The organism is Caenimonas sp. SL110 (assembly GCF_001044395.1).
In the GTDB taxonomy this organism is placed as follows: Bacteria; Pseudomonadota; Gammaproteobacteria; order Burkholderiales; family Burkholderiaceae_C; genus Ramlibacter.
Map to the genome: position 1 here is coordinate 1 of NZ_JANU01000005.1, position 54,776 is coordinate 54,776.

Here is a 54,776-nt window from a genome sequence, read left to right on the forward strand (position 1 = left end):
TTGCCATGGTCCACGTGTCCAATCGTCCCCACGTTGACGTGCGGCTTGGTTCGCTCAAACTTTTCCTTTGACATACCATTTCTCCAAAGAGCAATACCCGTGTGAGGTTTAACGTCTGCATCACATCACTGATCCCACCGCACGGGTACAGCAGGGTGTGTGATCGCAGACGAACTTTGTCTAGAGCCGGGGACTTACTTTGTCCGCGCAGCCACGATAGCCTCGGCCACATTGCGAGGCGCCTCAGAGTAGTGCTTGAACTCCATCGTGTAAGTTGCACGCCCCTGGGACATCGAGCGCAACGTGGTTGAATAGCCGAACATTTCAGACAGAGGCACTTCTGCCTTGATGGCTTTTCCGCCACCGACCATGTCTTCCATGCCCTGCACCATCCCGCGACGGGACGACAGGTCACCCATGACGTTACCGGCGTAGTCTTCTGGCGTCTCAACTTCGACTGACATCATCGGCTCGAGGATGACCGGGCTGGCCTTGCGGCAACCTTCCTTGAAGCCGAAGATGGCAGCCATCTTGAACGCCAGTTCGTTCGAGTCAACATCGTGGTAGGAGCCGAAGTGCAGCGTCACCTTGACGTCGACCACGGGGTAGCCAGCCAGAACGCCTTGCGTCACAGCTTCGTTGATGCCCTTTTCAACCGCAGGAATGAATTCGCGCGGCACGACGCCACCCTTGATCGCGTCGACGAATTCGATGCCCTTGCCAGGCTCGTTCGGCTCAATCTTGAGCACGACGTGACCGTACTGGCCCTTACCACCCGACTGGCGAACGAACTTGCCTTCTGCATCTTCGATTGTCTTGCGGATCGTCTCGCGGTAGGCAACTTGCGGCTTTCCTACATTGGCCTCGACGCCAAACTCGCGCTTCATGCGGTCGACAATAATTTCCAGGTGCAGCTCACCCATGCCGGCGATGATGGTCTGACCGGATTCTTCGTCCGTGCGAACCCGGAAAGACGGGTCTTCCTGCGCCAGACGGTTCAGCGCAATGCCCATCTTCTCCTGGTCGACCTTGGTCTTCGGCTCAACAGCCTGCGCAATCACAGGCTCCGGGAACACCATGCGCTCGAGCATGACGATGGACGCCGGATCGCACAAGGTTTCACCCGTAGTCACGTCCTTCAAGCCAACACATGCAGCAATGTCGCCAGCGCGAATTTCATCGACTTCAAGCCGGTTGTTCGCATGCATCTGCACGATACGGCCGATACGCTCTTTCTTTCCGCGAATCGGGTTGTAGACGCTGTCGCCCTTGGAGAGCACGCCAGAGTAGACGCGCACGAACGTGAGCTGACCAACGAATGGGTCGGTCATCAGCTTGAAAGCGAGCGCGGAGAACTTCTCGTTGTCGTCCGCCTTGCGGGTGACCGGGTTTTCGTCGTCATCCATGCCCTTGACCGGGGGAATATCGACAGGCGAAGGCATGAGTTCAATCACTGCGTCAAGCATGCGCTGCACACCCTTGTTCTTGAACGCGGTGCCGCAAAGCATCGGCTGGATTTCGCTGGCGATCGTGCGCGTGCGCAGACCCAGGGTGATCTCTTCTTCAGTCAGATCACCCTCTTCCAGGTACTTGTTCATCAGGGTTTCGTTGGCTTCGGCAGCCGCCTCGACCATCTTCTCGCGCCACTCCTTGGCCTGCTCGAGCAGCTCGGCTGGAATCTCGTCGTAGTTGAACTTCATGCCTTGCGAGGCTTCGTCCCAATAGATCGCCTTCATCTTGCGCAGATCGACGACGCCGGTGAAGTTCTCTTCGGCACCGATCGGGATGACGATCGGCACCGGGTTAGCCTTGAGACGCAGCTTCATCTGGTCGTAGACCTTGAAGAAGTTAGCGCCGGTGCGGTCCATCTTGTTGACGAACGCAAGGCGAGGTACCTTGTACTTGTTAGCCTGACGCCAGACAGTCTCGGACTGCGGTTGCACGCCGCCCACAGCGCAATAAACCATGCAGGCACCATCCAGCACACGCATGGAGCGCTCGACCTCGATGGTGAAGTCCACGTGACCAGGGGTGTCGATGATGTTGATGCGGTGCTCAGGGAAGGAAAGGTCCATGCCTTTCCAGAAGCATGTCGTTGCAGCCGACGTAATCGTGATGCCGCGCTCCTGCTCCTGCTCCATCCAGTCCATGGTGGCAGCGCCATCGTGCACTTCACCGATCTTGTGGTTCACACCGGTGTAAAACAGAATGCGCTCGGTGGTGGTGGTCTTGCCGGCGTCGATGTGAGCCGAGATACCGATGTTGCGATATCGCTCGATGGGCGTTTTGCGGGCCATGATGATCTTTCGTTAAAAGGGTACAGGCCCGCTCATGGCGGGCCCGCACTCCAAGATGGGGACGGTTTTTAGAAGCGGAAGTGGCTGAAGGCCTTGTTGGCCTCTGCCATGCGGTGAACTTCGTCACGCTTCTTCATCGCGCCGCCACGGCCTTCCGTGGCTTCCATGAGCTCATTGGCAAGGCGAAGGGCCATCGACTTCTCGCCGCGCTTCTTTGCGGCTTCCTTCAACCAGCGCATGGACAAAGCCAGGCGGCGAACCGGGCGAACCTCAACAGGCACCTGGTAGTTCGCGCCACCGACGCGGCGGGACTTCACCTCGACCATCGGCTTGACGTTGTTGATGGCCATAGTGAAGGCCTCGACCGGGTCCTTGCCCGGATTCTTTTCTTCGATGAACTCGAGCGCGCCATAGACGATGCGCTCGGCAATCGCCTTCTTGCCACCTTGCATGATGACGTTCATGAACTTAGCGAGTTCGACATTGCCGTACTTGGGATCCGGCAGGATTTCACGTTTAGGGACTTCGCGACGACGTGGCATTTTTTCACCTCTTCTATTGCTTCAGCCGGCTTCTCCCTTTCGGGGGCCTAGAAAGCCACTCAGGCCTTCGCTTACTCGACCCACACGGGGAATTCCGCGCTCCGGGTCACTACACTGACTCAGCCTGCCAGGGCTGGACAGCACCGACAAAACTTACGACTGGCTCTTTAGGCCTTCTTTGGCCTCTTCGCTCCGTACTTGGAACGTGACTGCTTGCGATCCTTCACGCCCTGCAGGTCAAGCGATCCGCGCACGATGTGGTAACGGACACCCGGCAGATCCTTCACGCGGCCGCCGCGCACGAGCACAACCGAGTGCTCCTGAAGGTTGTGGCCCTCGCCGCCGATGTAGGAAATAACCTCAAACCCGTTAGTCAGGCGAACCTTGGCGACCTTGCGAAGAGCCGAATTCGGCTTTTTCGGAGTCGTGGTGTACACCCGGGTGCACACGCCGCGGCGCTGCGGGCTGTTTTGCATCGCCGGGCTCTTGGAATTGGTCTTTTCGACCTCCCGCCCGTGACGCACAAGTTGATTGATGGTTGGCATTAAACGTCCCTAAACGTCATTACTGTCGTGGAAAAATGAAGACTGCTTTTCGCAATTGCGAAAGGCAAAGCTCACCCGCCCCAAATTGCGGGAAAGCCCGCGAGTATAGCCCGGATGGTGAAATCGCTCAAGTGACAGCTGCGTCAGAGCTGTCACTTGATCCACAACCGCACTGCATCCCAGGTCCGGCTGATGAATCCAGCCTGCTCGACCGATTCCAGGGCGACCAGAGGGACCTCCAGCATCAAATGTTCGCCAGAACTGATCTTCAGCGTGCCGACTTGCTGCCCTTTGCTAAGTGGTGCGATCAACGGATCGGGTCGCGCCACCTGGGCCTTGACTTTCGAAGCCGAGCCAGAAGGCACGGCGACAACTACGGCTTGCGTGCGACCTAGCCTGGCCGTCTTCTGCGCCCCCTTCCAGACCTGAGGCGTTACCACTGCCTGGTTTGCATTGAAGAGCTTGATGCCCTCAAACGCCGTATAGCCCCAGTTCAACAGCCTCTGCGCCTCGCCTGCGCGCGCGCTCTCGCTCGCGGCCCCAATCACAATGACCAAAAGTCGGCGAGCGCCCACATTCGGGAAGTCGCGCCTGGCAGTTGCAATTAGACAGTAGCCCGCTGACGGCGTATGACCTGCCGTCAAGCCATCGACCGTGGGATCACGAAATAAAAGCAGGTTGCGACTGGTGTCATTCGCTGTCGCTGCGCCCTCGTATCGGTACTTCTTGATCGCGTAGTAGCCAACATAGTCCGGAAAGTCACTCAACAGGCGAGAGGACAGGAGGCTCAGGTCGCGAGCGGTCGTGGTGTGTCCTGCCTCGGGAAGTCCATCCGGGTTGCGAAAGCTGGTCCGGGTCATGCCAAGCACCTTCGCCTGCTCGTTCATGAGTTGAACAAATCGCTCGACACTTCCGCCGACCCCTTCGGCAAGCGCGACGGTGGCGTCGTTGCCCGATTGCACGATCATCCCCTTGATGAGGTCTTCTACAGGCACCTGCATGCTCGGGTCAATGAACATTCGAGACCCGGCCATCTTCCATGCGCGAGCGCTCACCGGCAGGGTCTGCTTCAACGAAATCTTCCCGGAGCGCAATGCATCAAAGACGAGATACGCACTCATCAGCTTGGTGAGGGATGCCGGCTCAACAGGGGTGTCCGCATCGCGAGACGCCAGTTCCTGGTTCGCAGTGACATCGATGAGCAGGTAGCTGCGCGCCGCTATCTCTGGCGGCTGGGGCGCCTGCGCGAAGGCGCAAAGGCAGAACAGCAAGCCTGCAAATGCAGCGGCCCAAGACCGTAAGAGTCTCTTCATTGAGGGATCAGGAACGAAGGTGGCGAACCACCAGGCTTTTCAAGAGCGTCAACTGTCCGTGAAAGAAATGACCGCCCCCAGGCACCACCGTGACGGGGAGTGACTGCGGCCGCGCCCAGTCGAGCACGGCCGACAACGGTACCGTGTCGTCTTCTTCACCGTGGATCACCAACGCCTGCTCATGCAACGTCGCGGGCAAGGGACTGACCTCAAATCGGGACGCAGCGGTGCCGATGAGCACCACTTTTTCTATTGCCCGCTGCTCATGCAGGCGAGCGATGGCTCCGCTAGCCACAAACGCGCCGAACGAAAATCCGGCAATTGCCAGCGGGCCAGTCGGCGCCTCTGCTTCAATGACAGAAAGCATATCCAGCAGCTCGCCACGTCCATCATCGTGCTCACCTGCCGTCTGACCGACGCCGCGGAAGTTAAACCGGATCGCCGTCCAGCCGCACTGCACAAATGCACGAGCCAGGGTCTGAACGACCTTGTTGTCCATCGTTCCGGCAAACAGCGGATGCGGATGCGCTATCACCGCGACGCCATGAGGTGGATCGGAATCGAGAGGTTCATCGCGCAGCACTTCGATGGCGCCCGCCGCGCCGGCAATCTGGTAGCGCCGGGTTTTCAGGTTCATGGGAAGTTATCGACCGAGATGCGGCGGCGTCACCAGCCGCTCGACCACGACCCCGTTTTTCAGGTGCGACTCGACAATCTCTTCGATGTCATGCTCATCGACATACGAATACCAGACGGCTTCCGGATAGACCACAGCAACGGGTCCGCCCGCACAGCGATCCAGGCAGCCCGCCTTGTTGACGCGGACCTTTCCCGGGCCGGAAAGACCGTGAGCCTTCACCAACTGCTTGCAGCGGTCAAATGCTCCCTGCGCGTTGTGCTGCGCGCAGGACTGCTCGCCGTTGTCGCGAAGATTGAGGCAGAAAAAGATGTGCCGCTTGTAATAGGAGGGGCCTTGACTCATTGCGACATTCTATTTTGCGACTCGGATCGCGAGACACGAAAGAGCACATACAGCAACGCTGCGTAGGGCCACAACCACCCCAGCCATTGCGCCAGGCCGTTGAACCGGATGAAACGGCCCTGCTCCCAGGTCTGGAGCGTGTTGGAAAAATACTCGCCTGCCGATGATTGATTGAGCAACGCGAGGTTCAGCACCAGCGCCAGCAGCACAAGAGCTGCGCACCCTCGGCGTGGAAGGGCTATCAGCACCGCGGCCAGGAGTGCCCCGAAGCCCAGGCCCACCTGGACGGGGAGACTGAGCCACGCCCAGGCGTGAGTCGGGCCCCAGCTGAGCGCAGCCGACAGCGCGGTTGCGCAGACGCCCACAGCAAGCACGACCACGGCAAACACGGCCCTGCGCCCCAGTGATCTCAGGACCGAATAGCCCAGCAATACGGGCACGAGTGTGCCCAGCGCAACGCAGAGAAGTTCGGCCGCAGGGACAAGTGGCTGCAGTTCGACCTCCCGGAGCGGAAGCCATTCCAGGAAGGGCGTGTCCGAGAGCCATTCCGCCATTGCGCCTTCCAGGCGTTCGAAAATCTGCCCGAGGCCAAATGGAACCGACGCCGGAAAAAGGAGCGCAAAGGGCCACAACGCCAGGAGCACAAGCGCTCCTCGCGCATCCTCGACAAACCAGCGGCCCCGAAACTGGCTCCAGCGATCGATGGCGCCCGCGCGTTCAAGCACACCCGCAACGCCCGCACCGATCAGGGCGCCAGCCGTATTGAGGCCGAAATCGAGGTTTGAAGGCACCCGTGAAGGCAGGTAGGTCTGCAACGCCTCCATGAGCAGGGAGATCACCGCTGCGACCAGCACCGCCACCCCAATCGCGGGCACGTTACCCCGCGAGCTGTACCGGGCGTTGACACGCCGGGCAAAACCCAACGCGAGTAAAAAACCCAGCGGAACGTATCCGCAGACGTTGGCGGCGATGTCGAACCCAGTCCAGTACTTGGGCCAGGGACTAGCCAGAAAAGCCCACGGCGCGATGCCCTGGTCGCGCCAGCCTGTGAACGGGTAAAGGCTCGCATAGACGATCAACGCCGCATAGGCTTGGGACAACGGCCAGGCGGAAGTCTTTTGCATCGGTATCAGAAGGGCTTCACAACGGCCAGCACCACCGCCGCGACCAGCAGGAGCACCGGCGCCTCATTGAACCAGCGATACCAGACGTGACTTCGAGGGGGCCGGCCGGCCTCGAAGCCCCGCAGCAGGCGTGCGCACGCGTGGTGATAACCAACGGCGAGCAGCACGACGAAAAGCTTCGCATGAAGCCATCCCGCCCCCTTGCCAACGTCGTACCCGAGCCACAGCCACAGGCCCAGGGCGAGCGCGGGGACTGAAAGCAGCGTGGTGAACCTCAGTAGTTTGCGGGCCATCACCAGCAAGCGCTGGCGTTCGGCGGCCGATTCAGCCGGCACGAGCGCCAGGTTCACGAAGATGCGCGGCAGGTAGAACAGGCCGGCGAACCAGCTGGCTACAAAAACGATATGAAACGACTTGACCCAAAGCATGGGTGGGAGTGTAGGGAACTCGGGCATCCCTGCGGCCCGAATGCTCCGCGCGATACGCGAATGCATCGCACAAAAAAAACCCCGGCTCGATAAGCCGGGGTGGGAAGCCTTTTTGCTGTCACACATTAAGGCACCCGCTCAGGGAGGAAAAGCGGGGAGCGGCAAGCCGCCCAGACGTAATTTAACAAAGCGGCTGTCCGGTTTCAAGGGCAGGGTGTGCGATTTACGTCTTGGGGTAGGGCAAAGTCATCCAACTCATGCACCATGCAGCGCGCCGGCAGAGTTGGTGACTCGCGCACAGCCCGCGCTCCGACTTGGCGCACAATTTCCGGCATGACGCTCCACGCTCCCTACCCCCACGGCCGGCCCCGACGCCTGCGACGCGACGACTTCACGCGAAATCTGGTCCGCGAACACCGGCTGACCACCCACGACCTCATCTACCCGGTTTTCGTGCTTGACGGAAAGGGCCGGCGGGAAGCAGTAGCTTCAATGCCGGGCGTCGAACGCCTGAGCCTGGACCTGTTGCTGCCGGTCGCAGAGCAATGCGTGGCTGCGGGCATTCCCGTCATGGCGCTCTTTCCTGTGCTGGACGCCAGCCTGAAGACCCCCGATGGCCGCGAAGCCTGCAACGACCAGGGCCTGGTTCCCATGGTTGTGCGGGAGCTGAAAAAACGCTTCCCCGGCCTGGGCGTCATGACGGACGTCGCGCTCGATCCGTTCACCAGTCATGGCCAGGACGGCCTGCTTGACGAGACCGGCTACATCCTCAATGACGAGACCGTCGAGGTGCTGGTGCAACAGGCCCTGACCCAGGCCCGTGCAGGCGTGGACATTGTGGCGCCGTCGGACATGATGGACGGGCGCATCGGCGCGATCCGGTCGGCGCTGGAAGCGGCCGGGCTCATTCACACGCGGATCATGGCGTACAGCGCCAAGTACGCCAGCGCTTTTTACGGCCCTTTCCGGGACGCTGTCGGTTCGGCCTCCAACCTTGGCAAAAGCAACAAGAAGGTCTACCAGATGGACCCCGGCAATACCGACGAGGCATTGCGTGAGGTCGCCATGGACATTGCCGAGGGCGCAGACATGGTGATGGTCAAGCCCGGAATGCCCTACCTGGATGTGGTGCGACGGGTGAAGGACACATTTCACGTGCCCACCTTCGCCTACCAGGTGAGCGGCGAGTACGCGATGCTCAAGGCCGCCGCGCAAAACGGCTGGCTCGATCACGATGCGGTGATGATGGAAAGCCTCCTGGCCTTCAAGCGCGCTGGCGCCGATGGCGTACTGACCTATTTCGCCCTGGACGCCGCTCGGCTCCTGCGCGACTGAGCAGGCCGGACTCTCAGGCCATGCAGATCGTCCAGTTCACTGCCGGAACGCTTCGCTTCCTGGACCAGGTGCCTGCTGCGGCGCCGGAGTCCGGCTTCATCTGGATCTACATTGAACGCGAGGACCTTTCCACGCAACTGCCCCAGCTTCAGCAGGCAGCACATCGAGTGGGCGGATCGTCCTTCCTGGACCTGCACGTGCAGGATCTGCTGAACGCGACCCATCCCTCTCACTACGACTACACATCCATCTATGACCTGGTGATCTTTCGCCGGCTTGCGACCGAGCAAGAGGCAGGGCACGAGCTTCACGAAGATGGGGGCGTGACGCCAGCCAGGAACGCGCCGCTGGCTGCATTCCAGCGAATTCGCACACGTGCGGTGGCATTTGCCGTATTCGACCGGCTGCTCATCACCGTGCACCCGGCCGGCTGCCTCACGGCGAAGTCATTCATCCAGCGCTACCTGGGCGACGCGGTGCAAACCGAAGGAGCCGCACTCATCAGCCGCAGCCGGCTCCCTGCGAGTCCGGCCGACCTCATGCTGCGAATGATCAACACCATGGTGGACAGCTACCTGGAACTTCGCAAGGACCTCAGCGCGGAGATGGACCAGTGGCAAAAACATCTGCTGAGACCGGGCTCGCAGGGCGCGAACTGGAACGAGCTGCTGGTAGCGCGCGCGCAGCTGCATACGCTGGAAGACCTGTGCGAAGAGCAAAACGACGCGATGCAGGAATGGCTGGACACCGCGCGCGAGCAACCCTCCCCTGCGCTTTCCCAGTCCGAACGTGACGGGCTGATCGCCCGTGCGCGTGACGTGATCGAGCACATCCAGCGAGTCGTGCATCACGTTCGCCGCATCGAGCAGGCGGCAGAAACAGCGGTGCAGATTCACTTTTCCGCACAGAGCCATCGCACCAACGACATCATGCGCACGCTCACAGCGCTGACAGCGGTCTTCCTGCCCCTGAACCTGGTCACCGGCATCTTCGGGATGAATTTCGAATTCATGCCGCTCATCAAGTTACCTCTGGGCTTTTTGATCACGCTGGGTGTGATGGCCACCATTGCGGCGACATTGGCGCTCGTGTTCTGGCGCAAGCAGTACCTCGCCCGCACGGCTCGCTAGATGCTCAAGGATCACGGATGACCCATCACCACACGGGTCCGCAAGCGCCTCGCAGCATGGACGACCTGACCGGCAAGAACGTGGCCGCGATGCGACGGCTGGAAGAACTGGCAGAGACACGCCGCACGTTTGCCGACGTCGTCGCCGCATTTGTCGCCAGGTTCTGCGGCAGCATCACCTTCGTCTGGATTCATGTCGCGATTTTTGCCGCGTGGATCGCATTCAATGTGTTTCCGGGTGTCGAACATTTCGATCCCTACCCGTTCACCTTTCTCACGCTGTGCGTCTCACTGGAAGCGATTTTTCTCTCGGCCTTCATCCTGATCAGCCAGAACTACGAGATGCGCGTCAGCGACCGGCGCAACCAGCTCGACCTGCAGATCAACCTGCTCGCCGAACAGGAGAACACGAAGATGCTGCAGCTGCTGGAGACGATCGCGAAAAAGGTCGGCGCAACTGCCGGCGACGATCCCGAAATCCGGGCGCTTGAACAGGCGACGCGGCCTGAAACGCTGGCTCGGCAGATCGAGGAGGCCTACCGTGCCGATGACAAGGCAGCCCGGGAAGAATAAGCCGTCAGCGCTAGACCAGCGGTGGCACCAGCTGCTCGTTGGCGATGACGCGCTGCAATGCCGGCCGCTCCAGCATACGCTGCAGGTAAGGACCCAGGTACGGCCGGCTGCGGGCAGGCGCCTGATTCCGGAAGTTGCGCGTCCAGCGGCAGAGCGTGAACACATAGGCATCGAGCGCCGAGTAATCCGCACCGGCAAACCACGGCCCTGCGTGCCTTGCCAGCTCAGAGTCCAGTTGCTCCAGCAGCAAAGCCACGCGTGACTCCGCATGCGCCTGGACCTGCGCGACACCGCCCGCATTGCCTTCGTTGACCCACCGCTCGGGATAGAAATAAATCAGCAACGTCGCCTGCAACGTGTTGGTCAACCACATGAGCCATTTGTAGAAATGCGCGCGCCCGACAGTGGCGACCGGCGGCGCAAGCCCCGCCTGTGGATGCATGTCGCAAAGGTACAGCGCGATGGCGGCAGTCTCGTACAGGACGAGGTCGCCATCGACCAGGACCGGAATCAGTCCGTTGGGATTGAGCTGCAGATACGCCGGCTGCTTGTGCTCGTCGGCCATGCGATCGACCAGCACCCGCTCGTACGGCACGCCGATTTCTTCCAGCAGGATGTGGGCAATCATGGCCGCAGTGGCCGGGTAGTAATGCAGCTGGATCACTTCACCCCGAACAGGTTGGCTGCGTTGTCCCAGCCGATCTTGCGTGCAGCGTCTGGCGGCAGATCGCCAAGCCAAGCGCGATAACCCTTCATCAACTCGTCGTAGTACTGCCAGCGCTGGTTGACCCAGGTGTCGGAGCCGATCATGAATCGGTCCGGGTACTTGAGCAGCAAGGCGCGCCATTCAGGACACAGCTTGCCGCCCTCGCACGTCAGGCCGGGACGGTAAGACAGCTCGCCCATCAGCAACGGGTACTTCGCAAAGAGCTGGTCGACGCGCGCCACCGGTGCGCCGCCGATACCGGTGTGCGCCCAGATCAGGCGCGTGCGTTGACCCTTGCTCGGCGTGTTGGCCATGAGCAGATCAATGGCCGTATCGTCCACATGCGCAAGCACGGCAAGGCCCTTGTCCTCAGCCAGTGCCATCAGCTTTTTTGCGACAGGGCCATTCGCATTGCTGCTGTCGTACAGATGAAATTCGCCGATGCCCTTGAACGGCCCTGCGTCGGTGCCGCGCGCCAGTTCTGTCTGCACCATCGTGTAGATCGTCTCGTCGCGAAACCAGTTGTCATAGTCGGCGCGATTGCGATAAAGCCGCACGAACGGCACAACCGTCACGCCGGCCTGCTTCGTGAGCGCAGACGATGCAAGCGCCTTGGTTCCATCGTTGGGGCGCGAATTCGAAACGATGGCCTTCACGCCATTGCGCTGCATCCGCGCCAGAACATCGGGCAATGGATGCGGACCGGCACTGCCGTCCCACGCCTCGGCGTTGTAGTGAAGGTGCGCATCGAACAGCGGGCCGGAGTAATCCGATGCCGCAACCGGACCCGCGGCTCCAAGCGCGCTGACCGCCGCCATCACCCACAACAGCCGGCGCATCACGTCAGGCCAGGTGCTTGTTGAAGAAGGCCAGCGTGCGCTCCAGCGCCGTGGCCGCCGCAGGCGCATTCCAGGAGCCGCGCTGGTCGCAGTTGAAACCATGATCGGCTGCGTAGACATGCACTTCAACTTCGGGATGTGCCGCCTGGAACGCCTTGACCGAGTCCAGAGGAATCCAGTGGTCCTTCTCACCGAAGTGGGCCATCACCGGCACCTTGGGCTTGCGTGCAACTTCGTCTGGCGTCGTGACGCCTCCGCCGTAGTAGGGAACGGCGGCAGACAAACCACTCAGCATGCAGGCCGCGCGCCACGTGAGCAGGCCGCCGTAGCAATAGCCGACGATGCCCACTTTGCCGGCCTTGCCCGCATGGTCGATGGCTGCCTGGATGTCCTGCATGACGCCCGGCGCCGGGAGCGCTTCGACGGCGGCCTTGAGTTCCATGCCGGCTTGCATGTCTTCCTGCTGGTAGCCCAGATCCACACCCGCCTTGACCCGGTGGAAAGTCGATGGCGCGACCGCCAGGAAGCCCTGCGCGGCGTAGCCATCGGCGACATTGCGAATGTGCGAATTGACGCCGAAGATTTCCTGGATCACCACCACTGCGCCCTTGGGCGTGCCCGCAGGCTGCGCCACGTAGGCAGGAAAGGTGAAGCCGTCTGCGGCCTTGAGATCGATGAAGCTGCCCATGTCAATGTTCTCCAGAATTTGATGCCTGCTGCGTTGCGCAGCGCAGATGATTTCGCCGATGCCCGCCTGCGTCAAGCCGGTATGCCGCCACATTTGCTGTAATGGCAGCTCGACTGCAGGAGACCCCTTTGGCGCACGAAAAAGCATTGGAACAGGTATTGATCGTCACCGGCGGGAGCCGGGGCATTGGCGCTGCGTGCGCGCTGCTGGCTGCGCGCAAGGGCTACGCAGTCGCAGTGAACTACACCGCCAACGAGCGCGCGGCGCAGGACGTCGTGCAGGCCATCATTGCCAGCGGGGGCCGTGCGATTGCCGTACAGGCCGATGTTGCGCACGAAGACCAGGTGCTGGCGATGTTCAACCGGGTCGATACCGAACTCGGACGGCTCACCGCGCTGATCAACAACGCCGGCGTGGTGGACGCGAAGGCACGCGTCGATGAAATGACTTTCGAGCGCCTGAGGCGAATGTTCGACATCAACGTCATCGGCTCGATCATCTGCGCGCGCGAAGCCGTCAAGCGGATGAGCACCCGTCACGGCGGCGCAGGCGGTGCGATCGTGAATGTGTCCAGCGCCGCTTCGCGCCTGGGCGCACCGGGGCAGTACGTCGACTACGCCGCGTCCAAGGGCGCCATCGACGCCTTCACGTTAGGCCTCGCAAAAGAAGTCGCCGCCGAGGGCATACGCGTCAACGCCGTGCGGCCCGGACTCATCGAAACCGATATCCACGCATCGGGCGGCATACCCGATCGCGTGCGGCAACTTGAGCACCAGGTGCCGATGCTGCGCGGCGGCAGCGCCGACGAAGTGGCGCAGGCCATCGTCTGGCTGCTCTCGGACGAAGCGAGCTACACGACGATGTCGCTGCTCGATGTGTCAGGAGGCCGCTGATGGCAACGCTCACAAAATTGGCCTAGCCCCAGGGTGCCCGTCATGGACTTCAAGCCCCTGGTCACCTTGCTCGCGGTGGTGAACCCCCTGGCCATCGTGCCGTTCTTCATCCACTACACCCAGGGGTTTACACACGCGCAGCGCCGGCGCACTGTGCTCACCGCGGCTTTCAGCGCCTTCATGGTGATCGCCGCGAGTGCGCTGCTCGGCCTGCAGATCCTCGATTTCTTCGGCATCTCGCTGGCGAGTTTCCAGGTCGGCGGCGGCATGCTGCTGCTCATCAGTTCGATGAACATGCTCAATGCGAACCCCGCCGAAGCGAAGCCGCAGACCAATGAATTCGAGGACGGCGCGCAGAAGGCTGCGATGGGCGCGAGCATCGCCGTCGTGCCGCTCACGATCCCGCTGCTGACCGGGCCGGCCACGATGTCCACGGTGGTGATCTATGCAGAGAAGGCGCAGACCTTCCTGCAGTTGTCGATGCTGGTCGCTTATGGCGTGGTGATCGGACTGGCAACGGCGGTTTGCTTCGCGCTGGCCGACCCGATCGCACGCATCCTGGGCAAGACCGGCATCAATGTCATGACCCGGCTGATGGGTCTCATCCTCGCAGCGCTCGCGGTGGAAGTGATGGCCCTGGGCCTGATCAAGCTTTTTCCGGGCCTGGGTCGGTAACCGCAGCTTCGGCCGGGCGCCTCTGGAGCACCTTGACCAGCTGGCTGCTGGTGTTGCGCAGCCGTTGCGCGAGCAACTGCGTGAGCTTGACGAGCAGCTTGGCGCCCACTGCCGGATGCATCTTGATCAGGCGACCCACCGAGGCGCGCGTGAGCACTGCGAGCTCCACATCGCTCAATGCCCAGCAGCTCGCATAGCGGGGTTCGCCGTCCAGCATCGACATCTCACCAATCACCGCGCCTTCCTTGAGCACCGCCAGCCTGGTGATATCGGCGGGGTCCTGCTTTTCGGGGTCGGCGCCGATTCGGCGCTTGCCCACATCCACCGTGCCCAGGAGCAACAGCATCATCCAGTTGCTCGCCTCGCCCTCGGCGATCAGCAACTGCCCGGGCTTGGCGCGCACCTTGAGCATGGTGGTGCCCAGCAGGTCCGCCTCTTCCGGCGAGAAGTCGCGCAGCAGCGACGACACCATCAGCAGCTCGGGATGCTCGGACAGCTTTTCGCACGGCCCGAGCAGCTCAAGGCCACGCGATGTGAGGTCTTCGTCGAGCGGATCGGCACCCATGGCGGTCAACGCTGCTGCGCAAGCCACTGCGCGATTTCGGCGCCGGCCGAGTTGACCGCATCACTCATCGCGCGAACACCGCCAGCCGCATCGGCAGATGGGGCCGGCGCATTGACGATCACACGTCTTTGGGACAGGAGCTTTTCACCTGCGGGCGTGTTCTCCAGCAGGGTGGCGCGCATTCGCACCAGGCCGACGCTGGCCGTCTGCGATTGGAACAAATGCGAAAACTCTTCCAGTTCGATGCGCAGCACGCGCGGCATCATGCCGCCTTCACGAGCGAGCGCTGCGCTTTCGCCGAGGTCGAGCACCGGCCTGTCACGCCCCAGGATTTCACGCAGGCGCTGGCGGATGAGCTGGGGCGGCGGCGCCGACCAACGCGCCTGCGCATACGGTCGCAGCTGATTGGAGTCGGCGTAGCCCAGGCGATAGTTCAGCGAAGTGCCGTCCAGCGCGCTCGACGCATCGATGTCGCCCAGCACCAGCGGCAAGGCCGAGCCAGCGGGCGTCGTGGCAGGCGTGGTGGTTCCGGGCCCGAAGTCGTAGAGCACCGCGCGCGTCGGTTTGTCCGGCGTGGCGCAACCGGCCAGCAACACGGTTGAAGCCGCAAGCATTGCAAGCAGTGCACGAAATGTAGGTCGCTGGTTCATTTGCCGGCTCCAGGGGGCGTGAAGCCCGGTTCACCCGGGCCGGGATCGATCTGGCCCGTGCCGTAGATCAACGACTGCGGGTTCTCGCGAATGCTGTTGGCGGTGCGACCCAACTGCCGCACGGCGCGCGATGCGTCTTCGGTCACGCGGTTGATGCGCGGCAGCGTCGCCGCGTTGAACGAATCGGCAGCGTGCGACAACGACTCGGTGCCCTGCGCAAGGCGATCCAGAGGACCATCCTTTTCATTGAGGCGGCGCGCGGTCTTGCCGAAGTCCGCAGCTGTCTTGCCGATCTCATCGACATTGACCTGGATCGACTTCATGGTGACGCGCGCTTCGGCCAGCGCAGGATCGACGCCCTTGACCACCGTTGCGTCCAGGCGCTTGGCAAGCTGGCTCGCATCCGCCGCGGCAACGCCCAGGTTGTCCAGCGCCAGCGCGAGGCGTTTCTGGTTGGCGTCGCCCAGCACTTCATTGGCGCGGTTCACCGTCTTTTCGATCTGGTCCAGGATCGCTTCGCCGCGCGTCGTGAGTTTGGACAGCAGGCTGGGCCGCAGCGGGATGCGCGGCGGCTGCGCGTTATTCGGCTCAATTCGCGGCGAGGGTTTTCCTTCGTCGTCGAGCTGGACGAACGCCAGGCCCGTCACGCCCTGATAGCTCAATTGCGCAAACGTGTCGCGCGTCACCGGTGCTTCGTGGTCGACTTCCAGGCGTATCAGCACGCTGCCTGCCGCCTTGGGATCGAAGCCGATGCTCGACACCTTGCCGACGTCAACCCCGCGATAACGCACTGCCGCCTGGGCCTGCAAACCGCTCACGGTTTCGCGCGTCGAAATCTCGTAGATGTCGCGCTCGCCCGTGTCACGGGTGAGCCACGCCGCGAGCAGGACGAGCAGCGCGGTGACTGCCACGACAAAGATGCCGGCGGCCATCGCATGGGCTTTGTTTTCCATCGTTGGGACCTTTACTTCTTTCTACACGGCAAACGGATATTCGCGCAACAGCTCCATTGCGCGCTGGCCCCGTTCGCCCAGGAAAAAATCGTGGATGAAGGGGTGCTGGAAAGCGATCACATCCTTGGGCGCCGCATTCACGATCACCCGCTTGTCCGCCAGCACGGCAATGCGCGTGGACAGCTCGAACAAGGTGTCCAGGTCATGCGTCACCATGATCACCGTCAGCGCCATGTCGCGATGCAGCGACCGCAGCAGCGTGACGAATCCATCGGAGCTCTCCGGGTCAAGCCCGGCGGTGGGCTCGTCCAGCAGCAGCAGCGGCGGGTCCATGATGAGCGCCCGCGCCAGCGCAGCGCGCTTGATCATGCCGCCGGACAGGTCGGCGGGCATCTTGTCGGCATCGTCGGGTTTGAGCCCCACCATCTGCAGCTTGACCATGGCGGCCTCGCGAATCAGGGCGGGTGGCAACGACCGCAGTTCACGCAAGGGGAATGCAATGTTTTCCAGCACGCTGAACGCCGAGAACAGCGCGCCGTGCTGGAACAGCATGCCGACCCGGCTGGCTGCGCCCTTCTGGCTGAGGCGCTCTGCCGGCTTGCCCAGCACCAGGATCTCGCCGCGCGCGGGCGTCTCCAGCCCCAGGATCTGGCGCAGCAGCACGGTCTTGCCGGTGCCTGACCCGCCCACGAGCGACATGACTTCGCCACGTTCGACCGTCAGGTCCAGGTCCTGGTGCACGGTAAATCGGCGATCCGGCGTTGTGAACTCGGTCCACAGCTTGCGAATCTCCACCATGGGCTCGCCCTCGGCCGGCAGGACGCTTTCGGCTTCTTCCATCAGATCCCCACGTCCTTGAAGACCACGGCAAAAAGCGCATCGACAAGGATGACGACGGTGATCGACGTCACGACCGATGCCGTCGTTCCTTCGCCCAGGCTTTGCGTATCCGGCTTGATCCGCAGGCCGAAGTGGCAGCCAATCAGCGCGATCAGGATGCCGAAAACGATCGACTTGCTGGTCGCCAGCAGCAGGTTGTTCAGGTGGACGGCCTGCGGCAAGGCGGTGAGAAAGTAGGTGGGCGTGATCCCCAGCGAGATGTCCGCCGCGATCATTCCACCGCCCAGCGCGCAAAGCGTGGTCCACACACTGATGAGCGGCATGGCAAGCGCCAGCGCCATGGCGCGGGGCATGACGAGCCGGAAGCTGTGCGAGATTCCCATGACGCGCATGGCGTCCAGCTCATCGGTCACGCGCATCACGCCGATCTGGGCCGTGATCGCGGAGCCGGAGCGGCCCGCAATCAGGATCGCGGCCAGCATCGGCCCCAGCTCGCGAATCAGCGCGACCCCCAGGATGTTGACGATGTAGGCGTCGGCGCCGAACTGCTTGAGCTGCTGCGAGGTCAGGTACGCCAGCACGATGCCGATCAGGCCTCCGACCAGCGCGGTAATCGGCAACGCCGTGGCACCGATGCGATAGAGATGGCCGGAGACGTCGCGCCACGGCCCCTCGTGCGGCGCGCGCACGAGCTGACCCAGGTTCAGCGCCAGTTGCCCGATCAGCCGGACGAATGCCTTGCCGTGGTCGACGGCATGCAGGATCGCTTCACCGAACGAGAGGTAGCTGCGCAGCCAGCTGGTCTTGCGGGGAGGACGCGGCTTGACGGTGAACCGGGCCACCCGTTCCAGCACGGCTTTCTGGGGTGCCAGCATGTCCAGCGGCGCGGGCCATGTCTGGCCCCAGTGGTCCCACAAGAGCTGGGCTCCCACATGGTCGAGTTGCGTGGCCTCCTTCAGGTCCCAGCCGTCGCTTGCGCTGGCGGCCTTCAGCTCGGCCTGCAGGCGCGCCACGACATCGCGCTCGGCAATGTGCGCAGCCGTCCAGGACCCCAGCACCCGTGCGCGCCCGCTCCCGGGCGCGGCTGGCGGCTCGATGCGCGGCGTGGATTCGTGCATGAAGGGTGCGTTGAAGGTGCGTGGGAGGTGAACCCTTCATCCTACCTGCTGGCCGCCCGCGCCGTGGGGCAAACCACCCTGATCGCGGGGGGCCGTGGCGCGGCAGTGACAGATATGGCAAATGCGCCGCAGGTATAAAGCGTTCAAACAAGGAGACGGCATGAGCGAGGTACTTCCCCCTTCCCTCCCCGAGCTGGATGTGCAGCGGCGCGGCCCGGTCCTGTGGCTCACCATCCAGCGGGAGGCTCGCCGCAATGCCATGAGTCATGGCGTGCTGGCTGGCATGTCCCGGGCGATCGACGATGCGCAAGCCGACCGGACGCTGCGGGCCATCGTCGTCACCGGGGCCGGCTCCAAGGCGTTCTGCGCGGGCGCCGATCTTCAGTCAGCCCAGGCCTTCACCACCGACTACTCCGAGCCGTACGCGCACTTCGCCCAGTTGCTGCGTCGCGCCCGGGCCAGCAATCTGCCCCTGATCGCGCGGGTCAACGGTGCGTGCATGGCGGGCGGCATGGGCTTGCTGTCGATGTGCGACATGGCCGTGGCCGCATCGCACGCGGTGTTCGGCCTTCCCGAGGTCAAGGTTGGCGTGTTCCCCGCGCAGGTGCTGTCGGTGTTGCAGCACCTGATACCCCGGCGCCAGCTCGCGCAGATGTGCCTCACGGGAGAGCCGCTCACTTCGTCGCAGGCCCTCGAATACGGGCTGGTGAATTACGTGGATGACGATGTGGACGCCAGACTCGACTGGTTGCTCGCGCGCCTGACCGACAAGTCGCCTGCGGCCATCCGGCGCGGCCTCTACACCATGAAGGCGATCGAAGCGATGGGCTTCGAGGAGTCGATTGCTTTCACGGAGAGCCAGATCGCCCTGTTCACGCTGACCGAAGACGCCAGGGAGGGCCAGGCTGCTTTCCAGCAAAAGCGAAAGCCGCAGTGGAAGGGGCACTAGCGTGGGCAATACCAACAGCGGCGAAAAAGTGATTCGCATCGGCGGCGCCTCGGGGTTCTGGGGCGACAGCAGCGTGGGCGCACCCCAGCTTGTTTCGCAGGGCCATGTCGATTACCTGGTATTCGACTACCTGGCCGAACTCACCATGTCCATCCTGGCGGCGGCACGCGCCAGGGACCCATCGCAGGGCTACGCGACCGACTTTGTTTCCGTCACGCTCAAGGCCATCCTGAAAGACGTCGCAGCAAAGGGCATCCGCGTCATCAGCAACGCAGGCGGGGTGAACCCCCAGGCCTGCGCAGACGCCATCGCCGCGCTGGCCGCCGAACAGGGCGTGACGATCCGCGTAGCTGTGGTGGCCGGCGACGACGTGATGGCGCAGCTCGGGCAATTGAGGATGGAGGGCGTCACTGAGCTCCAGAGCGGCGCGGCGTTGCCGGAGAAAGTGCTCACCGCCAACGCCTACCTCGGGGCATTGCCGATCAGGCACGCACTCGATGCAGGCGCGCAGATCGTCGTGACAGGCCGCTGCGTGGACAGCGCCGTGACGCTAGGCGCTTTGATGCACGAATTCGGCTGGGCGACTGATGACTACGAGCGTCTCGCGCACGGCTGCCTGGCCGGCCACATCATCGAATGCGGCTGCCAGGCGACGGGCGGCCTGCACACCGACTGGGAAGACGTGCCCGACTGGCCGCACATCGGTTATCCGGTGATCGAGTGCAGCGCCGACGGCAGCTTTGTCGTGACAAAGCCGGCGGGCACAGGCGGACTGGTCAACACGGCGGTCGTCAGCGAGCAGATGCTCTATGAAATCGGTGACCCGCAGCGCTATCTGCTGCCTGATGTGACCTGCGACTTCAGCGCGGTGACGATGGAGAACGTGGGCGAGCACAGGGTTCGGGTGAGGGGCGCGCGGGGACTTGCGCCCGGTCCGGCCTACAAGGTGTCTGCAACCTATGTTGATGGCTTTCGCTGCAATGCGCAGCTCACCATCGTGGGCATCGATGCAGCAAGAAAGGCCAAGCGGACCGGCGAAGCAATTCTGGAACGCACGCGGGAGCTGTTCGCACGGTTGGGGCTGGCCGATTACAGCCGCACACTGATTGAGGTGCTGGGCTCGGAGGCGGGAAACTTCGGGCCGCAGGCGCAGGGCTACACGATTCGCGAGGTCGTGCTGCGCGTGTCGGTGATGCATCCGCAAAAAGCGGCGCTGGAAATATTTGCGCGCGAGATTGCACCCGCAGGAACGTCGTGGTCGCCGGGCACGACCGGCGCGGACGGAAGGCCACGGCCGTCGCCCGCGATCAAGCAGTTTGCTTTTCTGCTGGACAAGTTGCGTGTGGTTCCGACCGTGATTCAGGATGCACGGGTCACCCCGATCGACGTGCCGACCGGCCAGCCTGCCGTGCCGCCTCCGGCGCGGCCCGCCGTGGGGCCAGAGCTCGCGCCATCGGGGAAGGCAACCATGCAAGTCCCGCTGATCCGCCTGGCATGGGGACGAAGCGGCGACAAGGGCGACACCTCGAACATCGGAATTATTGCGCGCCGGCCCGAGTGGCTGCCATTGCTGCGCGCACAACTCACACCAGAGCGCGTGCAGCAGTGGCTGGCGCACCTTGTCCACGGCACGGTGACGCGCTACGAGGTGCCGGGCATCCACGCGCTCAACTTTGTCTGCACCCAGGCGCTTGATGGCGGCGGCATGGCCTCCTTGCGCAACGACCCCCTGGGCAAGGGCATGGCGCAGATCCTGCTGACGATGCCTGTGGAGGTGGATGTAGACTGGCGCGATCTTCCCCCTGATGCGAGCTGAAGTCATGAACGCACCCGACAAATCCGTCGCCTCCTCCACCACTGCCACCATAGCCCACTGGATCAACGGGCGCATCGTCGCCGGTGCCAGCGGCCGGCAAGCGGACGTTTTCAATCCCGCCACAGGCGTCGTGACCGGCAAGGTCGCACTCGCCAACAACGCGGAAGTGAGCGCTGCGGTCGCTGCTGCGCAAGCCGCGTTTCCCGCATGGGCCGACACGCCGCCCATTCGCCGCGCGCGGGTGATGTTCAAGTTTCTTGAGCTGCTGAACCAGGAAAAAGACAAGCTCGCACACGCGATCACGGCGGAGCACGGCAAGGTGTTCACCGATGCGCAAGGCGAGGTCTCGCGCGGCATCGACATCGTCGAGTTCTCCTGCGGCATCCCCCAGCTGCTCAAGGGCGACTACACCGATCAGGTCTCGACCGGCATCGACAACTGGACGATGCGCCAGCCCCTGGGTGTGGTGGCAGGCATCACGCCTTTCAACTTCCCGGTGATGGTGCCGATGTGGATGTACCCGGTGGCGATTGCGGCGGGCAACTGCTTCATCCTCAAGCCGAGCCCGCTGGACCCGACCGCCGCCATCATGATGGCCGACCTGCTCAAGCGCGCCGGTTTGCCCGATGGTGTTTTCAATGTCGTGCAGGGCGACAAGGACGCGGTCGATGCACTACTTGAACACCCCGATGTCAAGGCCGTGTCGTTCGTGGGCTCGACTGCCATCGCGCAGAAGATCTACGAAACAGGCGCACGCCACGGCAAGCGCGTGCAGGCCCTGGGTGGGGCCAAGAACCACATGGTCGTGATGCCCGACGCCGACATGGATCAGGCCGTCGATGCACTGATCGGCTCGGCATTCGGCTCTGCAGGTGAGCGCTGCATGGCGATCTCGCTGGCCGTGCTGGTGGGCGACGCAGCGGACCGCATCATGCCGATGCTGGCCGAGCGCACGCAGCAGCTCAAGATCAAGAACGGCGTGGAGCTCGATGCCGAGATGGGCCCCATCGTCAGCAGCGCGGCTGCGGGTCGCATCACGGGCTACATCGGCCAGGGCGAAACTGAAGGCGCGAAGCTGGTCGTGGACGGCCGCAAATTCAAGGCTGCGATGGCCGGGGCCGGCAGCAACGTCGATACCTCGGGCGGCTTCTGGGTGGGCGGCACACTGTTCGACAACGTCACGCCCGACATGAAGATCTACAAGGAAGAGATATTTGGACCGGTGCTGGGTTGCGTGCGCGTGAAGGACCTGGCCGATGCGGTGGAACTGGTCAACTCGCATGAGTACGGCAACGGTGTGTCGTGCTTCACCCGCGATGGCAACGTGGCGCGTGAATTCAGCCGCCGCGTACAGGTCGGCATGGTCGGCATCAACGTGCCGATTCCGGTGCCGATGGCCTGGCATGGTTTTGGTGGCTGGAAAAAGAGCCTGTTCGGTGACATGCATGCGTACGGCGAAGAAGGCGTGCGGTTCTATACCAAGCAAAAGTCCATCATGCAGCGTTGGCCAGAGAGTATCGGCAAGGGCGCCGAGTTCGTCATGCCGACAGCCAAGTGACCCGATAGCCGCTCCATGAGCGAAACCACTTTCGACTACATCATCATCGGCGGCGGCACGGCGGGCTGCCTGCTGGCCAACCGCCTTTCAGCCGACCGCAAATGCCGCGTGCTGCTGCTGGAAGCCGGACGGCGCGACGACTACCACTGGATTCACATCCCGGTGGGCTACCTGTATTGCATTGGCAATCCCCGCACCGACTGGCTCTACAACACCGAGGCCGACGCAGGCCTGAACGGTCGCACGCTGCGTTACCCGCGCGGCAAGACGCTCGGCGGCTGCTCCAGCATCAACGGCATGATCTACATGCGCGGCCAGTCGCGCGACTACGACGGCTGGGCCAGGCAGACCGGCGACGCGAACTGGACCTGGGACAACTGCCTGCCCTTCTTCAAGAAGCACGAGGATTACTACAAGGGTGCCGACGCGCTGCATGGTGCCGGCGGCGAATGGCGCGTCGAGAAGCAGCGCGTGCGCTGGGACATCCTCGACGCCTTCGCACAGGCAGCGCAGGAAGCGGGCATACCCCACAGCGAAGACTTCAACCGCGGCGACAACGAAGGCGTCGGCTACTTCCAGGTCAACCAGAAAGAGGGCTGGCGCTGGAACACCGCCAAGGCATTCTTGCGGCCGACTTGCTACGGACGACCCAACTTCGAGATGTGGACGATGGCGCAGGTGACCAGCCTCGTGATCGAGACCCAGCCCGATGGCAGCAAGCGCTGCACCGGTGCGCGCGTCTGGGCCGATAGCGAAATGGTCACGGTGACCGCCGAACGCGAAGTCCTGCTGTGCGCGGGCAGCATCGGTTCGCCGCAAATCCTGCAGCTGTCGGGCATCGGGCCTTCGGCGTTGCTCAAGCAGCACGGCATCGACGTGGTCCTGGATGCGCCGGGCGTCGGTGCCAACCTGCAGGACCATTTGCAGATCCGGGCGGTGTACAAGGTCGATGGTGTTTCAACGCTCAACACGATGGCCAACAGCTGGTTCGGCAAGGCCAAGATAGCCCTGGAATACGCGTTGAAGCGCACCGGTCCGATGAGCGCAGCGCCTTCGCAGCTCGGTGCGTTCACCCGCAGTTCGCCAGAGCGGCCCTACGCCAACATCGAATACCACGTGCAACCGCTCAGCCTGGATGCATTCGGCGAGCCGCTGCATGGCTTCAACGCATTCACGGCCAGTGTCTGCAACCTGAACCCGACCAGCCGCGGCACCGTTCAGATCAGAAGCAACAAGTTTGAAGACGCACCGCTCATTGCACCGAACTACCTGAGCACGGAAGAAGACCGAAAAGTCGCCGCCGAATCGCTGCGTGTCACGCGCCGCATTGCTTCGCAACCGGCGCTGGCGAAATTCAAACCGGTGGAATGGAAACCCGGCGCGCAGTACGAATCCGACGAGGACCTGGCGCGGCTGGCAGGTGATATCGCCACCACCATCTTCCATCCGGTCGGCACCACCAAGATGGGCGATGACGATGATGCGATGGCGGTGCTCGATACCCAGATGAGGGTGCGCGGCATCGCGGGCCTGCGTGTGGTGGATGCCGGTGCGATGCCGACGATCACCAGCGGCAACACCAACTCGCCAACCTTGATGATGGCCGAGAAAGCCGCCGACTGGATCCTGCGCGACAACCGCCGGGTCTAGCCTGCCCAGGCTGACCTAGCGCAAGCCACCGACATAGCGCGGCTCTGCGGGATTGCGCGGGCGCGGCTTGCCGTCTTCAAGGATGGACTCGGCAAAGCCTGTCGATTCGCCGAAGGGGACCGAGTGGGCGAATCCGCTGGGCGCGACAACCGGAACCACCGGCGCTGCCGGCGCTATCGGCGCCTGCACGGCCGCAGGCGGCTGCGGCGCGGCCTGGAATGCGGCGTTGCGCTCCTTCAACATCTGTATCGCCGTCTGCGCGAGCGGCCTGTGGGCCACAGGCGTCGGTTCGAGCGCTACCCGCTCCAGCTTGTCGGCCCATTCGGCCAGGTCGGCATGGCCGTCCTCCTGTGCCTTTGCGCGCGCGAATCGCACGATCTCCATCGCGTACTCGGCGTTCGAAGCCATCCACTCGGTATCCGTGACGCGACCCGTTTTTCGTCGCAGCAAGACATGCACGTGTGCGGCTACGGCGATCTTCTGGCTGGCCAGCATGATGAACCTCCTTGTACTTCAAACGGTGCGAAGGCTTTGGCGGGCATCAGTTGGCCAGCCGCTCCCGGTGCTGCCCGATATCCAGGCCCGACAGTTCGGTCTGCTCGTCCACCCGCAGTCCCACGATCAGCTTGGTGACCACGAGTAGGATGGCTGTGACCAACATGCTGTAGGCAGCCACTGCGCCGACGCTGATCAGCTGGGTCATGAAGCTTCCTTCCACACCCGAGATCGACTTGCTCGCGAGCAGTCCGGTCATCAGGGAGCCGACAATGCCGCCGATTCCATGCACGCCGAACACGTCAAGCGAGTCATCGGCGCGCAGCATGCGCTTGAGCGCGGTAGCGCCCCAATAGCAGGCCAGACCCGCGACTGCGCCGATCAGCAGGGCGGATTTGGGTGTCACGAAGCCGGCCGCCGGGGTGATCGCCACAAGGCCCGCCACAAGGCCTGAGCACAGCCCCAACAGCGACGGACGTCCGCGCACGACCCATTCGCCAAGCATCCAGGCCATCGCGCCCGCCGCGGCGGCAATATGCGTGACCAGCACGGCCAGGCCCGCACGCCCATCGGAGGCCACCGCCGAGCCTGCGTTGAAGCCGAACCAGCCGACCCACAGCAGGCCGGCGCCGGCCATGGTCAGTCCGAGGTTGAAAGGCTCGAATGCCTCGCGACCATAGCCGCGCCGGGGGCCCAGGAAATACGCACAGACGAGACCGGTCACGCCCGCATTGATGTGCACGACGGACCCGCCCGCGAAATCGAGCGCTCCAAGCTGTGCCAGCCAGCCGCCCGGCTCCCACACCCAGTGGGCGATGGGCGCGTAAACCAGCAGCGACCACATGGCGATGAACAGGAGCATCGCGGAGAACTTCATGCGTTCGACGAAGGCACCGACGATCAGCGCGGCCGTGATGATCGCGAACGTCAGCTGGAACATGGCGTACACCGACTCGGGGATGTTCGGCGCGATGTGACTGACCATCACCTTGCCCGACTCCTTGAAGTAATCCATGCCTTCGAACCACATCCGGCTGCCATTGCCGATCAAATTGCTGCCGGGCGTAAAGGCCCACGAGTAGCCAACCGCAAACCACAGCAGTGACACGAGCCCGGTGATGGCAACGACGCAGGCCATCGTGTTGATCACGCTCTTCTTGCGCACCATCCCGGCATAGAACAGCGCGATGCCGGGCAGCGTCATCAACAGCACCAGGGCGGTCGACGTCATCATCCAGGCGGTGTCAGCACCATTGATCGTGTCCACGCCGACAAGGCTGGGCTTGGTCAGGGGAGCCGCTGGTGGCGGGGCGGGCGGGGCTGCCGGGACCGCCGCAGGCACCGGTGTGATCTGCAGGACCGGAGCGGCGATGACAGGGGTCGTTTCGGGTGCAGCAGCGGCTGCATTCGTCGCTGGGGCCGCCACAGGCGTTTGAGAGGTCGCCGGAACAGGCTGTTGCGCGATCCCGATGCCATGGCATGCAAGCCAGATTCCAGCCGCGAGCGCGGCGTGTGATGCGACCCTGAACATTGATACACCTTTTGTTTTGTTGCCCAACAGCGGGGCAGTCGCATAAGTCGTGCCAGCGGAAATTCAAACTTCTGCGCATCCACGACCACCCCGCCGCAGAAGGAACGCCCAACGCGGGAAAGTCCCGATGCACTGATGGGGTGCAAAAGATAGATTGCATGCACTCGCGACCGGGCCCAGTGTCCGCGAAGGGCGAGGGACCGAGGAGACAAGCAGAACACGACAAGATTCATTCAGGCATCCGACGAGATGCCCTTCGCAAGGCGCCGCTGGACGGCGCCTTTTTTATGGGGCGCAGCCGATAATCCTGCGATGGATGACATCGTCAGGCAGGCCATCGCCAAGTGGCCCAACGTTCCTCATTGCTATGGCTGGCTGGGCCTGGACGCCCGGGGCAACTGGTACATGCGCGACGATCGCGTGCAGCAGGCCGGACCGTTCGCCCAACACAAGGGCTCGCTGCTCAAACACGAGAAGCTGATCGACTTCATCCAGCGCAACTACGAGGCCGATGCAACGGGGCAATGGTTCTTCCAGAACGGCCCCCAGCGGGTCTATGTCGAACTTGAAGTCGCCCCCTTCGTCTGGCGCGTCGACCCTGATTTCGCAGTGCATGCCCATACCGGACAGCAAGCCCAGTTTCGGGCCGCGTTCGTCGATGAGCCCGGCCGACTCTATTTACAGACCGACGTGGGCTTTGGCGTGGTGCACACACAGGACATGGGGCTTGCTGCAGATGCCATCGAGCAGGGGCTGTGGGTACCGCAGGACATCCACTCAGCCGCATTGCAGGAACAGTTCGGATTCGTCCTGAGTCCAGCCGCCTTGAACGCCAGCCGGCCATGAAAAAAGCCGGTCGATGGACCGGCTTTGATGCCTGGAGTTCGTTGCCCTACTTCGCGGCGTTGACCATGTACTCGACCGCTGCCTTGATATCAGCCTCGGAGGCGCTGGCTGCCAGGCCCTTGGGCGGCATGGCACCCTTGCCGTTGATGACGCTCTTGACCAGAGCTGGAATGCCGGTCGCGATGCGAGGCGCCCACGCAGCCTTGTCGCCAAATTTCGGCGCGGTAGGTATCGCACCCGAGTGGCAGGTGACACAGGCTTGCTTGTAGAGCGCTTCGCCAGCGGGACCTGCGGCGGCAACCTGAGTTGCCGGTGCGGGAGCCGGCGTTGCGGCTGCTGCCGGAGCTGCGGCGATGGCTGCCGGCGCTGCGGCAGGGGCCGCTGCTGATGCTGCAGCGGTGGTGGCTGCCGCAGGGCGCTGCGGCTCGGCGAAGGTGGCCCCAGCCGAATTGGCCATGTACGCCGCAGCTCGCGCAATTTCGATGTCGTCGAAGTCACCACCTGATTGCGCTGGCATGGTGTTCTTGCCCTTCAAGGCAGACTGCACGAGCGCCTCGAAACCGGTCTTGATGCGAGCGGCCCAGGCGGCAGTGTCGCCCAGGTGGGGCGCGCCGGGGATTCCCGGTGTGCCGTGGCAGGTCGCGCACTGGGCCTTGAAAACTTCCTCGCCGCTCTTGAGGGCGCGGTTGGCATCGCGGATCTCTACCGAGCCAACCTTGCTGATGCGCGCTGCCACGCCTTTGTCGAGGTCCTGGGTGGAGACGCCGCCGAGCACATGGCTCTCGCCCTGCTTGTTGCCGGAAGGCTTGTTGTCCGACACCACGTAGTTCACGAATCCGATGATCGCGAATACCGGGATCACGAATGAAAAGAACACCGCGAGCAGCAACTGTTGAGGGGTCTTGATCGGGCCGGTGTGGGCTTCTTCCTGGGTGCTATCGCTCATGGCGTCCTCAAAATTGGCGGGGCGTTGAAATCAACCTTTGATTATAGCTAGGCGCTCGTTCCGTCCTTTATCAGTACCGCCACAAGATTGCAGCCCGCGCCAATCAGGGATAATGCGCCCTCGCATGCAATTGCAATGCGGCTGTAGCTCAGTGGATAGAGTATTGGCCTCCGAAGCCAAGGGTCGTGGGTTCGATCCCCGCCAGCCGCACCAGACAATCCTAGGGCCTTGATCCTCAAGGACTCTCGCGCCTCACCGCTCGCTGCTGCGACATCGCCTCAGTACAAAAGGCGTTGAGATGACGAATCATCTTTCTCGTCGCGGTGGCATTTGGTGGGCACGCTTGGTCGTACCTGCACGGCTACGCAAGGCCCTTGGCCAGCGCGAAGTTACCAAGTCCACAAGAACACACGAGCTGCACGTGGCGAAGCTCGTGGCAGCGGTCATGATCGCCAACGGGCGAAAGCCGTTATTGACGTCGCAGTCTCGCCTCATGAGTTCCGACGTCCTGAAGTTGTTGGGCCCAGCACCCACCGTCAGTATCGGCGGCACGAAACCCATCGACGACGTGACCCTGTACCGGATTTGGGATCGTGCAGGTACAGAGAAATTCGGCATGATGAAAGCCCCGCAGGGGCAGGCGCTTGTCGTGAAGAAGAGCAAGCTCACCGACAAGCAAATCGCGTTTGCGCTCAAGCAGATCGTGGCCGATCTGCGCCTGGACAAGGCGATGCTGCAGGCGGTAGTCGCAAAAAAGCTCTGAGGCCCTCGCAGCGGCGCGAGTTGGTGCCGGAGTTGATGCGGCATTTCGGATGCAGTCAGCGCATAGCGCTGCGCATCGTGAGGATGTCGTCATCGACGTATCTGTATGTCTCCCAGCGCAAGGATGAGAGCATCCTGAAGTCGCGAATCAAGGAGATCACCGACACGCGAGTGCACTACGGCTATCGCCGGGTGCATGTGATGCTGCGCCGCGAGGGCCACATGGACAACGTCAAGCGGGTGTATCGCCTTTACCGGGAGGAAGGCCTGTCGTTGCGTTTGAAGCGCCCCCGGCGCAACAAGGCAGCGCAGCTGCGCCAACCCAAACAACTGGCTCACGCCATCAATGAAATCTGGAGCATGGATTTCGTCGCCGACAACCTGTTTGATGGTCGCAAACTTCGGATGCTGACGGTGGTGGATCTATACACCCGCGAATGTCTGGCCATCGACGTGGGCCAAAGCTTGAAAGGGGAAGATGTCGTGAGAGTTCTGAACAACACTGCTGAACGACGCGGCCTGCCGCAGACTATCAAGACGGAAAACGGCAGCGAGTTCATATCCAAAGTGATGGACAAGTGGGCCCATGAGCGTGGTGTCGAACTTGACTTCAGCCGGCCGGGCAAGCCAACGGACAACGCCAACGTAGAGAGCTTCAACGGTCGGCTGCGCCAGGAGTGTTTGAACGCGACCTGGTTCATGTCGTTGGACGACGCCAAAGGCAAGATCGGTGCGTGGCGCGAGTACTACAACGAGAGTCGTCCCCACAGTGCGCCAGACTGGATCACACCCGCCGAATTCGCCCGCCGTTGCAGGCAGCTGCCTGCAACGGCGATGTCAGAGACGCCGGAAATCTCTACTTCCGAGCGGTACTAGATTGGGTGCAGGCTTCGCCAGACGGCCAACAACGACACATTCACCGACCTGAACGAGCGTGTCTATGAACGCACACGAGTGACGATGAGGCGCGTGGCACTGCTGCCAGGACGCTCAGAAACAGGAATCACCCAATACCGCGCTGTTCTCGCGGCAATCGTCAGGGGCGACGCTGACGAAGCGGAACTCAAGATCAGAGAGCTGAATCGAAGTGCCCGCGAATATATGTTGCGATACAAGAACTTTGTTCTTTGAAAGCTCAGCGAACACGAAGCGGGTCTTCATGGTCCCAACAAGAATGCCGACTTCACGATTTCTATTGGTTCACGACTGAACCGCTGAGCGGGATTGGAAAGATGTAGCCAAGTGAAGCACAAACAACGCAAAAAAATGCCCACCATATGGTGGGCATTGAATTTGGTTGCGCGAGCAAGATTTGAACTTGCGACCTTTGGGTTATGAGCCCAACGAGCTACCAGGCTGCTCCATCGCGCGCTTGAATTATAACCTGCCTGCGCTGCTTATTCCGCAGTAGGGGCATCAGCATCGTCGATAGATACAGGACGATCGACGAGCTCAACGAAAGCCATCGGCGCGTTGTCGCCAACACGGTAGCCATTCTTCAGAATGCGCGTGTAACCACCCGGACGGGCGTTGTAACGTGGACCGAGTTCGTTGAAAAGCTTGGTAACGATATCGCGGTCGCGCAGGCGGTCGAAAGCGAGACGCCGATTGGCGAGCGTCGGTTCCTTGGCAAGCGTGATCATGGGCTCAACAACACGGCGCAATTCCTTGGCCTTGGGAACAGTAGTCCTGATGACTTCGTGCTGAAGCAGCGAAACCATCATGTTGCGCAGCATCGCGAGGCGGTGCGAAGTGGTGCGATTGAGTTTACGAAGGCCGTGGCCGTGACGCATGGTGTATTCCTTTCCTTATCTAAAACGCAGCCGTATCAGGTACTGCGAGTTCACCAATGATTAATTAACGCTTGTCGAGGCCGGCTGGAGGCCAGCTCTCGAGCTTCATGCCTAGCGTGAGGCCACGCGAGGCAAGAACTTCCTTGATTTCGTTGAGCGACTTGCGACCCAGATTAGGAGTCTTGAGCAATTCGTTCTCGGTACGCTGAATCAGGTCACCGATGTAGTAAATGTTCTCGGCCTTCAAGCAGTTTGCCGAACGAACCGTCAACTCGAGTTCATCCACTGGACGAAGCAAGATCGGGTCGAACTGCTGCGAGCTGCGCTGAACCGGCGCATCAAAGGCGGCGAGCTCACTGCCCTCAAGCTGCGCGAATACCGCGAGTTGTTCAACGAGGATCTTGGCTGAGGCACGAACCGCGTCTTCAGCGGTGATGGCACCGTTCGTCTCGATCTCAAGCACCAGCTTGTCGAGGTCCGTACGCTGCTCCACGCGCGCGCTTTCAACGATATAGCTCACGCGCTTGACGGGCGAGAACGAGGCGTCGAGAACAATGCGGCCGATCGACTTGGTCGGCTCGTCGGCGTAACGCCGCATCGTGCCAGGCACATAACCGCGGCCCTTTTCGACCTTGATCTGCATGTCGATCTTGCCGCCCTGGGACAAATGCGCGATTACATGGTCAGGATTGATGATCTCAACGTCGTGGGGCGTCTGAATATCAGCTGCGGTTACAACGCCTTCACCATCTTTGCGCAGGCTCAGGGTCACTTCATCGCGGTTGTGGAGCTTGAACACCACACCCTTGAGGTTCAGAAGGATGCTGACAACGTCTTCCTGGACGCCATCAATCGACGAGTACTCGTGCAGCACGCCGGCGATAGTCACTTCAGTCGCCGAGTACCCGACCATCGACGACAGAAGGACCCGACGCAGGGCGTTGCCCAGCGTATGGCCGTAGCCACGCTCGAACGGCTCCAGGGTTACCTTGGCTCGGTTCGTGCCAAGCTGTTCGACATTGATAGCTTTGGGTTTCAGCAGGTTGTGTTGCATTCAGGACTTCCTCTCAATACCCCCGGCTCGTTACACCGGTAAGGCTGGTGAAGCGCCCAAACCGCGATGCCTCGCGGCCGGGAACAAAAAACATGAATCCGGGTTCGCGCACGACGCGCGAATCCCGGATGGGGCTGCTTAACGTGAGTACAACTCGACGATCAGCGCTTCCTTGACATCGGCAGCGAACTCGTCGCGGTCCGGCACCTTCTTGAAGACGCCTTCTGCTTTGTCGGCATTGACTTCAACCCAGGCCGGGATGCCAACCTGTTGTGCCAGCTGAAGCGCTTCGACGATTCGGTTTTGCTTCTTGGACTTCTCACGGACGGCAATGACATCGCCGGTCTTCACGAGGTACGAAGGAATATTCACCGGAGAACCATTAACGGTGATCGCCTTGTGCGAGACCAGCTGGCGGGCTTCAGCGCGCGTGGAACCAAATCCCATGCGATAGACGACGTTGTCCAGACGGGACTCGAGAATGAACAGCAGGTTCGCGCCGGTGTTGCCCTTGCGACGATCAGCTTCTTCAAAGTAACGACGGAACTGGCGCTCCAGGATGCCGTACATGCGCTTGACCTTCTGCTTTTCGCGCAGCTGAAGACCGAAGTCGGAGGTGCGCTGACCCGAGGTGCGACCATGCTGGCCCGGCTTGGAATCGAATTTGGCCTTGTCCGCCAGCGAACGACGTGCGCTCTTGAGGAACAGGTCCGTGCCTTCACGGCGTGAGAGTTTGGCCTTGGGGCCGAGGTAACGTGCCACTTTGTTTCCTTTTCAGTCTCTGCCGCAGCCGTACAACAAAGTGTCACTGCGGGAGCCGGCCCTGCATGCAGGACCGGCGGTGGGCTTGGTTGAAAAAATGATCTCGACTACGTATCGAATCGCCAGAGCGATCAGATGCGACGCCGCTTCTGCGGACGGCAGCCATTGTGCGGAACCGGAGTCACATCAGCGATCGAGGTGATGCGGATTCCCAGTGCGCCTAACGCACGAACCGACGATTCGCGACCGGGGCCAGGGCCTTTGATCTTGACGTCGAGGTTCTTGATTCCCTGTTCGATGGCGGCGCGGCCAGCGACTTCCGAAGCGACCTGAGCGGCAAAGGGGGTCGACTTGCGGGAGCCCTTGAAACCCTGGCCACCCGAAGACGCCCAACTCAGGGCGTTCCCCTGGCGGTCGGTGATCGTGATGATCGTGTTATTGAAAGACGCGTGAACGTGGCAGACGCCGTCGGACACGTTCTTGCGAACCTTCTTGCGCACGCGTTGCGCGGCATTATTGGCGGGAGCTTTTGCCATGACTTTTCTCTTTCCCGATTATTTCTTGAGGGCCTGAGCGGCCTTGCGCGGACCCTTGCGAGTGCGAGCGTTGGTGCGCGTACGCTGACCGCGCATCGGCAAACCACGACGGTGACGGAAACCACGGTAGCAGCCGATGTCCATCAAACGCTTGATGTTCATCGTCGTTTCGCGGCGCAGGTCGCCTTCGATCGTGAACTGGCCGATGGCGTCGCGGAGTTTTTCCAGGTCGCCGTCGGTCAGGTCTTTGACCTTCTTGGAGTACGGAATGCCAGTCGCTTCGCAAATCTTGCGTGCGCGCGTGCGGCCAATGCCGAAAATTGCCGTCAAGCCGATTTCGGCGTGCTGATGCGGCGGAATGTTGATGCCAGCGATACGTGCCATGTTAATCCTCTGAAACTCTTGCTAATCAGCCCTGGCGCTGCTTGTGACGCGGATCCGTACAGATCACGCGAACAACGCCCTTGCGGCGGATGATCTTGCAGTTGCGGCAAATTTTCTTGACCGAAGCCGAGACTCTCATTTGTCTTTCTCCTAAACCATTTAGCTAACTAGAGGTACCCGAGCATCCGCTTGCGCTTGCTGGTCCGGCCCCTGGCAATCACTTTGCCCGAAACACAATCTTTGCCCGCGACAAGTCGCAGGGCGTCAATTCAAGAGTGACATCGTCACCCGCCAAGACGCGGATCTAATGAATCCGCAGCTTTCCCGATATACGTCGGCGCGCCCAAGGTTCGTTTTCAAACTCAGCGCTGAACGTCGCCTGCGGCAGATCTTCAACAACCTGAACATGCACCTGGATGAAATCGTCTTTCACCACGCCAACTAACCATTGAGCGACGTCTTGAAATTAGCTTTCTTCAGCAGCGATTCGTATTGCTGCGACATCAGATAGTTTTGAACCTGCGCCATGAAATCCATGGTCACCACCACAATGATCAGAAGCGAAGTGCCTCCAAAATAAAATGGCACGTTGTATTTGAGAATCAGGAACTCTGGCAGCAGGCAGACGAAAGTGATGTACACCGCGCCGGCCAATGTCAGACGAACCAGGATTTTGTCGATATAGCGGGCCGTCTGCTCGCCCGGTCGAATCCCGGGTATGAACGCGCCACTCTTCTTCAGGTTATCTGCAGTCTCACGGCTGTTGAACACCAGCGCTGTGTAGAAGAAGCAGAAGAATACGATGGCACTGGCGTACAGCATCACATAGATCGGTTGGCCAGGAGTCAGCGTAGCTGCAATGTCCTTGATCCAGCGCATGCCATCACCCGTCGAGAACCAGCTAACTACGGTCGCCGGCAGCAGGATAATCGATGAAGCGAAGATCGGCGGAATCACGCCGGCCATGTTCAGCTTCAACGGCAGGTGCGACGATTGACCGCCATAAACCTTGTTGCCTACTTGTCGGCGCGCATAGTTCACCAGAATCTTGCGTTGACCGCGCTCAACAAACACCACGAAATAGGTGATGAGCGCCACAAGCACCACGATAAATATGGCAACAAGAATGCTCATTGCGCCTGTGCGTACCAATTCCAGCAATCCGCCGATGGCGCTTGGCAGACCCGCCGCAATTCCCGCGAAGATCAAAATGGAGATGCCATTGCCAAGTCCACGCTCGGTGATCTGCTCGCCCAGCCACATGAGGAACATCGTACCTGCCGTCAGACTGACCACTGCAGTCATCCGGAATCCAAGGCCAGGGCTCATGACCAATCCAGCCGAACCTTCCAGCGCAAGCGCAATACCCAGAGACTGGAAAATAGCAAGACCGAGCGTGCCATAGCGCGTGTACTGCGTAATCTTGCGGCGACCAGCTTCTCCCTCTTTCTTCATCTGCTCAAATGTCGGCACGACGTAGGTGAGCAACTGCATGATGATCGAAGCCGAGATGTAAGGCATGATGCCCAACGCAAACACGGTGAAACGCGAGAGCGCGCCGCCCGAGAACATGTTGAACATGGCAAGGATGCCGCCCTGCTGACCCTTGAATAGCTGCGCAAGCTGATCGGGATTAATTCCAGGAACAGGAATATGCGCGCCGATCCGATAAACGACGAGCGCGAGCAGCAGGAATACCAGCCGGCGACGCAGGTCGCCGAATTTGCCGGTCTTCGCAATTTGTGCGCTAGTTGCCACCCGTCGTATCCTTTGCTTGTATCAAATCAGGCGACGCTGCCACCGGCGGCTTCGATTGCCGCCTTAGCACCAACGGTTGCCAGAATGCCAGTCACCTTGATGGCGATCTTGAGCTCACCGGCCTTGATGACCTTGACGTTCTTGATCATTTCGCCGACGAGTCCAGCTTGCTTCAGTGCCAGCAGGTCCACTTCAGCGGCACCCAGGCGTTCAAGAGCAGCAAGGCTGATCTCAGCGTTGTACTTGGCTGTTTGCGACTTAAAGCCACGCTTCGGGAGGCGACGCTGCAAAGGCATCTGACCGCCTTCAAAACCCACCTTGTGGTAGCCGCCAGCTCGGGACTTCTGACCTTTGTGACCGCGACCGGCGGTCTTGCCCAGGCCCGAACCGATACCGCGACCGACACGTCGCTTGTAATGTTTTGCGCCTTCTGCAGGCTTGATGTCGTTCAGTTCCATGATCGTCCTCAGAGTACCTGGACCAAATAGTCGATCTTGTTGATCATGCCGCGGGTTGCGGGCGTGTCTTCAATCTCGCTGACGCTATTGAGTTTGCGCAGACCCAGACCGCGCACAGTAGCGCGGTGGTCGGCCTTCGTTCCGATCGGGCTGCGAACCAGCTTGACCTTCACGGTTTTCTTTTCGGTTGCCATATTTGCGTCCTTCAGGCCGTGAAGAGGTCTTCGACCGACTTGCCGCGCTTGGCCGCCACGGCCGAAGGCGTCGTGGACTTGCGAAGAGCGTCAAACGTGGCACGGACCATGTTGTACGGATTCGTCGAACCGTGGCTCTTGGCCACGATGTCGGTAATACCCATGACTTCGAACACAGCGCGCATTGGGCCGCCAGCAATGATGCCCGTACCGCGGGGGGCAGGCGACATCATGATGCGGGCAGCGCCATGCTGACCGTAAACGGTGTGATGGATAGTGCCATTCTTGAGATTGACCTTGGTCATGTTGCGACGGGACTCTTCCATCGCCTTTTGAACCGCGGCAGGTACTTCCTTGGACTTGCCTTTGCCCATACCGACTTTTCCATCGCCGTCGCCCACCACAGTGAGTGCGGCGAAACCGAGAATTCGGCCACCCTTCACCACTTTGGTCACGCGGTTGACCGCAATCATCTTTTCGCGCATCCCGTCTTCGGGACCGTCACCTTGGGGTTTTGCCTGAACTCTTGCCATGATCTGTTTCCGGTTCGTTAGAACTGCAGGCCGGCTTCACGCGCGGCTTCAGCCAGCGCCTTGACGCGGCCGTGGTACGCAAAACCTGCGCGGTCGAATGCAACCTTCTCGACGCCGGCGGCTTTCGCCTTCTCGGCGATCAGCTTGCCAACCTGTTGGGCGGCAGTGGTATTTCCACCCTTGCCGGAACCACCCAATGACTTGCGAAGATCTGCCTGGGCCGTCGAAGCCGTAGCAATCACCTTGCTGCCGTCGTCGGATATCACGGTCGCGTAGATGTGGAGATTTGTGCGATTCACGGTCAGCCGCGCTACGCCTTGCGTTGCAATGCGGATGCGAGTCTGGCGCGAGCGACGCAGTCGCTGTTCTTTCTTGGTCAACATGGTGCTGCCCCTTACTTCTTCTTGGTCTCTTTGATCGTGATCTTCTCGTCCGCGTAGCGGATTCCCTTGCCCTTGTAGGGCTCGGGCGGACGAACAGCACGGATCTCGGCGGCGATCTGACCAACTCGTTGGCGATCAGCACCCTTGATGACGATTTCAGTCGGCGTCGCGGTCGCCACGGAAATACCAGCCGGCATTTCAATATTGACCGGGTGCGAGTAGCCAACCGTGAGGTTGAGCTTGTTGCCCTGCGCGGCAGCCTTGTAGCCAACGCCAACGAGGCTCAACTTCTTTTCGAAGCCTTTGGTCACGCCGACCACCATGTTGTTGACCAACTGGCGCATGGTGCCGCTCATCGCATTTGCTTCCCGCGATTCATTGGCGGGAACGAAACTGAGCTTACCGTCTTTACTGGTCACAGTGACCAGCGCGTTTTGAGTCAGCAAGAGCGTGCCGCCGGCACCCTTCACACTGATCTGATCATCCTTGATTGCCACGTCCACGCCATTCGGCACGTCAACGGGCATTTTTCCAACTCGGGACATTTTTTCTTCCTTCCCTTATGCGACGTAGCAAAGCACTTCGCCACCGACACCGGTAGCGCGCGCCTTGCGGTCCGTCATCACGCCCTGAGGCGTGGTGACGATGGCAACGCCCAGTCCGTTCTGGACCTGGGGAATAGCGTCGCGGCCTTTGTACACACGCAGGCCAGGACGGCTCACGCGCTCGATGCGCTCGATCACCGGACGGCCGGCGTAGTACTTCAGGCTGATTTCAAGCTCGCTCTTGCCGGCGTCGGTAACAACGCGGAAGCCGTCGATGTAACCCTCATCCTTCAAGACTTGGGCAATGGCCACCTTCACTTTGGAAGAGGGCACCGAAACCGTTGGCTTAGCCACCATCTGCGCGTTGCGGATGCGGGTCAACAGGTCGGCGATGGGATCACTCATGCTCATATCAATTGCTCCTGGCCGTTACCAGCTGGCCTTGGTGATACCCGGGATGTCGCCAGCAAAGGCCATCTCGCGAATCTTGGCGCGTGCAAGGCCGAACTGGCGGAAGGTTCCGCGCGGACGACCGGTGATGCCGCAGCGGTTGCGCTGACGGGTGGGGTTTGCGTTGCGCGGGAGCTTTTGCAGCGCCAGACGGGCCGCTGCGCGCTCTTCGTCGCTCTTTTTCGCATCGTTGGAAGTTGCCTTCAGTTCCGCGTGTTTTTTCGCGTACTTGGCCACCAGTTTGTCCCGCTTGAGCTCGCGCTCGATCAAAGCCATTTTTGCCACTGGGAACCTCAGTTCTTGAAGGGGAAACGGAAGCCAGCCAGGAGCGCCTTGCACTCCTCATCATTCTTGGCCGTCGTCGTGATGCTGATATTGAGGCCGCGCAGGGCGTCAACCTTGTCGTACTCGATCTCGGGGAAAATGATCTGCTCTTTCACGCCGATGTTGTAGTTGCCGCGGCCGTCAAATGCGCGACCGGAAATACCACGGAAGTCACGTACACGCGGCAACGCCACGGTGACGAAACGGTCCAGGAATTCATACATGCGAACGCCGCGCAGCGTGACCATCGTACCGATGGCCTGGCCTTCGCGGATCTTGAATCCAGCGATGGCTTTCTTGGCCTTGGTGACGACGGGCTTCTGACCGGCAATCTTCGTCAGGTCGCCTACGGCGTTATCCATGACCTTCTTGTCGGCAACCGCTTCGGACACACCCATGTTCAGGGTGATTTTTGTCAGACGCGGGACCTGCATCGGCGACTTGTAGCCGAATTTGGTCATCAGTTCCGGCGCGACCTTGTCGCGGTAATGCTGCTGCAGTCGCGCCACGGCGCCCTGCTGTTTTGCTTGTTGCTGAGCCATGGTCATGCCACCTTGATTTCTTCGCCACTGGACTTGAAGACACGAACGCGCTTGTCGCCGTCAGTCTTGATGCCCACGCGATCGGCCTTGCCGGTAGCGGCGTTAAAAATCGCCACATTGGACTGGTGAATAGGCATCGATTTTTCGACGATGCCGCCAGTCTCACCCTTCATAGGGTTTGGCTTGGCGTGCTTCTTGACGATGTTGATGCCTTCGACGATCAGATGAGCATCGTCCTTGCGAAGCGTAACCTTGCCTCGCTTGCCTTTGTCACGGCCCGCGAGCACGATGACCTCGTCGCCTTTGCGAATCTTGTTCATGAACGCGTCCTCTTCAAAGAACTTCAGGAGCCAGGGACACGATCTTCATGAACTTCTCGGTACGCAGTTCACGCGTCACGGGTCCGAAGATGCGAGTGCCAATTGGCTCCAGCTTGTTGTTGAGCAGCACGGCGGCGTTGCCGTCGAACTTGACCAGCGAACCGTCGGAGCGGCGGATGCCCTTGGCAGTGCGAACTACCACGGCGCTGTAGACCTCGCCTTTTTTGACGCGGCCACGCGGCGCTGCTTCCTTGATGCTGACCTTGATGATGTCGCCCACACTGGCGTAGCGACGCTTGGAACCACCGAGCACCTTGATGCAAAGAACGGACTTCGCACCGGTGTTGTCGGCAACTTCGAGCCGGGATTCTGTCTGGATCATTTCAAATATTCCCAACTTGTACTTAGAGCCTGCCGCCGAATGGGCCGCAGATCTCTAGGTCAGTCTTGGGCCCGTCGTCCTCGCTGTGAACCACTCGCAGCGATTTCGCATGGGCTAGATATGCGCTCCAAAGCGCAGCCCTCGATTATGGCAGTCTCGCAAGACCCTGTCAAACGGACTTTTGCGAAAGCGCCTTCAAGCCGGCATCGTCAAATAGAGGCGGGTCAAGTCGATGAAGGCATCAAGTTGTGGATCACCGCCTGTTTCGTCTTTCAGAACCTCCGCTACACGGCCTGAAAGTTGGGCAGCCATTTTCGCATCCAGAAAGAGAATCCGGCTCCGGCGAGCGAGTACGTCCTCGACGGTTCGGGCGAACTCCTTACGCGCGGCAAATCTGACCATGCCTTCGGTCAATCCGCCTCCGAGTACTCGCGTGGCCCCCTCAAACGCTGCCAATTCGGCAGACTCAGTACCATACGAGTGCAACCCCTGCGGCTCGCTCAACGATGGGACCCGATCCGGCAATCCGTCGGCCCCGACAAGCCTCAAGTGAACAGTCACTCCCGCACTAGCCCTTTCCAACAAACGGCTCTCGAAACAGGTTTCCAAAACGTCTTCTGCCATTGCACGGTAGGTGGTCCACTTGCCACCCGTCACCGTAACCAGGCCGGATCGGCTGGCGACGACCGTATGCTCCCGGCTAAGCGCTTTTGTCTCACCCCCGTCATCGTTTTGCGGCTTCACCAAGGGCCGGAGCCCGACCCACATGCTTCTGATGTCAGAGGGCTGAGGCGCCCGGACAAGGTATCGAGCTGATTCGCCAAGGATGAATTCGAGCTCCTCCCTGAAGGGCCGGGGCTCTCGCGATAGATCCCCCCGTGGCGTATCCGTCGTCCCCAGAATGATCTTGCCCAACCACGGGACTCCAAAGAGAACCCGCCCATCGGCGGTTTTAGGAACCATCAATGCGTGGTTGCCCGGAAGGAATTCGCGGTCGACAACAATGTGCACCCCCTGGCTCGGTGCGACCATCGGCTTGACAGGCCGGTCAAGCGCCTGACCATCCATCTGCCTGAACTGATCGACCCAGACGCCCGCCGCATTCACAATGCAACGTGAGCGGATTTCGAATTCCCTGCCGGTCTCCTGGTCCCGGCAAACAAGGCCGACCACCTTGCCGTTCTCGTGCCGCAGTGCGGTGGCCGCGCAGTAATTGACGACCAATGCGCCCTTGGCCTGCGCCGTCCGCGCCAGCGCAAGGGCCAGCCGCGCATCGTCGAACTGGCCATCCCAGTACTTCACGCCCCCCTTCAGCCCCTGTGGCCGCGCGGTCGGCAGACATGCCAGCGTCTCGCGGCGGCTCAGGAACTCGGTGGGCCCGAGACCAGCCTTTCCCGCGAGCGCGTCGTACATCTTCAATCCGGCACCATAAAACGGCGTCTCCCAGAATCGGTAGGACGGCATGACAAACGCCAGCGGCTGAGCAATATGCGGCGCGTTGTGCAACAACGTCGTTCGCTCATGCAGCGCCTCACGAACCAGGGCGATGTTGCCCTGCGCGAGGTAGCGCACGCCGCCATGGACCAGCTTGGTCGCACGCGAAGAGGTGCCTTTGGCAAAGTCGTGCGATTCGACCAGCACAACGGAAAATCCGCGCGCCGCCGCATCGAGCGCGACACCAAGGCCGGTGGCACCCCCGCCGATAATGGCGATGTCGCAGGCCTTGGTGCGCTCAAGGCGGGAAATCAGGTCCTGTCGGTTCATTCACGACTATTTTGACCGACAGGGGCTGCCAGCCGGCGCAGGTTCCGGGATACCCGCCAAGATAGACTGCAGCGATGAACCAGAACGCAAACGCCCCAGCACGGGACAGCAACCAGGATCGCATCGCTTTCATTGGCGGGGGCAACATGGCCGGCGCCATCATCGGGGGCCTGATACGCCAGGGTCTTTCTCCATTGCAGGTCGAAGTGGTGGAGCCGTTTGCGCAATCCCGGGAAAAACTCAAGGTTCAGTTCGGCGTGCTGGCAAAGGAGTTCGCTGGACCGGCCCTTGCGCGCGCAAATGTTGTGATCTGGGCCGTCAAGCCGCAGACCTTCAAGGAAGCTGCCGCCCAAGCCGGCGCGTTCACGGGTTCCGCCCTGCATTTGAGCGTAGCGGCCGGCATTCGATCCAGCAGCATCGCCCAATGGCTGGGTACGCAGCGGATCGTGCGCTCGATGCCAAACACCCCGGCGCTCGTTGGCAAGGGGATGACTGCACTTTATGCACGACCCGCAGTGACCGAAGCAGATCGGCGTCGCATTGAGCAGATCATCTCAACCACCGGCGATTCACTCTGGGTGACCGACGAGCAGTATCTGGACGCCGTAACGGCACTTTCAGGTTCCGGCCCCGCGTATGTCTTTTTCTTCATCGAAGCGATGACGAAGGCGGGAATCGAGATGGGCCTGTCGAGCGATCAGGCACGCAAGCTCTCGATTGGTACGTTTGTCGGCGCCTCAGAACTCGCCCGTGCATCCGACGATCCGCCAGAAATCCTTCGCGAACGCGTCACCTCCAGAGGCGGCACAACCCATGCCGCCATCACGTCAATGGAACACGACCAGCTAGCAGCACTGTTCGGCAAGGCACTTCACGCCGCGCGCAAGCGTGCAACCGAACTGGGCGATGAGTTCGGCGCCTGACCGTGCGATCGAGCGCCAGCGCGAGCTTCACTGAACGGCATAGCCGGCGACCACGCCAGCAAACATGGTGAAGCCAAGCCAGTGATTGAGCCGAAACGCGCGGAAGCAGCCGTCGCGTGTGCGATGGCGAATCATGGTGTAGTGCCAAAGCGCCTGTCCACCGGCGGCAGCTATGGTGATTGCGATGACGTAGGCAGGCAGGCGCGTGGCCAGCACCGCACTCCAGATCCCCAGATAAGCCGCATAGCAAAACATCACCACAGCGACGTCGGCGCGCCCGAGCGTGATCGCCGAGGTCTTCATGCCGATCTTCAGGTCGTCATCCCTGTCGACCATGGCGTACTCGGTGTCATACGCCACCACCCAGAAGAGATTGCCAAGCAGAAGAAGCCAGGCCACCATAGGGATGCGCGACTGCACGGCGGCAAACGCCATGGGAATGCCGAAGCTGAAAGCAATACCCAGCACCGCCTGCGGCATTGAGACAAAGCGCTTCGCATACGGATAAGCAATCGTGATCGCCAGCGCCGCGAACGACCACGCAACGGCGAGTTCATTGGTCGTCAGCACCAGCGCAAACGCCACCAGTGCCAGGATCGCGCCGAAGGCAAGCGCTTCCTTGACCGACACCTTGCCAGACGTCACCGGCCTTTGTGCCGTGCGCTTCACATGACGGTCGAACTCGCGATCGGCAACATCGTTGACACAGCACCCGGCGCTGCGCATGAGAATCGTGCCCAGTACAAACACCGCCAGCAGATGCCAACCTGGGAATCCATGCGATGCGATCCACAGTGCGCTGAGTGAAGGCCACAGCAGCAGCAGCCAACCGGCCGGCCGGTTCCAGCGGATCAGGTCGAGGTATAGGCGAAGTTTCTCGGTCACCATCTAGAGGCCGAGACGGCGCAAATCGAGCTTGCCGTCCCGCATGGGCGGGCACCAGAAATACGCGCCATTCACGGGCCTGGAAATGCTGAACATCGCATCGACGATTCCGTCTTCCTGACCGGCCATGCGCCGCATTTGCGCCTCGAAGGCGTACAGGGACTCGCCGAATGCCACGAACATCAGTCCCGCTTGCATGTTCATCATCCACGGCATCGACCTGCGCAGCATGAACGCCGGCGGATCAAAATCTTCCTGCGCGGTTCGCTTCACATGGGCCGAAGTCGGCGAATCTTCGATCTCTTCGTTGTCGTCGCGTCGCCGACCGATGTGGTGGTCTCGCTCGTCATCGGTCAGGGCCTCGAATGCGTCCATGTCATGCAGCCACTGCTGCACTGCCACAAAACTGCCGCCGTCCAGCCCCTCGCCCTTGCCGTGCGTGAACGCGGCTTGTTCTGCTGCATCACCCGTGGGATTCTCGGTTCCGTCTTCATAGCCGGTCAGATCGCGGCCATGTCCGCTTTCGCCCAGCGCATGACGGAAGGCATCGACCACATGGCGCAGGGCAAACGCTGGCGCAAGCGCCTTTTGAACCTTGCGCGTCAGGTGCAGCAAATCGCCAAGGTCGTCGCCGCGCACCCAGCACCACAGCGTGCCAGGCGTGGACGGCACCGTGACGCCGTGACCTTCCATGGCCGGGAATTCATGCAGGCCCGGAATCTGCGCGCCCAGCGCGGCAACCAGCGAAGGGCCGAGTCCGACCACCACATCGCTGCCGTTGGACAGTGGCGAAAGCCGCACCAGCGCCTGCTTGATGCCGTCCGCGTCCGAGTCCTGCGCGAGACTGAAAACAACGTAGCGCGCCACAGCCGGCACGCCTTCGAAAATTCCGGGTTGATAGAGCCTGGTCATTGTCCTGGGATCAAAATCTTTTCGAATTCATCAAACATCACGACAGCCGCTTCACACCCGGCAACTCGCATGCGTAGATCGAGTTGCGCAGCGACGCGATCGCCTCGTAGCGCGTATAGCTGCGCCGCCACGCCAGCACCACCCTGCGCGTCGGCGGATCGCCATCGAACGGGATGTATTTCACATACGAATGGTCTTCGTTGCGCCGGCGCGGCCGCGGCTCCAGTGCCTCCTTGGGCACCGAGAGCCGAGGCACCACGGTGATACCCATTCCGGCAGCCACCATGTGCTTGATTGTTTCCAGCGACGAGCCTTCGAAGCTCTTGCGGATGCCTTCCGCATTGCTTGAAAAGCGCGCGAACTCCGGGCACACCTCCAGCACATGGTCGCGAAAGCAATGCCCGTTGCCCAGCAGCAGCATGGTTTCGCTCTTGAGCTCTTGCGCGGTCACTGTCTTGCGAGCAGCCAGCGGATGGTTGCTGGGCACCGCCGCCAGGAAAGGTTCGTCATAGAGCGCCGCCACGGCCAGCCCTGTGTCGGGAAACGGCTCGGCCATGATCGCGCAGTCGATGTCCCCCATGCGCAGCATCTCCAGCAGTTTCACCGTGAAGTTCTCCTGGAGCATCAACGGCATCTGGGGCGTACGCGAAATTGCCTGTCGCACAAGATCGGGCAGCAGGTACGGGCCGATCGTGTAGATCACGCCCAGCTTCAGCGGCCCTGCGAGCGGGTCCTTGCCGCGCTTGGCAATTTCCTTGATGTTGGCCGCCTGCTCCAGCACGCTTTGCGCCTGCTGCACGATCTCCTCGCCCAGCGCAGTCACCGACACTTCATTGGCGCTGCGCTCGAAGAGCTTGACCTCGAGTTCCTCTTCCAGCTTCTTGATCGCGACCGACAGCGTCGGCTGCGACACGAAGCATGCTTCGGCCGCCTTGCCGAAATGCTTCTCGCGCGCCACGGCGACGATGTACTTGAGCTCGGTCAGGGTCATGAAGGGATGGCTTGGTCAGGCTTTGAGGAATTCTGATTTTCCTCCGAACCAGCGCTGCTCGTGCTGTCGCGCCAATTGCGGGTGTCGGTCCAGCATCAAGGGAGCCATCTGCCGCGCCCATTCCAGCAGATGGACGTCCGTGTCGAGATCAGCAAACCGCAGCATCGCCGCGCCCGACTGTCGTGCGCCCAGAAACTCACCCGGCCCGCGAATCTCCAGGTCGCGCCGCGCAATCTCGAACCCGTCCGCCGTCTCGGCCATCGCCTTCAGGCGAGCACGCGCCGTTTCGCCCAGCTTGCCGTGTTCGCCTGCCGAATAGAGCAGGACACATGCCGAAGCGGCGGCACCACGGCCGACACGCCCTCGCAACTGATGCAGCTGCGAAAGACCAAACCGCTCTGCATGCTCGATCACCATCAACGACGCATTGGGCACGTCGACGCCCACTTCAATCACCGTCGTCGACACCAGCACCGCCATCTGCCCGGCTGTAAAAAGCGACATCACAGCTCTCTTTTCCGGCAGCGGCATGCGCGAGTGCAGCAGGCCGACCATCGCACCTGGCAATGCCTCGGTCAACGACTCATGGGTCTGCGTTGCGTTGGTCAGGTCCAGCGCCTCACTCTCCTCGATCAGGGGGCACACCCAGTAAACCTGCCGGCCCTGCGCCACCTGCGCACGGATGCGCTCGATCACCTCTTCGCGCCGGACGTCGGCGATGAGCTTGGTGACCACCGGCGTGCGACCGGGCGGCAGTTCATCGATGGTCGATACATCCAGATCCGCGTAGTAGCTCATCGCCAGCGTGCGCGGAATGGGCGTCGCCGACATCATGAGCAAGTGGGGCTCCAGTCCCTCGCCGCTCATCTTCGCGCGCAAGGCGAGCCGCTGCGCCACACCGAACCGGTGCTGCTCATCGATGATTGCGACGCCCAGGTTGCGAAACTGCACCTGCTCCTGGATCACCGCGTGCGTGCCGACCACCAGCGCTGCCTCGCCACTTGCGACAAGGGCCAGCATCGCGGTACGTTCTTTCTTTTTCTGGCTACCGGTCAGCCATGCGACGCGCAAGCCACGCGGTGCAAAGAGCGGCTCCAGCCAGCCAATCAGCTTTCGAAAATGCTGCTCGGCCAGGATCTCGGTGGGCGCCATCAACGCGCACTGCCAGCCCGCATCGATTGCGATGGCCGCAGCCAGCGCAGCGACCACCGTCTTGCCGGAACCCACATCGCCCTGCAGCAAGCGATGCATGGGCACCGGCCGCGCCAGGTCCTTCGCGATCTCGCGGCCCACGCGTTCTTGTGCGTGCGTGAGCTTGAAGGGCAGCGCCGCCAGCAGCTGGTCATGCAAACCATCCTCGACCCGCGCGAACGAAGGTGCCCTGAGCGCTGCACGCTCGCGCTTGCTCTCCAGCTGCGACAGCTGCTGCGCCAGCAACTCCTCGGCCTTGAGGCGCTGCCACGCCGGATGACTCCTGTCCTCCAGCGTCGCCAACGCCACATCGGGCGTGGGTTGATGCAGGAAGTGCAGTGAATCGCGAAGACTCCAGACCACCGGCTGGAGTGACTCCGTCACGCCCGGTGGAAAGGTATCCGACAAATCCGCGCGAGCCAGTCCGCCGAGCACCGCCTTGCGCAAATACGTTTGGGGAAGCACGGACACCGTCGAATAAACCGGCGTCAGCGCGCTCGCCAACTCGCCACCGGCAGGCTTGAACGTCGGGTGCACCATCTGCCAACCGATGAAGCCGCCTTTCAGTTCGCCGCGCACGCGAATGCGCGAACCGACTGCAAGCGCCTTTTGCAGCGATGGATAGAAAGTGAAGAAGCGCAGCACGCACGTATCGCTGTCGTCATCGACAGTCACCACCAGCTGGCGTCGCGGTCGATAGCTCACCTCGCAATTCACCACCGTGGCCTCGATCTGCGCGACATCGCCCGGGCGCGCATCGCGCAGCTTGACGATGCGCGTCTCGTCCTCGTAGCGCAGCGGCAGGTGCAGCGCCAGGTCGATGTCCCGCTTGAGCCCCATCTTCAAGAGGGCTTTCTGCGGCACCGTGAGTGCGTTCTGGGCGGCCGGCTTGGCCAGGGTTGTGGACATGGGACAATTCTGCCCTGTCTCCACTCTTGGCACGGGCTGCGTCCAGCCCTCAAGCATGCGCACCTTCACCGTAGGCGATTTCGATTTCGCCCTCCCCCCCGAACTGATCGCACAGCATCCCGCCGCACAGCGCAGCGGATCGCGGTTGCTCGACGGCACATCGCCGCAGCCGGTCGATCGAAGCTTCCGCGACCTGCCCTCCTTGCTGCAGCCTGGCGACCTGCTTGTCTTCAACGACACCAAGGTCGTGAAAGCGCGCCTGTATGGCGAAAAGCCCACGGGCGGCAAGGCCGAACTGCTGGTCGAGCGCGTCCTCACCGGCAACGAAATCGTCGCGCACATGAAGGTGAGCAAAAAGCCACCGATCGGCACCGCGATTCGAATGACAGGCGGCTTCACCGCGACGCTCACCAGCCGCTGGCCCGATGCCGATGGGCCGCTCTTTCGCTTCACGCTCGATGGCGATCCGTGGACCCTGATGGAGCAGCACGGCCATGTGCCCCTGCCGCCCTACATCGAACACGGCGACACGGCCGACGACGTGCGCCGTTACCAGACCGTGTTCGCAAAGAACCCGGGTGCAGTCGCAGCACCGACGGCCGCATTGCACTTCGACGAGCCGCTGCTTGCGCAGTTCGACGCGCGCGGCATCGAGCGCGCCAGTGTCACGTTGCATGTGGGCGCCGGCACCTTCCAGCCAGTCAAGGTGGAAAACATCGCAGACCACCGCATGCACAGCGAGTGGTACGAAGTGCCGCAGGCCACGCAGGCCGCCATCGCAAGCGCGAAGGCGCGCGGCGCACGCGTGATCGCGGTCGGCACGACGACAGTGCGCACGCTGGAATCCTGGGCCGTATCCGGCCAGGCCACAGGCGACACCAGCATCTTCATCACGCCGGGCTTCCAGTTCCAGGTCGTCGACCGCCTCGTGACCAACTTCCACCTGCCCCGCTCGACGCTGCTCATGCTGGTGAGCGCGTTCGCGGGCTACGACCACATCATCAAGCTCTATCGCCACGCCATTGAATCGCGCTACCGGTTCTTCAGCTACGGCGATGCGATGCTGCTGCAACGCGCCTGACACCATGCTCAATTTCGACCTGATCAAAACCGAAGGCCACGCGCGTCGCGGCCGTCTCACCCTCAACCATGGCATCGTGGAGACGCCGATCTTCATGCCGGTCGGCACCTACGGCACTGTCAAGGGCGTCACGCCGCGCTCGCTCGACGAGATGGGCGCGCAGATCATCCTGGGCAACACCTTCCATCTGTGGATGCGCCCTGGGCTCGATGTGCTCAAGCAGTTCGGTGGCCTGCATCGCTTCGAATCGTGGAGCAAGCCCATCCTGACGGACTCAGGCGGCTTCCAGGTCTGGAGCCTGGGCGAGATGCGCAAGATCAGCGAAGAGGGCGTGAAGTTCTCATCGCCCGTCAACGGCGACAAGCTGTTCCTCACGCCCGAGGTATCGATGCAGATCCAGACGGCACTCAACAGCGACATCGTGATGCAGTTCGACGAATGCACGCCCTACGACACCCGGGGCCACATCACGACTGAAGCCGAGGCTCGCGTATCGATGGAGTTGAGCCTGCGCTGGGCAGACCGCTGCAAGACCGAGTTCGCGCGGCTTGAAAACCCCAATGCGCTTTTTGGCATCGTGCAGGGCGGCATGTTCGAGCACCTTCGGGATGAATCCTTGCAGGGGCTGGTCGAGATGGACTTCCCCGGCTATGCCGTCGGTGGCGTCAGCGTCGGCGAGCCCAAGGAAGAAATGCTGCGCATCATGGCGCACACTCCCCATCGCCTGCCGGCCAACAAGCCGCGCTACCTGATGGGCGTCGGCACACCCGAAGACCTGGTCGAAGGCGTCGCGCAGGGCGTGGACATGTTCGACTGCGTGATGCCCACGCGCAATGCGCGCAACGGCCACCTGTTCACCCGCTTTGGCGACCTGAAAATCCGCAACGCGCGCCATCGGATCGACGAGACGCCGCTGGATGAAACCTGCACCTGCTATGCGTGCAAGAACTTCTCGCGTGCCTACATGCACCACCTGGAGCGCTGCGGTGAAATGCTCGCGCCCATGCTGGCGAGCATCCACAACCTGCACTACTACCTGAACCTGATGCAGGAGATTCGCGATGCGCTCGACGCGGGTGAATTTGCAGCGTTTCGCGAGCGGTTCAAGCGGGACCGGGCGCGAGGGGTCTAGGCTGTCATTGCGGACCCTTCGACAAGCTCAGGAGAGCCTTGATCCGCAATCCATGCCCTGGACTCGATCCGCAATCCATGACTTCAACGGCCGTCGCCGCTTCGCGGTGGATGCCGGGTCAAGCCCGGTATGACATCCCACTCATTCGCGGATTTCGTCAAGGCAACGTGCCCGGCCCGGTCTCCAGCACCCTCGACGGCACGACATCGCGGCTGTCTTCGCTGTCCTGCGAATCGTCGCTGTCGTCCGGGTCCATGTAGTTCAGGCGTGCCCTCATGCTCTCGCGGTCCATCGTTTCGGTGAGGTGCGAAAAGCGCGCTTCGCGCATCGGCTTTTGCAGGGTGCGCCTGAACTCCACCCGCATCACGTTTCGTGTGCGAATCCAGTAATCGGCGCGACGCGTCTGGCGTGCGCGCTTTTCCGGTGACAAGGCCGTCGCAGCCAGTTTCTCATCGGAGTTGAGCGGCACCACCACCCAGCCAAAGGGCCCCGGCTTGCAGTCGAAGTGATCCCACAGTGCGTCATAACTGGCAAAGATCTTCTGGCCCGCTTCGCGGTAACGCCCCTGCCATCGGTACGACCAGTGATGCAGCCGGTGCGCGGCCGGATCGAGCCCCACCAGGTGCAACTGCCAGAACCGCGCGAGCTCCTGTGCCACGCGCACCAGCAGCACCGAAGGCTTCCAGCCCTGCAGGCCCTGGTTCAATTCCATCGGGCTGATCCGCTGCACCGGGTTGCGCTGGCCGCGCACCCCGCCAATGACCAGGCACGCTTTGTCGCCAATGCGAAATCGGCTGAACGCCAGCACGGCAACTTCCATCGGTTGCGCCTTGTGCTGGATGTCGTTGGAGCGCTGCGCGACCAGCGTCAGGAGCAGCTCGCCCTCGGGACTGTGCATGTGGGCCTGCTGCAGCTGCAGCCGCATGTAGTCGTAGCCGCGCGGCGCAGTGAGCTCCACGACGGAGATTGCGCGACCCGCAAGAATCTTCTCGAAGGCGTCGCGCTGGAATGCACCCTCCAGCCAATCCATATGGTCGATGAGCTGCACGACGCGTTCGCTGAACGAAACCTCTCGATGCACCGAAGGACGCACCGCACGCAGGTACTCGCCAGCCAGATCCTTGACCAGGCCGCGCGATTGCAGCTCCCAGGCCACGCTCATCCAGCGGCTCATGGCACGGCCGTGCCCGAACGTCGCCTTCAGCGCGCGCCAGAACAGCCGGCCGCGCGTCACGCCGCCGCCCGCGTGCTTGGGCTGCAGGGCCCATTTCAGGCCGTTCCAGATGCTGGGGATGCGATGGGACTGGCTTTGACCCATACGTCAGCGAAACACCGTCAAGACGCCCGTGTACCCGTACAGATGGTGGCGGGCGATCTCGCCGCCTGCAAAAAAACCGACCAGCGGCACATCGCCCAACGCACGGCGGACGATTTGCAGTTCAGCGCTCGGCCCGCCAAAGTGAGGACCGCCGCGACCCGCGCAACTCACGTAGATGGCGCCGGCAATACGCCGCTGCGGACTGGGCATCGCCAGCGGCTCCGGCGCAGCAAGGGCTGCAGCCACTGTCTGCGGCAGTTCTTCCGGCTCAAGTTCCTCGCGGATCTCGGCGCAGATGCGGATGAGGTCCGCCCGCGCGGCCTGCGCATTGCGTTGGCAGAACGCCATGCGCATACCGGGCTCCACCTTGTCCGCCACCGCAATCCCGCGCCGCCCCGGGTCCAGGCCGATGATGTGGCGAACGACAACATCAGCGCCAAAGTTGCCCGTGCGGCTGACCGCGTCCGCACCGGGTTCGGTGAGCCCGACCAGTGTCGAGCGCAGCGCAGTCATCGCTGCTTGCGGCTCGTCCAGCGAAATGCCCGCGTCGCGTAGCAACAGGTCCAGCGCGGGTTGTCCGTCGATCTCTGTGATGACGTTACCTTCTGCGGCGGTGATCACGCGCTGCGCCGATATCGGCTGGCAGCCTTGCGTCACGCGTGAGATGAGTGAGACGCCTTCGCCGAAGGCGACACCGGAAAGCCCGCCGCGAAAAACTCCGCCGGCAGCGCCCTGCCCCCGGATGTTGCCGTTGCCGCCCACCGCAAACTGCACGGCATCGCTCCTGCTTGCAGCAAGTCCCCCGAAGAGATAACCGGTCGCAGTGCGGCTCGCCATTTCGGCGATGAGCTCTGCCACATCGGGCGTGCCTGCATCGGCATGGACCAGCGCGGTGTAGGGCTCGAATCCCATGCCATCGCCGACGCCCAGCGGCGCCACGCCGGAAAACACACGGTACTGGTCGGTCGGCAGTTCGCACAGCATGACAGCTAGCGCCGGCTCGTCGAAGTACTCCACATTGCTGGACGCAATGCCGATACCTACAGTGCCCGACCAATCGGTGATCTCGCGCAATTCGGCGCCCAGGTGGTCCAGGATCTCCTGGGCCTGGCCCGCGTAGTGGTCGGTGATGTAGAGCAGCCCGAGCGTTGGCGACTTCGCGTAGTCGGGCAGGGCCATCTGCGCGCGCAACTGCGCCAGAACCAGCCCTGCAGCCATCTGCCATTGGGGGTGCGTCGCATGACCGAACGGGAACAGCTTTGTCGCTTGCGTACTCATCTTCTGGTCACCGTGCCGGCTCGTATCGCGTCAAGCTTTCCTGGCGGTGCGTTTGGCCGCCTGCTTGCGCGCTCCAGCCGCGACTGAGCCACCGGCCGCCTTGGCCATGCCGGTCGCGGTCTTGTACGCGCCCTTGGCAACACCCGTGGCCACATTTTTGGCGGTGTGCACAGCCGTCTGCGTGGCCGCATCTTTCATCGCGGTGCTCGCGATTTCCTGGAACTGCTGCGTGAGCGCGCCCCACCACTGCAGCGGATCGACCACGCCAGCCTGCGCCGCCGCCCTGGACTTGGCAGCGCCCTTCTTCCTTGCAGGAGTCGAAGCCGCCGATTCGCCAGACAAGGCATTGGCGGTATCGGCAACTTTTTCGGCCGCCATCTGCACGCCGCTCATGACGGTGTCTGCCGCCTTGAGCTTCAATGCATTGGCGACATCGCCCATGTTGAAGTTCATGCCCTTGAGCGTGGCCAGCGTCATCTTCTGGACTTCGAGCGCCTGTATGGTCGCGCCGAGTGCCTTGGAATTCTGGTCGAGCCAGAAGTGCACCGCCTTGAGCTCGCCGATGCGCTTGTCGAGTTCTTCGACGTTCAGCGTGGGAGCAACCCAATTGGACAAGTTGGGCATCTGCGGCAGGGTTTGCGACGCCCCCTTGGCCAGGTTCTGCAGGAAATCAAAACCGGGCACGAATTTGCCGAAACCCATCTGCTGGTTATCGCTCATGGCCTTGGCTCCACTGGAGTTGTGCTGGCTGTGAGCTTAACCCATGCGCCGCCGCCGGACAGGCCTGTTTCAGTGTTTGTGCGGCTCTGTCGCCGCACCTGCCGGCGCGCCCGGTGCCTGCATGGACACGGGCACCTGCAGCTCCATCTTCAGCTGGGCGCCTGCCGCGTTGCGAAAGAGCAAGGTGAGGGGCACGAGCGTGTCTTTTTGCAGCGGCTGCTTCAGCTCCATCAGCATCAGGTGGTAGCCGCCCGGCTTGAGCTCGAACGGCGTGCCCGGCACGAGATCGACCTTGTCGACCGCGCGCATGCGCATCACATCTCCTTCCATCTTCATCTCATGGATTTCGGCTATGCCGGCCGCAGGGGTCGCCGCGCCAACCAATTGCAACGGCTCGCGCGCGATCAGGCGCATGAAGCCGCCGGTGCCCTGCTGCCCCGGCACGGAGCCGCGCACCCAGGCGGCTTCCACCTTAGGAAGCGCCTTCGCCAGCGCGAAGTCGCGCGCATCCATCACCTGCAACAGCGCCGCCGGGGTCTTCATGCCTGCGGTGGAGGTGCCCTGCGCCGGGACGTCCGCCCAGTCCAGGCTGCCTTGCTCGCAGGTCTGCAGCACCTTGAACCACACCGGGCGCGCGCCGCGCGTGGTCGAACCTGCGATCACGAAATCAGCGCGGGTGCCATCGGCGAGCGCAGCCTCCTTGCTGCCTGCGGTCCAGGTCACGGCTGTCGGCGTGGCATCGAGCTTCCATCCGGGACGCGGCAGGGGCTTTGCACTCACGAAACCCTGGGGCAGTCGAACCGTGATCGCGGTCGTCGGCGACTTGTTGCATCCGTGGCCCACGCGAAAGACCGCCTGGTACGGCGCGCCGGCTTCGGCCACCGGTGTTTCCAGGGTCACGTGAGCCTGCGCGACAGGCACAGCCAGGGCCAGCAAGGAAAAAGAGAGAGAAAGAGAAAAGCTTTTCGCAGTCATGGAAATATCCGTCAAACCAACATGGAACAGTCCACGAGGCAACCCGTGCCCCGCAGCGCGTCAGAGGGCGACGAAAGACGGCGGGCCGCGCGCGGGCAGCGATGCGGCGGCGACCTTCGCAAACTGCGAGGAGGTGTCGGCGGATTGCGGTTGCGCGAGATTGACCTGACTGGAAAAGGCCGATCCATAGGCAACCGGCGGCGCCCCTGCGATCAGGCACAGGGGGCAATCGAGCGTGTGGCTGGATGCGGCTGTCGTGCTGTCGTCGCCCGTGGCAACCAGCTTGATTGCACCCGAAGCCGAACACACGAGCTCCATGCCCACCGGCTTGACCACCGGTGAGGCAACGGCCGCGCCAATCGACAAAACGAACCACGCCAGCACGAGGCGGGCGAGAAACGATGCCCTTCGAAGGGACTGGAGCGGCTGCATGGCGGCAATTATCTCAAACCGTCCAGCGACTCCCAGACCCCGGGGGTTTCAGAAATTCGGGGAACGGCGCTCCCGCAGCGACGCCACGCCTTCGCGCACATCAGGCCCGGCAAAGCCCATGAATTCAAGCGCCAGCGATGCATCGAAGGCAGGACCGGCCTGGCGCAGCCAGTTGTTGAGCGAGTACTTGGTCCACCGGATCGCCGTCTGCGAGCCCGTCGCCAGCCGGTCCGCGATGCCGTAGGCCTTGTCCAGCAACTGCGCATCCTCGACGGCCAGCGACACGAGGCCGATGCGCTCGGCTTCCTCGCCGCTCACCGGCTCGCACAGCAGCAGGTAGTACTTGGCCTTGGCCATGCCGCACAGCAGCGGCCAGACAATCGCGGCATGGTCGCCGGCTGCAACCCCCAGCCGGGTGTGCCCATCGACGATCTTGGCCGACTTTGCAGCAACAGAGATATCTGCCAGCAGGCCGGCGACAAGACCCGCTCCCACCGCCGGTCCGTGCAACGCACTCACGATCGGCTTGTCGCAGTTGATGACGTTGTAGACCAGGTCCCTCGCTTCCTTCCAGACGCGGGTGCGCACTTCAAAGTCCTGCGCCATGCTCTCCACCAGTTCCAGGTCGCCGCCGCCTGAAAATCCCAATCCCTCACCGCGCAACACAGCGCACCGCACCGTGTCGTCGGCGCTCACGTCTCGCCAGATTTCCGTCAGCTCGCGATGCCCGGCGTGGCCTGCCGTTGGCAGCTTGCCGTTGAGCGCGCGCATCTGGATGTCGAGCACGCTGTCCTGCGGGCCCCGGCGGGTGATGGAAAGGGTCGTGTAACGCGAGTAATCCACGGTGCTCATGGTCGAGGTCTCCAGATGTCGATGGTGCGAGCTTAAGTCTTGTGCGGGGTGCGAACCGCTGAGTCTCATTCATCCTGTCAGGCCGTAGGTTTGGTCCTACGCCCGCTCGCGTGGCTCGGGTCTGGTCAACAACAGGGGCGGCTGTTAGCGTGGCTCGGATGAATCTGGTGGACATCCTGGTGCCTTCGAGCGCCCTTTTTCTCGACTTCGACGGCACGCTGGTGGACATCGCACCGCAACCTGACGA

62 protein-coding genes, 2 tRNA genes and 3 pseudogenes (1 of these 67 running past the window's edge) are annotated in these 54,776 nt (G+C 62.1%); 18 read left to right on the forward strand and 49 right to left on the reverse strand.

Annotation, left to right across the window (positions count from 1 at the left end; all coding sequences use genetic code 11):
* Positions 1-194 precede the first annotated feature (194 nt).
* From fusA to AQ12_RS03270, 8 genes are all read right to left on the reverse strand, one after another.
* Positions 195-2,297 carry an elongation factor G gene (gene fusA / locus AQ12_RS03235; protein WP_048438437.1) on the reverse strand — a complete coding sequence of 701 codons (2,103 nt, stop codon included), beginning with the start codon at positions 2,295-2,297 and terminating at the stop codon, positions 195-197.
* A gap of 68 nt (positions 2,298-2,365) precedes the next feature.
* Complete coding sequence (gene rpsG / locus AQ12_RS03240) at positions 2,366-2,839, reverse strand: 30S ribosomal protein S7 (RefSeq protein ID WP_048438438.1); 474 nt, start codon at positions 2,837-2,839, stop codon at positions 2,366-2,368.
* Between the two features lie 167 nt (positions 2,840-3,006).
* The gene (gene rpsL, locus AQ12_RS03245) at positions 3,007-3,384 is read right to left on the reverse strand and encodes a 30S ribosomal protein S12 (protein ID WP_048438439.1); all 378 of its coding nucleotides are present in this window, start codon (positions 3,382-3,384) and stop codon (positions 3,007-3,009) included.
* Positions 3,385-3,536: 152 nt separating this feature from the next.
* On the reverse strand, positions 3,537-4,697 hold the full coding sequence (locus AQ12_RS03250) for a D-alanyl-D-alanine carboxypeptidase family protein (protein ID WP_048438440.1): 1,161 nt from the start codon (positions 4,695-4,697) through the stop codon (positions 3,537-3,539).
* A gap of 7 nt (positions 4,698-4,704) precedes the next feature.
* Positions 4,705-5,334: an alpha/beta hydrolase gene (locus AQ12_RS03255; RefSeq protein ID WP_048438441.1), complete on the reverse strand. Its 630-nt coding sequence runs from the start codon at positions 5,332-5,334 to the stop codon at positions 4,705-4,707.
* A 6-nt stretch (positions 5,335-5,340) separates the two neighbouring features.
* On the reverse strand, positions 5,341-5,679 hold the full coding sequence (locus tag AQ12_RS03260; RefSeq protein ID WP_048438442.1) for a ferredoxin: 339 nt from the start codon (positions 5,677-5,679) through the stop codon (positions 5,341-5,343).
* Positions 5,676-6,803: a VanZ family protein gene (locus tag AQ12_RS03265; RefSeq protein WP_048438443.1), complete on the reverse strand. Its 1,128-nt coding sequence runs from the start codon at positions 6,801-6,803 to the stop codon at positions 5,676-5,678. Before AQ12_RS03265 ends, AQ12_RS03260 begins: the two co-directional genes overlap by 4 nt.
* Before the next feature lie 5 nt (positions 6,804-6,808).
* A complete protein-coding gene (locus AQ12_RS03270) occupies positions 6,809-7,231 on the reverse strand; it encodes a CopD family protein (RefSeq protein WP_048438444.1) in 423 nt (140 codons plus the stop codon).
* A 333-nt stretch (positions 7,232-7,564) separates the two neighbouring features.
* On the opposite strand from AQ12_RS03270, the gene hemB reads away from it, so the two are divergent.
* Genes hemB through AQ12_RS03285 form a run of 3 tightly spaced genes read left to right on the forward strand, consistent with a single transcriptional unit; the run spans position 7,565 to position 10,268 of the window.
* Positions 7,565-8,566 (forward strand): porphobilinogen synthase, encoded by a 1,002-nt coding sequence (hemB, locus tag AQ12_RS03275; RefSeq protein WP_048438445.1) that lies wholly within the window; start codon positions 7,565-7,567, stop codon positions 8,564-8,566.
* Positions 8,567-8,586: 20 nt separating this feature from the next.
* Positions 8,587-9,696, forward strand: coding sequence for a magnesium transporter CorA family protein (locus tag AQ12_RS03280; protein ID WP_048438446.1), 1,110 nt, complete (start codon positions 8,587-8,589; stop codon positions 9,694-9,696).
* Between the two features lie 17 nt (positions 9,697-9,713).
* A complete protein-coding gene (locus AQ12_RS03285) occupies positions 9,714-10,268 on the forward strand; it encodes a DUF1003 domain-containing protein (protein ID WP_048438447.1) in 555 nt (184 codons plus the stop codon).
* A gap of 10 nt (positions 10,269-10,278) precedes the next feature.
* Here AQ12_RS03285 and AQ12_RS03290 read toward each other — a convergent pair whose 3' ends face one another.
* The 3 genes from AQ12_RS03290 to AQ12_RS03300 are packed head-to-tail and all read right to left on the reverse strand — an operon-like array spanning position 10,279 to position 12,501.
* The gene (locus AQ12_RS03290; RefSeq protein WP_048438448.1) at positions 10,279-10,932 is read right to left on the reverse strand and encodes a glutathione S-transferase family protein; all 654 of its coding nucleotides are present in this window, start codon (positions 10,930-10,932) and stop codon (positions 10,279-10,281) included.
* Entirely contained in the window at positions 10,929-11,792 is an 864-nt protein-coding gene (locus AQ12_RS03295) for an amidohydrolase family protein (protein ID WP_238587641.1), read from the reverse strand. Before AQ12_RS03295 ends, AQ12_RS03290 begins: the two co-directional genes overlap by 4 nt.
* A gap of 25 nt (positions 11,793-11,817) precedes the next feature.
* Entirely contained in the window at positions 11,818-12,501 is a 684-nt protein-coding gene (locus tag AQ12_RS03300) for a dienelactone hydrolase family protein (RefSeq protein WP_048438501.1), read from the reverse strand.
* Between the two features lie 146 nt (positions 12,502-12,647).
* On the opposite strand from AQ12_RS03300, the gene AQ12_RS03305 reads away from it, so the two are divergent.
* Together AQ12_RS03305 and AQ12_RS03310 are read left to right on the forward strand one after the other, a co-directional pair.
* On the forward strand, positions 12,648-13,394 hold the full coding sequence (locus AQ12_RS03305) for an SDR family oxidoreductase (protein ID WP_048438502.1): 747 nt from the start codon (positions 12,648-12,650) through the stop codon (positions 13,392-13,394).
* 42 nt (positions 13,395-13,436) lie between these two features.
* Positions 13,437-14,069: a MarC family protein gene (locus AQ12_RS03310; protein ID WP_048438449.1), complete on the forward strand. Its 633-nt coding sequence runs from the start codon at positions 13,437-13,439 to the stop codon at positions 14,067-14,069.
* Here the strand turns inward: AQ12_RS03310 and AQ12_RS03315 are convergent.
* The 5 genes from AQ12_RS03315 to AQ12_RS03335 are packed head-to-tail and all read right to left on the reverse strand — an operon-like array spanning position 14,041 to position 18,195.
* Complete coding sequence (locus tag AQ12_RS03315; RefSeq protein WP_238587637.1) at positions 14,041-14,661, reverse strand: Crp/Fnr family transcriptional regulator; 621 nt, start codon at positions 14,659-14,661, stop codon at positions 14,041-14,043. The two genes, AQ12_RS03310 and AQ12_RS03315, sit on opposite strands and share 29 nt — an antisense overlap.
* Positions 14,640-15,284 (reverse strand): ABC-type transport auxiliary lipoprotein family protein, encoded by a 645-nt coding sequence (locus AQ12_RS03320; RefSeq protein ID WP_048438451.1) that lies wholly within the window; start codon positions 15,282-15,284, stop codon positions 14,640-14,642. The genes AQ12_RS03315 and AQ12_RS03320 overlap by 22 nt, the downstream gene beginning before the upstream one ends.
* Entirely contained in the window at positions 15,281-16,237 is a 957-nt protein-coding gene (locus AQ12_RS03325) for an MlaD family protein (RefSeq protein WP_048438452.1), read from the reverse strand. Before AQ12_RS03325 ends, AQ12_RS03320 begins: the two co-directional genes overlap by 4 nt.
* A 21-nt stretch (positions 16,238-16,258) precedes the next feature.
* Entirely contained in the window at positions 16,259-17,077 is an 819-nt protein-coding gene (locus AQ12_RS03330; protein ID WP_193387954.1) for an ABC transporter ATP-binding protein, read from the reverse strand.
* Positions 17,077-18,195, reverse strand: coding sequence for an ABC transporter permease (locus tag AQ12_RS03335; protein ID WP_048438453.1), 1,119 nt, complete (start codon positions 18,193-18,195; stop codon positions 17,077-17,079). The genes AQ12_RS03330 and AQ12_RS03335 overlap by 1 nt, the downstream gene beginning before the upstream one ends.
* Positions 18,196-18,355: 160 nt before the next feature.
* Here AQ12_RS03335 and AQ12_RS03340 point away from each other — a divergent pair, with 160 nt between their 5' ends.
* Genes AQ12_RS03340 through AQ12_RS03355 form a run of 4 tightly spaced genes read left to right on the forward strand, consistent with a single transcriptional unit; the run spans position 18,356 to position 24,168 of the window.
* Positions 18,356-19,144, forward strand: coding sequence for an enoyl-CoA hydratase/isomerase family protein (locus AQ12_RS03340; protein ID WP_048438454.1), 789 nt, complete (start codon positions 18,356-18,358; stop codon positions 19,142-19,144).
* Between the two features lies 1 nt (position 19,145).
* Complete coding sequence (locus AQ12_RS03345) at positions 19,146-20,960, forward strand: acyclic terpene utilization AtuA family protein (RefSeq protein ID WP_048438455.1); 1,815 nt, start codon at positions 19,146-19,148, stop codon at positions 20,958-20,960.
* Positions 20,961-20,964: 4 nt separating this feature from the next.
* Complete coding sequence (locus AQ12_RS03350) at positions 20,965-22,518, forward strand: CoA-acylating methylmalonate-semialdehyde dehydrogenase (RefSeq protein WP_048438456.1); 1,554 nt, start codon at positions 20,965-20,967, stop codon at positions 22,516-22,518.
* A 15-nt stretch (positions 22,519-22,533) separates the two neighbouring features.
* Positions 22,534-24,168, forward strand: coding sequence for a GMC family oxidoreductase (locus AQ12_RS03355; RefSeq protein ID WP_048438457.1), 1,635 nt, complete (start codon positions 22,534-22,536; stop codon positions 24,166-24,168).
* 15 nt (positions 24,169-24,183) lie between these two features.
* Here the strand turns inward: AQ12_RS03355 and AQ12_RS23100 are convergent, their stop codons facing one another.
* Together AQ12_RS23100 and AQ12_RS03365 are read right to left on the reverse strand one after the other, a co-directional pair.
* Positions 24,184-24,663 (reverse strand): hypothetical protein, encoded by a 480-nt coding sequence (locus AQ12_RS23100; RefSeq protein ID WP_152682657.1) that lies wholly within the window; start codon positions 24,661-24,663, stop codon positions 24,184-24,186.
* 46 nt (positions 24,664-24,709) lie between these two features.
* On the reverse strand, positions 24,710-26,194 hold the full coding sequence (locus AQ12_RS03365) for an ammonium transporter (protein ID WP_082151388.1): 1,485 nt from the start codon (positions 26,192-26,194) through the stop codon (positions 24,710-24,712).
* A gap of 312 nt (positions 26,195-26,506) precedes the next feature.
* On the opposite strand from AQ12_RS03365, the gene AQ12_RS03370 reads away from it, so the two are divergent.
* Positions 26,507-27,040, forward strand: coding sequence for a DUF2946 family protein (locus AQ12_RS03370; protein ID WP_048438458.1), 534 nt, complete (start codon positions 26,507-26,509; stop codon positions 27,038-27,040).
* 46 nt (positions 27,041-27,086) lie between these two features.
* Here the strand turns inward: AQ12_RS03370 and AQ12_RS03375 are convergent, their stop codons facing one another.
* On the reverse strand, positions 27,087-27,986 hold the full coding sequence (locus AQ12_RS03375; protein WP_048438459.1) for a cytochrome c5 family protein: 900 nt from the start codon (positions 27,984-27,986) through the stop codon (positions 27,087-27,089).
* 137 nt (positions 27,987-28,123) lie between these two features.
* On the opposite strand from AQ12_RS03375, the gene AQ12_RS03380 reads away from it, so the two are divergent.
* The 4 genes and pseudogenes from AQ12_RS03380 to AQ12_RS22380 all read left to right on the forward strand — a co-directional run bounded on the left by AQ12_RS03380 (position 28,124) and on the right by AQ12_RS22380 (position 29,879).
* Positions 28,124-28,199: transfer RNA gene (locus AQ12_RS03380), tRNA-Arg, on the forward strand.
* 85 nt (positions 28,200-28,284) lie between these two features.
* Positions 28,285-28,428: pseudogene (locus AQ12_RS23490) on the forward strand (DUF6538 domain-containing protein); the annotation flags it as partial.
* Positions 28,429-28,677: 249 nt separating this feature from the next.
* Positions 28,678-29,624, forward strand: a pseudogene (locus tag AQ12_RS22630) (IS3 family transposase); the annotation flags it as partial.
* Entirely contained in the window at positions 29,625-29,879 is a 255-nt protein-coding gene (locus AQ12_RS22380; RefSeq protein WP_082151390.1) for an FCD domain-containing protein, read from the forward strand.
* 163 nt (positions 29,880-30,042) lie between these two features.
* Here AQ12_RS22380 and AQ12_RS03395 read toward each other — a convergent pair.
* The 20 genes and pseudogenes from AQ12_RS03395 to AQ12_RS03480 form a co-directional block, all read right to left on the reverse strand.
* Positions 30,043-30,119: transfer RNA gene (locus AQ12_RS03395), tRNA-Met, on the reverse strand.
* A 26-nt stretch (positions 30,120-30,145) separates the two neighbouring features.
* Positions 30,146-30,541 carry a 50S ribosomal protein L17 gene (gene rplQ, locus AQ12_RS03400; RefSeq protein ID WP_048438461.1) on the reverse strand — a complete coding sequence of 132 codons (396 nt, stop codon included), beginning with the start codon at positions 30,539-30,541 and terminating at the stop codon, positions 30,146-30,148.
* Between the two features lie 64 nt (positions 30,542-30,605).
* Entirely contained in the window at positions 30,606-31,595 is a 990-nt protein-coding gene (rpoA, locus tag AQ12_RS03405) for a DNA-directed RNA polymerase subunit alpha (RefSeq protein ID WP_048438462.1), read from the reverse strand.
* A gap of 138 nt (positions 31,596-31,733) precedes the next feature.
* On the reverse strand, positions 31,734-32,357 hold the full coding sequence (rpsD, locus tag AQ12_RS03410; protein WP_048438463.1) for a 30S ribosomal protein S4: 624 nt from the start codon (positions 32,355-32,357) through the stop codon (positions 31,734-31,736).
* 131 nt (positions 32,358-32,488) lie between these two features.
* Entirely contained in the window at positions 32,489-32,893 is a 405-nt protein-coding gene (gene rpsK, locus AQ12_RS03415) for a 30S ribosomal protein S11 (protein WP_048438464.1), read from the reverse strand.
* Between the two features lie 18 nt (positions 32,894-32,911).
* Complete coding sequence (rpsM, locus tag AQ12_RS03420) at positions 32,912-33,277, reverse strand: 30S ribosomal protein S13 (protein WP_048438465.1); 366 nt, start codon at positions 33,275-33,277, stop codon at positions 32,912-32,914.
* Positions 33,278-33,302: 25 nt separating this feature from the next.
* On the reverse strand, positions 33,303-33,416 hold the full coding sequence (rpmJ, locus tag AQ12_RS22385) for a 50S ribosomal protein L36 (RefSeq protein WP_011481465.1): 114 nt from the start codon (positions 33,414-33,416) through the stop codon (positions 33,303-33,305).
* A gap of 78 nt (positions 33,417-33,494) precedes the next feature.
* Positions 33,495-33,713 (reverse strand): annotated as a pseudogene (infA, locus tag AQ12_RS23290) (translation initiation factor IF-1).
* A 5-nt stretch (positions 33,714-33,718) separates the two neighbouring features.
* Positions 33,719-35,035 carry a preprotein translocase subunit SecY gene (secY, locus tag AQ12_RS03425; protein ID WP_048438466.1) on the reverse strand — a complete coding sequence of 439 codons (1,317 nt, stop codon included), beginning with the start codon at positions 35,033-35,035 and terminating at the stop codon, positions 33,719-33,721.
* Between the two features lie 26 nt (positions 35,036-35,061).
* Positions 35,062-35,493 carry a 50S ribosomal protein L15 gene (gene rplO, locus AQ12_RS03430; RefSeq protein WP_048438467.1) on the reverse strand — a complete coding sequence of 144 codons (432 nt, stop codon included), beginning with the start codon at positions 35,491-35,493 and terminating at the stop codon, positions 35,062-35,064.
* Between the two features lie 8 nt (positions 35,494-35,501).
* Positions 35,502-35,687 (reverse strand): 50S ribosomal protein L30, encoded by a 186-nt coding sequence (rpmD, locus tag AQ12_RS03435; RefSeq protein WP_048438468.1) that lies wholly within the window; start codon positions 35,685-35,687, stop codon positions 35,502-35,504.
* An 11-nt stretch (positions 35,688-35,698) separates the two neighbouring features.
* A complete protein-coding gene (gene rpsE / locus AQ12_RS03440) occupies positions 35,699-36,220 on the reverse strand; it encodes a 30S ribosomal protein S5 (RefSeq protein ID WP_048438469.1) in 522 nt (173 codons plus the stop codon).
* 17 nt (positions 36,221-36,237) lie between these two features.
* Entirely contained in the window at positions 36,238-36,603 is a 366-nt protein-coding gene (gene rplR, locus AQ12_RS03445) for a 50S ribosomal protein L18 (protein ID WP_048438470.1), read from the reverse strand.
* Positions 36,604-36,614: 11 nt separating this feature from the next.
* Positions 36,615-37,148, reverse strand: a complete 534-nt coding sequence (rplF, locus tag AQ12_RS03450; protein ID WP_048438471.1) for a 50S ribosomal protein L6 — start codon at positions 37,146-37,148, stop codon at positions 36,615-36,617.
* A 15-nt stretch (positions 37,149-37,163) separates the two neighbouring features.
* A complete protein-coding gene (gene rpsH / locus AQ12_RS03455) occupies positions 37,164-37,559 on the reverse strand; it encodes a 30S ribosomal protein S8 (RefSeq protein WP_048438472.1) in 396 nt (131 codons plus the stop codon).
* An 18-nt stretch (positions 37,560-37,577) separates the two neighbouring features.
* On the reverse strand, positions 37,578-37,883 hold the full coding sequence (gene rpsN, locus AQ12_RS03460) for a 30S ribosomal protein S14 (protein WP_048438473.1): 306 nt from the start codon (positions 37,881-37,883) through the stop codon (positions 37,578-37,580).
* A gap of 8 nt (positions 37,884-37,891) precedes the next feature.
* Entirely contained in the window at positions 37,892-38,431 is a 540-nt protein-coding gene (gene rplE / locus AQ12_RS03465; RefSeq protein ID WP_048438507.1) for a 50S ribosomal protein L5, read from the reverse strand.
* A 35-nt stretch (positions 38,432-38,466) separates the two neighbouring features.
* Entirely contained in the window at positions 38,467-38,784 is a 318-nt protein-coding gene (rplX, locus tag AQ12_RS03470) for a 50S ribosomal protein L24 (RefSeq protein WP_048438474.1), read from the reverse strand.
* Positions 38,785-38,797: 13 nt separating this feature from the next.
* Positions 38,798-39,166, reverse strand: a complete 369-nt coding sequence (rplN, locus tag AQ12_RS03475) for a 50S ribosomal protein L14 (RefSeq protein WP_048438475.1) — start codon at positions 39,164-39,166, stop codon at positions 38,798-38,800.
* A 195-nt stretch (positions 39,167-39,361) separates the two neighbouring features.
* A complete protein-coding gene (locus AQ12_RS03480; RefSeq protein ID WP_048438476.1) occupies positions 39,362-40,930 on the reverse strand; it encodes a glycerol-3-phosphate dehydrogenase/oxidase in 1,569 nt (522 codons plus the stop codon).
* Between the two features lie 74 nt (positions 40,931-41,004).
* Between AQ12_RS03480 and proC the strand changes: the two genes are divergently transcribed.
* Complete coding sequence (proC, locus tag AQ12_RS03485) at positions 41,005-41,853, forward strand: pyrroline-5-carboxylate reductase (RefSeq protein ID WP_048438477.1); 849 nt, start codon at positions 41,005-41,007, stop codon at positions 41,851-41,853.
* 27 nt (positions 41,854-41,880) lie between these two features.
* Here proC and ubiA read toward each other — a convergent pair whose 3' ends face one another.
* The 4 genes from ubiA to recG are packed head-to-tail and all read right to left on the reverse strand — an operon-like array spanning position 41,881 to position 46,741.
* Positions 41,881-42,741, reverse strand: coding sequence for a 4-hydroxybenzoate octaprenyltransferase (ubiA, locus tag AQ12_RS03490; protein ID WP_048438478.1), 861 nt, complete (start codon positions 42,739-42,741; stop codon positions 41,881-41,883).
* Positions 42,742-43,650, reverse strand: a complete 909-nt coding sequence (locus AQ12_RS03495) for a Dyp-type peroxidase (RefSeq protein WP_048438479.1) — start codon at positions 43,648-43,650, stop codon at positions 42,742-42,744.
* Between the two features lie 37 nt (positions 43,651-43,687).
* Positions 43,688-44,641, reverse strand: coding sequence for a LysR substrate-binding domain-containing protein (locus tag AQ12_RS03500; RefSeq protein WP_048438480.1), 954 nt, complete (start codon positions 44,639-44,641; stop codon positions 43,688-43,690).
* A 15-nt stretch (positions 44,642-44,656) separates the two neighbouring features.
* Positions 44,657-46,741: an ATP-dependent DNA helicase RecG gene (gene recG, locus AQ12_RS03505; RefSeq protein ID WP_048438481.1), complete on the reverse strand. Its 2,085-nt coding sequence runs from the start codon at positions 46,739-46,741 to the stop codon at positions 44,657-44,659.
* Positions 46,742-46,796: 55 nt separating this feature from the next.
* Between recG and queA the strand changes: the two genes are divergently transcribed.
* A complete protein-coding gene (queA, locus tag AQ12_RS03510; RefSeq protein ID WP_048438482.1) occupies positions 46,797-47,822 on the forward strand; it encodes a tRNA preQ1(34) S-adenosylmethionine ribosyltransferase-isomerase QueA in 1,026 nt (341 codons plus the stop codon).
* Positions 47,823-47,826: 4 nt separating this feature from the next.
* Complete coding sequence (tgt, locus tag AQ12_RS03515) at positions 47,827-48,954, forward strand: tRNA guanosine(34) transglycosylase Tgt (protein WP_048438508.1); 1,128 nt, start codon at positions 47,827-47,829, stop codon at positions 48,952-48,954.
* Positions 48,955-49,111: 157 nt separating this feature from the next.
* On the opposite strand, the gene AQ12_RS03520 is transcribed toward tgt, so the two are convergent.
* From AQ12_RS03520 to AQ12_RS03545, 6 genes are all read right to left on the reverse strand, one after another.
* The gene (locus tag AQ12_RS03520; protein WP_048438483.1) at positions 49,112-50,272 is read right to left on the reverse strand and encodes a DUF535 family protein; all 1,161 of its coding nucleotides are present in this window, start codon (positions 50,270-50,272) and stop codon (positions 49,112-49,114) included.
* 3 nt (positions 50,273-50,275) lie between these two features.
* Complete coding sequence (locus AQ12_RS03525; protein WP_048438484.1) at positions 50,276-51,550, reverse strand: FIST N-terminal domain-containing protein; 1,275 nt, start codon at positions 51,548-51,550, stop codon at positions 50,276-50,278.
* Between the two features lie 30 nt (positions 51,551-51,580).
* A complete protein-coding gene (locus tag AQ12_RS03530; RefSeq protein WP_048438485.1) occupies positions 51,581-52,270 on the reverse strand; it encodes a PhaM family polyhydroxyalkanoate granule multifunctional regulatory protein in 690 nt (229 codons plus the stop codon).
* Positions 52,271-52,339: 69 nt separating this feature from the next.
* A complete protein-coding gene (locus AQ12_RS22935; protein ID WP_082151391.1) occupies positions 52,340-53,245 on the reverse strand; it encodes a copper chaperone PCu(A)C in 906 nt (301 codons plus the stop codon).
* A gap of 60 nt (positions 53,246-53,305) precedes the next feature.
* The gene (locus AQ12_RS03540) at positions 53,306-53,677 is read right to left on the reverse strand and encodes a hypothetical protein (RefSeq protein WP_048438486.1); all 372 of its coding nucleotides are present in this window, start codon (positions 53,675-53,677) and stop codon (positions 53,306-53,308) included.
* A gap of 48 nt (positions 53,678-53,725) precedes the next feature.
* Entirely contained in the window at positions 53,726-54,520 is a 795-nt protein-coding gene (locus tag AQ12_RS03545; protein ID WP_048438510.1) for an enoyl-CoA hydratase/isomerase family protein, read from the reverse strand.
* Positions 54,521-54,687: 167 nt separating this feature from the next.
* On the opposite strand from AQ12_RS03545, the gene otsB reads away from it, so the two are divergent.
* Positions 54,688-54,776, forward strand: partial view of a trehalose-phosphatase gene (gene otsB, locus AQ12_RS03550; RefSeq protein ID WP_048438487.1) — the start only. It continues 655 nt past the right edge of the window; only the first 89 of its 744 coding nucleotides appear in the window; its start codon is at positions 54,688-54,690; its stop codon lies off the right edge, out of view.

Coding starts and splice junctions, on each gene's coding strand:
- fusA (WP_048438437.1), bottom strand. CDS start 2,297: ATGGCCCGCAAAACGCCCATCGAGCGATATCGCAACATCGGTATCTCG.
- rpsG (WP_048438438.1), bottom strand. CDS start 2,839: ATGCCACGTCGTCGCGAAGTCCCTAAACGTGAAATCCTGCCGGATCCC.
- rpsL (WP_048438439.1), bottom strand. CDS start 3,384: ATGCCAACCATCAATCAACTTGTGCGTCACGGGCGGGAGGTCGAAAAG.
- AQ12_RS03250 (WP_048438440.1), bottom strand. CDS start 4,697: ATGAAGAGACTCTTACGGTCTTGGGCCGCTGCATTTGCAGGCTTGCTG.
- AQ12_RS03255 (WP_048438441.1), bottom strand. CDS start 5,334: ATGAACCTGAAAACCCGGCGCTACCAGATTGCCGGCGCGGCGGGCGCC.
- AQ12_RS03260 (WP_048438442.1), bottom strand. CDS start 5,679: ATGAGTCAAGGCCCCTCCTATTACAAGCGGCACATCTTTTTCTGCCTC.
- AQ12_RS03265 (WP_048438443.1), bottom strand. CDS start 6,803: ATGCAAAAGACTTCCGCCTGGCCGTTGTCCCAAGCCTATGCGGCGTTG.
- AQ12_RS03270 (WP_048438444.1), bottom strand. CDS start 7,231: ATGCTTTGGGTCAAGTCGTTTCATATCGTTTTTGTAGCCAGCTGGTTC.
- hemB (WP_048438445.1), top strand. CDS start 7,565: ATGACGCTCCACGCTCCCTACCCCCACGGCCGGCCCCGACGCCTGCGA.
- AQ12_RS03280 (WP_048438446.1), top strand. CDS start 8,587: ATGCAGATCGTCCAGTTCACTGCCGGAACGCTTCGCTTCCTGGACCAG.
- AQ12_RS03285 (WP_048438447.1), top strand. CDS start 9,714: ATGACCCATCACCACACGGGTCCGCAAGCGCCTCGCAGCATGGACGAC.
- AQ12_RS03295 (WP_238587641.1), bottom strand. CDS start 11,792: ATGGCGGCGGTCAGCGCGCTTGGAGCCGCGGGTCCGGTTGCGGCATCG.
- AQ12_RS03300 (WP_048438501.1), bottom strand. CDS start 12,501: ATGGGCAGCTTCATCGATCTCAAGGCCGCAGACGGCTTCACCTTTCCT.
- AQ12_RS03310 (WP_048438449.1), top strand. CDS start 13,437: ATGGACTTCAAGCCCCTGGTCACCTTGCTCGCGGTGGTGAACCCCCTG.
- AQ12_RS03320 (WP_048438451.1), bottom strand. CDS start 15,284: ATGAACCAGCGACCTACATTTCGTGCACTGCTTGCAATGCTTGCGGCT.
- AQ12_RS03325 (WP_048438452.1), bottom strand. CDS start 16,237: ATGGAAAACAAAGCCCATGCGATGGCCGCCGGCATCTTTGTCGTGGCA.
- AQ12_RS03330 (WP_193387954.1), bottom strand. CDS start 17,077: ATGGAAGAAGCCGAAAGCGTCCTGCCGGCCGAGGGCGAGCCCATGGTG.
- AQ12_RS03335 (WP_048438453.1), bottom strand. CDS start 18,195: ATGCACGAATCCACGCCGCGCATCGAGCCGCCAGCCGCGCCCGGGAGC.
- AQ12_RS03340 (WP_048438454.1), top strand. CDS start 18,356: ATGAGCGAGGTACTTCCCCCTTCCCTCCCCGAGCTGGATGTGCAGCGG.
- AQ12_RS03350 (WP_048438456.1), top strand. CDS start 20,965: ATGAACGCACCCGACAAATCCGTCGCCTCCTCCACCACTGCCACCATA.
- AQ12_RS03355 (WP_048438457.1), top strand. CDS start 22,534: ATGAGCGAAACCACTTTCGACTACATCATCATCGGCGGCGGCACGGCG.
- AQ12_RS23100 (WP_152682657.1), bottom strand. CDS start 24,663: ATGCTGGCCAGCCAGAAGATCGCCGTAGCCGCACACGTGCATGTCTTG.
- AQ12_RS03365 (WP_082151388.1), bottom strand. CDS start 26,194: ATGTTCAGGGTCGCATCACACGCCGCGCTCGCGGCTGGAATCTGGCTT.
- AQ12_RS03370 (WP_048438458.1), top strand. CDS start 26,507: ATGGATGACATCGTCAGGCAGGCCATCGCCAAGTGGCCCAACGTTCCT.
- AQ12_RS03375 (WP_048438459.1), bottom strand. CDS start 27,986: ATGAGCGATAGCACCCAGGAAGAAGCCCACACCGGCCCGATCAAGACC.
- rplQ (WP_048438461.1), bottom strand. CDS start 30,541: ATGCGTCACGGCCACGGCCTTCGTAAACTCAATCGCACCACTTCGCAC.
- rpoA (WP_048438462.1), bottom strand. CDS start 31,595: ATGCAACACAACCTGCTGAAACCCAAAGCTATCAATGTCGAACAGCTT.
- rpsK (WP_048438464.1), bottom strand. CDS start 32,893: ATGGCAAAAGCTCCCGCCAATAATGCCGCGCAACGCGTGCGCAAGAAG.
- rpsM (WP_048438465.1), bottom strand. CDS start 33,277: ATGGCACGTATCGCTGGCATCAACATTCCGCCGCATCAGCACGCCGAA.
- rpmJ (WP_011481465.1), bottom strand. CDS start 33,416: ATGAGAGTCTCGGCTTCGGTCAAGAAAATTTGCCGCAACTGCAAGATC.
- rplO (WP_048438467.1), bottom strand. CDS start 35,493: ATGGAACTGAACGACATCAAGCCTGCAGAAGGCGCAAAACATTACAAG.
- rpmD (WP_048438468.1), bottom strand. CDS start 35,687: ATGGCAACCGAAAAGAAAACCGTGAAGGTCAAGCTGGTTCGCAGCCCG.
- rpsE (WP_048438469.1), bottom strand. CDS start 36,220: ATGGCAAGAGTTCAGGCAAAACCCCAAGGTGACGGTCCCGAAGACGGG.
- rplR (WP_048438470.1), bottom strand. CDS start 36,603: ATGTTGACCAAGAAAGAACAGCGACTGCGTCGCTCGCGCCAGACTCGC.
- rplF (WP_048438471.1), bottom strand. CDS start 37,148: ATGTCCCGAGTTGGAAAAATGCCCGTTGACGTGCCGAATGGCGTGGAC.
- rpsH (WP_048438472.1), bottom strand. CDS start 37,559: ATGAGCATGAGTGATCCCATCGCCGACCTGTTGACCCGCATCCGCAAC.
- rplX (WP_048438474.1), bottom strand. CDS start 38,784: ATGAACAAGATTCGCAAAGGCGACGAGGTCATCGTGCTCGCGGGCCGT.
- rplN (WP_048438475.1), bottom strand. CDS start 39,166: ATGATCCAGACAGAATCCCGGCTCGAAGTTGCCGACAACACCGGTGCG.
- AQ12_RS03480 (WP_048438476.1), bottom strand. CDS start 40,930: ATGAACCGACAGGACCTGATTTCCCGCCTTGAGCGCACCAAGGCCTGC.
- proC (WP_048438477.1), top strand. CDS start 41,005: ATGAACCAGAACGCAAACGCCCCAGCACGGGACAGCAACCAGGATCGC.
- ubiA (WP_048438478.1), bottom strand. CDS start 42,741: ATGGTGACCGAGAAACTTCGCCTATACCTCGACCTGATCCGCTGGAAC.
- AQ12_RS03495 (WP_048438479.1), bottom strand. CDS start 43,650: ATGACCAGGCTCTATCAACCCGGAATTTTCGAAGGCGTGCCGGCTGTG.
- AQ12_RS03500 (WP_048438480.1), bottom strand. CDS start 44,641: ATGACCCTGACCGAGCTCAAGTACATCGTCGCCGTGGCGCGCGAGAAG.
- recG (WP_048438481.1), bottom strand. CDS start 46,741: ATGTCCACAACCCTGGCCAAGCCGGCCGCCCAGAACGCACTCACGGTG.
- queA (WP_048438482.1), top strand. CDS start 46,797: ATGCGCACCTTCACCGTAGGCGATTTCGATTTCGCCCTCCCCCCCGAA.
- tgt (WP_048438508.1), top strand. CDS start 47,827: ATGCTCAATTTCGACCTGATCAAAACCGAAGGCCACGCGCGTCGCGGC.
- AQ12_RS03520 (WP_048438483.1), bottom strand. CDS start 50,272: ATGGGTCAAAGCCAGTCCCATCGCATCCCCAGCATCTGGAACGGCCTG.
- AQ12_RS03525 (WP_048438484.1), bottom strand. CDS start 51,550: ATGAGTACGCAAGCGACAAAGCTGTTCCCGTTCGGTCATGCGACGCAC.
- AQ12_RS03530 (WP_048438485.1), bottom strand. CDS start 52,270: ATGAGCGATAACCAGCAGATGGGTTTCGGCAAATTCGTGCCCGGTTTT.
- AQ12_RS22935 (WP_082151391.1), bottom strand. CDS start 53,245: ATGACTGCGAAAAGCTTTTCTCTTTCTCTCTCTTTTTCCTTGCTGGCC.
- AQ12_RS03540 (WP_048438486.1), bottom strand. CDS start 53,677: ATGCAGCCGCTCCAGTCCCTTCGAAGGGCATCGTTTCTCGCCCGCCTC.